Below are 56,607 nucleotides of genomic sequence, written 5' to 3'. Positions count from 1 at the left end.
TCCTCCTCGATCTGGACACCGACACGACGGCGCGGGTTCTCGGCATCGCCGCGGGGACCGTGGGATGACCACCCCTGGGCCGCCCCCGCGTCGGTGTCAGTGCGGCCGAGTAACGGTGGCGTACGGCACGAACCGGGCGTGGTGGGGGTCGACATCCAGGGGGCGGCCGACCGCGGGAAGGGCGCGCTGCGGGCAGCCGGTCCGGTCGCAGACCTTGCAGCCGGGGCCGATGGGGGTCAGCGCGGCGGGGTTGTCCAGGTCGAGGTCGTCGGCGTAGACCAGCCGCGACGCGTGGCGCAGGTCGCAGCCGAGCCCGATGGCGAAGGTCTTGGCCGGGGTGCGGTAGCCGCCGGTCCGGCGGGTCACCGTCCGGGCCACCCACAGGTAGCGGCGCCCGTCCGGCATCTCGGCGAGTTGGGTGCGGATCTGGAACGGATGAGCGAACGCGTCGTAGACATTCCACAGCGGGCATGAGCCGCCGACCCGGGAGAAGTGGAAGTCGGTGGCGGATTGGCGCTTCGAGACGTTGCCCGCCCGGTCGACGCGCACGAAGAAGAACGGCACGCCGCGGGTACCGGGGCGTTGCAGCGTGCTCAGTCGGTGCGCCACCGTCTCGTACCCGACCTGGAACCGTTGCCGCAGCAGGTCGATGTCGTACCGCAACTGCTCGGCGGCGTCCCGGAACGGCCGGTACGGCAGGACGAGCGCGCCGGCCGCGTAGTTGGCCAGCCCGACGCGGGCCAGTGCCCTGGTTTCGTCGGTGGACAGGTCGGCCGCCCGCACGACGTCCTCGATCTGGTCCGCGAACTCCACCATGGCCAGGTGCGTGGCGAGTTGGAAGGCGCGCTGGCCGGGGTTGAGTTGGGCCGACAACGCCAGCACGTCGCGGTCCGGGTCGAAGCGTCGCTTCAGCCGCATCGATTCGGCCGCGGGCAGGTCGACCACGGTCGTGCCGTGCCGTGCCAACCGTTGAGTCAGGCCGTCGACGGTCGCGCCGATCGTCAGCCGGGCCTCGGCGAACACCCGCTCGGCGGCGGTGTCGAGCGTCGCGATGTAGTTGCGGTGCGCGTAGAACAGCTCCCTGACCTCCTCGTAGGCCATCGGGACGCTCGCGTCGATGCGGGTGGCGATCGCGTCGTTGACCGCCAGGCCGTGCCGGTACCGGCGGTGCAACTCGACGAGCAGCCGACCGACCGCCGGCATGCTGGCCGCCAGCTCGCGCAGGTCGGCGCGGGCGATGTCGTCCCGGAACGCCGGGTCGGCCACGACGTCGGACAGCTCGGCGACCAGGCGCTCGGTTCCGGACGGCGAGAACTGTTCCAGGTCGACCTGCAGCACGTCGGCCAGCTTGAACCGCACTGCCTCGGTCAGCGGTCGCTGGTTGGACTCCAACTGGTTGACGTAGCTCGGCGAAATGCCCAGCGCCCGGGCCAGCGCCGCCTGCGTCAACCCGCGCTGCTCCCGCAACCGGCGCAGCACCACCCCTACCCGTACCCGATCAGGCATCAATCTTCACAATCTTCACACGTTCGTGACGCAGTCGACAGCCCCCTACACAGGACATAGGGGTGGTGACGGGCTCCCGATGGGTGCATCTTGTTAACGTACCGCTGACAAGGAGGTTCGCCGATGCCGGTTGCGGGCGACGACCTACGGTTGGCCGAGGGGTTCCCGGCCGCGACACAGGAGCAGTGGCGGCGCCTGGCCCTCGGCGCGCTGCGCAAGGCGCGGGTGGCCACCGAGGAGGACACCGAGGAACGGGTCTCCGAGCTGCTGTCGACGCAGACCTACGACGGCTTTTCCCTTTCGCCGCTGTACGGCGCCGACGCGACGGACGTCCCGAATGGTCGCCCAGGCCAGCCGCCGTTCACCCGCGGTGCCAGTGCCGCGGGCGCCGTGGTGGCGGGGTGGGACGTGCGCACCCGTCACGTGAGTCCGGACCGCGCCGCGGTGCTGTCCGACCTGGAGCAGGGCGCCACGTCGCTGTGGTTCGTGCTCGGCGACGGTTTCCCGGTCAAGCGGCTGCCCGAGGTCCTCGAGGGTGTCTACCTGGAGCTGGCCGGCATCGTGCTCGACCCGGGCCCGTCGTTCGACGAGGCCGCCCGGCTGCTGTTCGAGCTGGCCGCCGAGCGTGGACTGGACCCGACCGAACTGCGCGGCAGCCTCGGCGCCGATCCGCTCGGCTGGCTGGCCCGCGCCGGAGGAAATCGCGGCCCGGACGGCATGGCCGAGCTGGTCGCACTGGCTCGGCGGTGTGCGGCCGGTTCGCCCGGCCTGCGGTCGGTCACCGTGGACGCCACCGCCTTCCATGACGCGGGCGGCAGCGACGCGCAGGAACTCGGCTGCGCGCTGGCCGCCGGCGTCGCCTACCTGCGCGCCCTGACCGACGGCGGGCTGTCCGTGGCGCAGGCGTTGGGACAGCTGGAGTTCCGGTACGCCGCCACCGTCGACCAGTTCGGCACTATCGCGAAGCTGCGCGCGGCCCGACGCCTGTGGGCCCGTGTCGCCGAGGTGTGCGGCGAGCCCGAATCGGGCGGCCAGCGCCAGCACGCCGTGACCTCGTCCGTGATGATGACCTCCCGGGACCCGTGGGTGAACCTGCTGCGCGGCACGGTCGCCGCGTTCGCCGCCGGGGTCGGCGGGGCCGACGCGGTCACGGTCCTGCCGTTCGACCACGCGATCGGAGCGCCGGACGGATTCTCCCTGCGGCTGGCCCGCAACACGCAGATACTGCTGATCGAGGAGTCCAACGTGGCCCGCGTCGTGGATCCCGCCGGTGGATCGTGGTATGTCGAACAGCGCACCGATGACCTGGCCATGGCGGCCTGGGCGTGGTTCACCGAGATCGAACGCGCCGGCGGCCTGGCCACCTCCCTCCACAGTGGATTCATCGCCGAGCGGCTGGCGGCGACCTGGCAGCGCCGGGTCGACCGGGTCGCGCACCGGCTCGACCCGATCACGGGAGTCAGCGAGTTCCCGTTGCTGGACGAGCGCCGACCGGACCGCCCACCCGCCCCGACCCCGCCGTCGGGCGGGCTGCCCCGCCACCGCCACGCCGAGAACTTCGAGTGGCTGCGCGACCGGGCCGACCGGCACGCCACGACCACCGGGCAACGGCCCGCCGTCCTCGTGGCGACTCTCGGCTCCGCCGCGGCACACGGGCCACGGCTCACCTTCACCACGAACCTGCTCGCCGCCGGCGGAATCACCGCGACCGTCGCCGCCGGCGACGATCCGGCCGCGGCCGGTGCGGCGTTGGCGGCAAGCGGCACACCTGTCGCGTTCCTGTGCGGGCCGGACCGTTCCTATCCCGAACTGGCCGGCCCGGTCGCCGCGGCCCTGCGCGGAGCGGGGGCGCGGAGCGTGTGGCTGGCCGGCAAGGGCGAGCACGACGGCGTCACCGGCACCATCGCGACGGGTGGCGACGCGCTGGCGGTGCTCTCGTCCCTACTCGATGATCTGGGGGTGGCCTCGTGATCCCGGACTTCCGCTCCGTCGAGCTGGGGCGGGCGGTGCCCGTGGCCGACGACGCACGGTGGAGCGCGGACGTCGCCGCGCAGGCGGGCCAGGGACCGGACCGCCTCGTCTGGGCCACGCCCGAGGGCATCGACGTCAAACCGCTGTACACGGCGGAGGACCTGGCCGGGCTGGACTTCCTGCACACCTACCCGGGCATCGCGCCGTACCTGCGCGGCCCGTACCCGACCATGTACGTCAACCAGCCGTGGACGATCCGCCAGTACGCCGGGTTCTCCACCGCCGAGGAGTCCAACGCCTTCTACCGGCGCAATCTCGCCGCTGGGCAGAAGGGTCTGTCGGTCGCGTTCGACCTGCCCACGCACCGGGGCTACGACTCTGATCATCCGCGGGTGGCCGGTGACGTCGGCATGGCGGGGGTGGCCATCGACTCCATCTACGACATGCGGCAGCTGTTCGAGGGCATCCCGCTGGATCGCATGAGCGTGTCGATGACGATGAACGGGGCCGTACTGCCGGTACTGGCGCTGTACGTCGTTGCGGCCGAGGAGCAGGGGGTCTCGCCGGAGCAGCTGTCCGGGACGATCCAGAACGACATCCTCAAGGAGTTCATGGTCCGCAACACGTACATCTATCCGCCCGGGCCGTCGATGCAGATCATCTCGGACATCTTCGCCTACACGTCCCAGCGGATGCCGCGGTTCAACTCCATCTCCATCTCCGGGTACCACATCCAGGAGGCCGGGGCCACCGCCGACCTCGAACTCGCCTACACCCTCGCCGACGGGGTCGAGTACGTCCGGGCCGGCCGCGGCGCCGGGCTCGACGTGGACTCCTTCGCCCCCCGGCTGTCGTTCTTCTGGGCCATCGGCATGAACTTCTTCATGGAGGTGGCCAAGCTCCGCGCGGCCCGGCTGTTGTGGGCCAAGCTGCTGCGCCAGTTCGACCCGAAGGACCCACGCTCGCTGAGCCTGCGCACCCACTCCCAGACTTCCGGCTGGTCGCTGACCGCGCAGGACGTGTACAACAACGTGACTCGCACCTGCGTCGAGGCGATGGCGGCCACCCAGGGACACACGCAGTCCCTGCACACCAACGCGCTGGACGAGGCGTTGGCCCTGCCGACCGACTTCTCGGCGCGGATCGCCCGCAACACGCAACTGCTGCTGCAGCAGGAGTCGGGTACCACCAGGGTCATCGACCCGTGGGGCGGCAGCGCCTACGTCGAGCGGCTCACGCACGACCTTGCCGCGCGGGCCTGGGAGCACATCAGCGAGGTCGAGGCCGCCGGCGGGATGGCCCGCGCGATCGACGAGGGCATCCCGAAGATGCGCGTGGAGGAGGCGGCGGCCAGGACCCAGGCCCGCATCGACTCCGGCCGGCAGCCCGTGATCGGCGTGAACAAGTACCGACCCGACACCGAGGAGCAGGTCGACGTGCTCAAGGTGGACAACGCCTCGGTGCGGGCCAGCCAGGTCGCCAAGCTGCGCCGGCTGCGCGAGGAGCGCGACGAGACGACCTGCCGGTCGGCGTTGGACGGGTTGACCGCTGCGGCGGCCGCCGCCCGTGACGGCCGTCGCGGCTCCGGATTGGCGCAGAACCTGCTCGCGCTCGCCATCGAGGCGGCCCGCGCCAAGGCCACCGTCGGCGAGATCTCGGACGCGCTGGAGAAGGTTTACGGCCGGCACACCGCCCGCATCCGTACCATTTCCGGGGTGTACCGCGAGGAAGCTGGCTCAGTGACCAACATCGAAACAGCTCGCGCCGCCACCACCGCGTTCGCCGCGGCCGAGGGCCGCCAGCCACGAATCCTCGTCGCGAAGATGGGCCAGGACGGTCACGACCGCGGGCAGAAGGTCGTCGCCACCGCGTTCGCCGATCTCGGCTTCGACGTCGACGTGGGACCGCTGTTCTCCACCCCGGCCGAGGTCGCCCGGCAAGCCATCGAGGCCGACGTCCACATCATCGGCGTCAACTCCCTCGCGGCCGGGCACCTGACCCTGGTGCCCGCCCTGCGGGACGAACTGGCCGCCCAGGGACGTCCGGACATCATGATCATCGTCGGTGGGGTCATTCCGCCGCAGGACTACGACGCGCTGCGCGAGGCCGGGGCCGCGGCGATCTTCCCGCCCGGCACCGTCCTCGCCGACGCGGCCCTGGACCTGCTGGCCGACCTGTCGCGACGCCTCGGCCATCCGGCGCCCGCCGCATGATCGTGGACCTCGACGAGTTGGCGGCCGGGGTCCGGGCCGGGCAACGCGCCTCGGTCGCCCGTGCGATCACGCTGGTCGAGTCGACCAGGCCCGACCATCAGCAGCAGGCGCAGCGGCTGCTGGTCGCCCTCACCCCACACGCGGGCAACGCCCGGCGGGTAGGCATCAGCGGCCCACCGGGAGTCGGCAAGTCCACCTTCATCGACGCGCTCGGCAGCCGGCTCACCGCCGCCGGCCACCGGGTCGCCGTGCTCGCCGTCGACCCCTCATCCACCCGGACCGGTGGCAGCATCCTCGGCGACAAGACCCGGATGGAGCACCTGGCCCAGGATCCGGCCGCGTTCGTCCGACCCTCACCCTCGGCCGGAACCCTCGGCGGCGTCACCAGAGCGACCCGCGAGGCGATGGTCGTGGTCGAGGCGGCGGGCTACGACACCGTGATCGTCGAAACCGTCGGCGTCGGACAGTCGGAGACCGCCGTCGCCGACATGGTCGACTCGTTCCTCCTGCTCGGCCTGGCCCGCACCGGGGATCAGCTGCAGGGGCTCAAGAAGGGCGTACTCGAACTCGCCGACGTCATCGCCATCAACAAGGCCGACGGGCCGCACGCCGACGACACCCGACGCGCCGCCCGCGAACTGGCCGGGGCCCTGCGGCTGCTGCGCGACCAGCGCGGCGACTGGACGACGCCCGTGCTGACGTGCAGTGCCCACGAGGGCACCGGCCTCGATGACGTGTGGCGGCGACTCGACGCCCACCGCCTGGCCCTGCAGACCAACGGCGAACTGAGCCGGCGGCGCGGCCAGCAGGAGGTCCGGTGGATGTGGGCGATGGTACGGGCGGCGGTCCTCGACCGGCTCCTGACCGACCCCGATGTCACCGCGCTGACCCCGGATCTGGAACACCAGGTCCTCGACGGAACGCTCACCCCGGCGATGGCCGCGCAACGGCTGCTGGACACGCACCTGCGTCGCGGCGCCTGAGCCGAGCCGGAGCAGCCGAGCCGGAGCAGCCGAGCCGGAGCAGCCGGGCCGGACCACCCGCGAGCTACCGGTGCGGCACGCTCACGCCGAGCCGGTAAGCGCCGCGATCCAGGCCACGGCCTGATCCACCGTCGCCACGACGGTGCCGCCCTCGGGCAGCGGCGGCCGGGCCACCATCACCACGGCGACCGCAAGCTCGCGCGCCGCCCGCAGCTTCGCCGCGGTCATCTCACCGCCACTGTCCCTGGTCACCAGCAGCCCGACGCCGTGGTCACGCAGCAGCGCCCGCTCCCCGTCGAGCGTGTACGGGCCGCGGTCGAGCAGCACCGTGACCCGGGGCGGGACCGGTCCGTCCGGCGGGTCGACGGCGCGGACCAGGAACCGGTGGCGGGCATCGCCGGTGAAGGCGCTCAGGTAGCCCCGGCCGGTCGTGAGGAACACCACCTCGCCGCCCCAACCGCGTACCACCTCGGCCGCCGCCGTCAGGTCGCCCACCCGATGCCAGGAGGGGTCGGCGGGCCAGCCCGGACGGCGTAGCACCAGCCGCGGCACGCCGGCGCGGCGGGCCGCCACGGCGGCGTTGGCGGTGATCGCCGCCGCGAACGGGTGGGTGGCATCCACGAGCGCGGTGACACCCTCCGACCGGAGGAACGCCGCCAACCCGGCCGCACCGCCGAAACCGCCCATTCGCACCGGGCCCTCCGGCAGTTGGGGTTCACGGACCCGACCGGCCAATGAGGAGACCACCTCGACGCCATCGGCGACCAGGGCGGAGGCCAGCGCTCGGGCCTCGCCGGTTCCGCCGAGCACCAGGACACGCACCGGCAGACACTACCTGGTGCATGAGCCAGACTGAGCACCATGCGTGAACTACTCGTCATCGGCATCGGCCCCGGCCACCCCGATCAGATCACCGTCCAGGCGGTGCGCGCGCTCAACCGGGTGGACGTGTTCTTCTTCATTGACAAGGGCGAGTCCAAGGCGGGACTCAACGGCGCCCGGGACGAGATCCTGCACCGTCACGTCACGACCCCTCGGTACCGGATCGTGAACATCCCCGAGCCCGCGCGTGACCGTTCACGATCCCTGACCCAGGGCCGGTACCGGACAGCGGTGCGGGACTGGCGCGAGGCGCGCGCGGAGTTCATCGCGACCGCGATCGCCACCGAACTCGGCGAGGACGAGGTCGGCGCGTTCCTCGTCTGGGGCGACCCGTCGGTCTACGACTCCACGCTGGGCATCCTCGACGGCATCCTCGCCCAGAACGCCCTCGCCTTCGAGTACTCCGTCATACCCGGTGTCACCAGCGTGCAGGCGCTCGCCGCCGCGCACCGCATCCCGCTCAACCGCGTCGGCGAACCCATTCACATCACGCCGGCCCGCCGCATCGCCGATGGCCTGCCCGAGGGCCTCGACAGCACCGTTGTCATGCTCGACCCCGAGTTCACCGCCGCCGACCTGGACGACCCCACGCTGACCGTCTTCTGGGGCGCCTATCTGAGTACCGCCGACGAGGCAGTGATCGCCGGGCCGCTTCCGGACGTCGCCGACGCAATCGTCGAGGCCCGCACCAGGCTACGCGACCAGCACGGCTGGATCATGGATACCTACCTGCTACGCCGCGACCCCGCCGTTCAGTAGGCCTCGGCGAACCGGGTGCCGCGAAGGCGGCGCCAGGCGATTCGGCCACGACGCTGGGTGCCGCCCTATAGTGATTCGATGTCCCTGACTCTCTGCGTCATGCTCTGGTCCGTCGACGGCCGGCAGGATGACCTGGCGGCCTACGAGGACGACGTCCTGGCGCTGCTGGGTCGCCACGGCGCGCGGCTGGTGGCCCGGGTGCGGAACGCTGAAACAGCGGACGACCTTCCGTCGGAGGTGCAGATCATCGACGTTCCGAGCGAGGCCGCGCTCGCGGCGTACCTGGATGACCCGGACCGGCTCGCCATGGGCGCGCGGCGCGAGGCCTGCGTATCCAGGACCGAGCTGATGCGCGCGCGGTACGCCTGACGCGCGACCGGCGGGGTATGGCTGGCCATACCTGGGAGACGATGGTCGGCCGTGTGTTGAGCGAGGCTATGTTCGGCGAGGCTCGATGGCATGCGGAACACGGTGGTCGATCTGGTCGACGTGGTGAAGAGTTATCCGGGCGTACGCGCCCTTGACGGGGTGTCGGCGGGGTTCGCCGCGGGCACCTTCTCGGCGGTCATGGGGCCGTCCGGCTCCGGCAAGTCGACGCTGCTGCACTGCGCGGCCGGTCTCGATCGGCCGGACAGCGGCCAGGTGCGGCTCGGCGGACACGAGATTGGGCGGCTGCGCGAGCCGAGCCTGACCCAGACGCGGCGGCGGCTGGTGGGGTTCGTCTTCCAGTCCTATAACCTGCTCGACTCGCTCACGCTGTGGCACAACGTACTGCTTCCCCAGCGTCTCGCCGGGGCGCGACCCGACCGGGCCTGGGCCCGGGAGGTCATGCGCCGGGTCGGCTTGAGCGGCCGGGAAAACGACCGGCCGGCCCAGCTTTCCGGAGGCCAGCGGCAGCGGGTGGCGCTCGCTCGGGCGCTCGCCGCCCGCCCGCAGGTGATTTTCGCGGACGAGCCGACCGGCGCGCTCGACCTGGCCACCGGCCGTGAGGTGCTGGGCCTGTTGCGGGAGGCCGTCGATGAGCTGGGTACGACGGTTGTCATGGTGACTCACGACCCGGCGGCCGCCGGCTGGGCCGACCGCGTGGTGTTTCTGGCCGACGGCCGCGTGGTCGCTGAGCTCGATAGCCCCTCGGCGGAGAAGGTCGCGGCGCGGATGACGGCGGTGAGCGCCCGATGATGCGGCTCGCGATCGGCTCCCTGCGGCGGCATCGCGGGGTTTACGCCGGCACCTTCCTGGCGGCGATGCTCGCCATCGCCCTGCTCGCCGGCGCCGGCATGTTGCTCCTCTCCGTGCTCACCGCGAAGCCGCCCGCCGACCGGTTCGCGGCGGCCCCGCTCGTCGTGTCCGGCGTGCGGCAGGTCAGCGTCGAGACGGACACCGTCAAGCACAAGAAGGAGGGCAAGACCAAGGTCAAGCGCAAGGTGAAGGACGAGCGGCTCACCGGAGCCGGCACGCTGCCCGCCGACCTTCCCGCACGGATCGCGGCGGTGCCGGGTGTCACCAAGGTTGTGGCCGACTCCGCCTTCCCGGTCCAGGTCACCGGCCTGGGCGGCATGCCGCTGCGCGGCGCGGACGATGCTCCCGTGATCGGCCACGGCTGGTCGTCGGCGGAGCTCACGCCGTACCTGATGAGAAGCGGCCGCCCGCCCGCGCACGGCGAGGCGGTGATCGACGCCGACCTGGCCAAGCGCGGCCGGGTCGCGGTGGGCGACACCCTGCACGTCACTACCCGGACGGGTGAGCGCTCGGTGCGGGTCAGCGGCATCGCGGCGCCGGCCGGCCGCGACGGGCTTGCGGCGCAGGGCGCGTTGTTCCTGGCCGACGGGGAGGTCACCGCGGTGTCCGGGCTGACCGGCCCGACCGCGATCGGCGTGTTCGCTCGCTCCGGCGTCGACCTGAGCGGCGTCGTCGGCGACGCCCAGGTGTACTCGGGCGACGACCGCGTGCGTGCCGACCTGCCTGGTGCACTGCCCGACTACATCGGACCGATCTCGATCTTCGGGTTCGTCATCGGGATCACCGCGTTCGCGGCCGTCTTCGTGCTCACCGGCACGGTCGCCCTCGGCGTGCGCCAACGGCTGCGCGAGTTGGCCCTGCTGCGGACCGCGGGCGCCACGCCCGGCCAACTGCGCCGCCTGCTGGGAGTGGAGAGCGTCGTGCTGGCCGCGCTCGCCGCCCTGCCCGCCGCGCCGCTCGGCATCGTGTTCGCCCGGGCAGTCGCCGCCCGGTTCCGCGCCCTGCACGCCGTCCCGGCTCAGTTCTCGGTGCGGGTGGATGTGCCGGTCATGCTGTTGGGCGCGCTCGCCGGGGTGCTCGTCACGTTCGTGGGGGCACGGATCGCCGCGCGCCGGGCGGTGCGCATCGCCCCGACCCAGGCGCTCACCGAGACCGCCACCGCTGGAGCCGGCGGCCTGGTGCCGCGCGTGCTCATCGCCGTTGTCACGGCCGGCGGCGCGATCGCGGTGCTGACGTTCGTGCCGCTCGACGGGCCGCTAGGGATGGGCATGAGCTTCGTGTCGTCGGCCCTGCTGCTGTGCGCGGTGGCGGCGGTGGGGCCGTACCTGGTTCGCCCGCTGACCCTGCTGGCCCGTCCGCTCGGGCTGGCGGGGCTGCTGACCCGGGCCGAGTACCGGCGGGTCGCCGCGGTTGCCGTGCCACTCGTGCTGATGTTCGGCATCAACGCCACGATGCTGCTCAACAGCGCCCTGCTGACCAAGCTGACGGAACGGGAGCAGGCGGCGCGCGATGCGGCGGCGACCGCGCAGGTGACCGACCCGAACGGTCTTCCGCTGTCCGCCGTGCGGCAACTCGTCGCCACCCCGGGCGTCACGGGCGCGGCGGCGTTGCTGCCGACCCGGGTGATCGCGGTGAAGGGCGGCAAGCCGGAGGACTACCCTGCGCAGGGGCTGCTGGCCACCGGGCAGACCGCGCTGGACCTGGACGTCCGGTCCGGGGCGTACAGGGCGGACGGCGTGGGCGCCAGCGAGGCGATGGTCCGGCAGTACGGCTGGCAGGTCGGGCAGGTCGTGCCGCTGTGGCTCCCCGACGGCGAACAGGTCCGGCTGCGGTTGACCATGGTGTACGCCCGGGCGCGCGGCTTCGGCGACGTGGTGCTGCCGGCCGGGCTGGTCGCGGCGCACGACCCGAACGGTCTGGTCAGCACGGTCGGCCTGAGCTACGCGCCGGGGACGGCGCAGCGGTTGCGCGCCGAGTTCCCGAGCCTGCGCATCGCGCCGGCGGCCAGTGCCACCGCGGCCGGGGACGCGTCCGACCAACAAGGCGCCTGGGAGCTGATGGTGGTGATCTCACTCGGGTTCACCGCGATCGCCGTGGTCAACACGTCCGCGATCGCCGCCGTGGGCCGTCGCCGGGAGTACGCCGACCTACGGCTGGCGGGCGCGACGGTCGGACAGTTGCGCCGGCTCGCCGGGGCCGAGGCGGTGGTGACCGTGTTCGCCGGGCTCGTGCTCGGCGCGGCGGTGACCGGGGTGGTGGTCGGCGCGTTCAGCGTGGCCCAGGACGGCACCCTGCGGTGGCTCGTCGACCCGGCGACGTACGCGTCGATGGCCGGCGGGGTCGCGGCCCTTGGTCTGCTCGCCGGGACGCTGCCCGGTCGGCTCCTGCTGCGCCGGCGCGGCCTCGCCGCCCAGGCATGACCGGACAATGCGGCTACGCTCGGCGGCGATGCGGTACATGATCACGAAGGCCGGACGGGCCCTCGCCTATGTGGCGACGGGCCTGTTCGCGGGGGTGCTCGGCTTCGTCTGGAGCGTGGCGGCCACCCTCGCGGTCGTCCTGACGTCGGTCACTCACCTGGGCGGGCACGTGTTTCTCGGGGTCGCCTGGGTGACCCGTCGCTTCGCCGGTGTTGAGCGGCGACGTGCCGGCTGGGTACTCGGTGCCCCGATCGCCGCGCCGTACGTGCCGGTCAGCGGTGACCGAGTCCGCAAGCGGGTCGGCGCGGTCGCCGGGCAGCCAGCCACCTGGCGTGACCTCGCCTGGCTGGTCCTGCTCCTCCCGGTCGGCCTGATCACCGGCGTGGCCGGGCTGGTCGTCGCCGTGGTCGGCCTCGCCACGGTGGCCGCGCCGGCCTGGGCGTGGGCGGTGCCGAACCCGCACGCGCCGTTCCCGATGCGGCCGCTGCTGACCACGATGCCGGGGCGGTTCGGGTCCACCGTGATCGGCTTGGCACTGTTGCCGGTGGTGATCTGGATCGTGCGTATCCTCGGCGCCGCGGCCGCCCGCCTCGCCTCGGCGCTGCTCGCCCCGGGGGAGCACCGGCGGCTGGTCGACGAGGCGACTCGCCTCGCCGAGACCCGCCGCCGGGTGGTGGACGCGCAGGCCGCCGAGCTTCGTCGCATCGAGCGGGACCTGCACGACGGCGCCCAGGCCCGGATCGTCGCGGCCGGCATGACCCTCGCGCTGGCCGCCCGCAAGCTGCGCGCGGACAGCGACGCCGCGCCCGACGTAGACCTGGCCCGCCGCCAGCTCGACGATGCCCTCGGCGAACTCCGCCGGTTGGTGCGCGGCATCCACCCGCCGATCCTCACCGACCGGGGCCTGCACGCCTCGCTGGCCGCGCTCGCCGGGGACAGTCCGTTTCCGGTGCAGCTTCGCGGCGACCGGGACGCCCGGTACCCCGCGGCCGTGGAGTCGGCGGCCTACTTCGTGGTTGCCGAGGGGCTCACCAACGCCGCCAAGCACGCGGCGGCGACGGCCGGCACGATCGACGTCGCGCGCGTCGGGGATCTCGTGCGGGTCGAGGTCCATGACAACGGCAGGGGCGGTGCCGACCCGGCCGGCGCCGGGCTCGACGGGCTGCGCCGCCGGGTCGAGGCGCTCGACGGCGCCCTCACCCTGACCAGCCCGGCCGGTGGGCCGACCATCCTGCGAGCGGAGCTGCCATGCGCATCGTGATCGCCGAAGACCTGCTACTGCTGCGCGAGGGAATGGTGCGGCTGCTGACCGAGACCGGGCACACCGTGGTCGCGGCGGTCGACACGGCCGACGCCCTGGTCGCCGCCGTCGAGGAGCACCGGCCCGACCTGTCGATCATCGACGTGCGACTGCCGCCCGGCTTTCGCGATGAGGGGCTGCGGGCGGCGCTGCGGATCCGATCCGCCGACCCGGACGCCCACGTGCTCATCGTGTCGCAGTACGTCGAGCGGGCGTACGCCGCGGACCTGCTGGCCGACGGGCGCGGCGGGGTCGGCTACCTGCTCAAGGACCGGGTCACCGCGCTCGACGACTTCCTCGACGCGGTGGAGCGCGTCGCGGCCGGCGGCACGGCCATGGACCCCGAGGTGGTGCGGCAGCTGTTCGCCCGGACCGGCGGCCGGCAGGGCATCGAGGCGCTCACCCCGCGCGAGCGAGAGGTGCTCGCCCTGATGGCGCAGGGGCTGTCCAACTCGGCCATCTGCGCGGTGCTCGTGCTCGCACCGGTGTCGGTGGAGAAGCACATCGGCAACATCTTCGCCAAGCTCGCGCTGGCGCCGTCGGACGACGCTCACCGGCGGGTCCGGGCCGTGCTGGCCTACCTCAACGGGTAGGCGGTCGCCGGCAACCTAAGGCGCGGGCTTGGTGGCGGTGAGGGAGAACGTCAGGGGGACTCGGTCGCCACCGTCCGGCATCACCCACCCGTGCCCGCTGGAGACGAGCTGAGGAAGTGCGCGCCACGGAATGGACCGGTGCTCGGCCAGGGAGGTCAGGGTGAGGCCGGCGTCCAGGAGCGCCTGGACGATCTCGGAAAGCGAGTGCTGCCACTCGTACGTCGTGGTGTTCGTCAACCGGATCGCGGGGTCGGCGTAGCTGGCTCCGGCGTCGTACCGCAGGGGGTCGCCCGGGAAGTACGGTCCGGTGAGTACCAGTGCGCCATCGGCGCGACCCTGATCCAGCGCGGTGAGTACGGGATGGGCGTCGCGCACATAGAACGTGCCACCCGGGGCGAGCAGGCCGGCGATGGCCCGCGCCCACGAATCGAGGTCGGCCAGCCAACACAGGGCGCCGATGCCGGTGTACACGAGGTCGAACTCACCCGGGCAGGCGGAGCGTGCCCGGTCGACCTCGGCGCAGGCGAACGTCGCGGGCAGGCCGGCCCGGGCGGCGATGTCCCGGGCAGCGGCGATGGCGGCCGGCGAGAAGTCGACGCCGGTGACGGTCGCGCCGAGCCTGGCCCAGGACAAGGTGTCGAGCCCGAGGTGGCACTGCAGGTGCAGCAGCGTCAGCCCGGCCGGCGAGCGTCCGGGCAGGTGGGGGGCGAGGAGTGCGAGGTCGTCCCGCACGACGTCGCTGACCCGGCCGGGGTCCGCGATGAAGTCCTCGGTGCGGTACGCGGCGAGATGAGCGGGCACTCGCTCATCCCAGTTCGCCTGGTTGGCGGCGGTCTCGGTGCCATTGGCGATCATGCCTGCATCGTAGGGGCCCGCCCGCCCGTCGCCACCCGAATTTGACCTTCAAGCCCCTGGAGAGCCGACAATCCCCGCTCGGGAGCGAATTGGTGGGTGTTGGCCGCAAACCCTGACCCGGCGGCGCCGTGCGCACCGTCACGGACGGCGGCCGACTCGCAGGCTGTGACACAACCATGACCTGACGGGGACGGCGGCGGTACCGGCCCGGCCGAGCATCGGCGTATGTCATCGATGCCGACGCTGATCGCCACTCGTACCGCCAACGAGCCCCGGCCATCGTCGGGCCCGCTGTACGGGCGGCCGGTGCCAGTCCGGGGTCGCCCCGGTCGGCTGCTCGGCGTGGCGGCCGGGTACCTGCTGGTCCTCGGGCTCACGGCCGTGGCGTTCGTGTGGACGTCCGGCGGCCAGTGGGCCGACGACCAACTCACCTCGCGGGCGGCCGGCACGTTCGCGGCCGCCCGGACCCTGCTGTCGCTGGCCGGTAACCCGGTCGTGCTGGCCCTGCTGCTGCTGTTGGTGCTGGTCGTCGGGGCGGCGCGGGGGCGGACGTGGGCCGGTGTGGCGGGGGTCGGCGCCCTGCTGTGCTCGGTGGTCGGGGCGGACGCCCTCAAGCTGGCCATGCCGCGGCCGGATTTCGAGTTCCCCGGCTACTCCCACAACAGCTTCCCCAGCGGCCACGTGGCCGGGGCCACCGGCCTGATGTTCGCGCTCATGCTCGTGTCGCCGGCCCGGGCCCGATGGTGGCTCGCCTTCGTGGGCACGGCGGGCGTGCCGGTCATCGCGTCGGCCACCATGGCCGCGGGCTGGCACCGGCTCAGCGACGCCCTGGGCGCCGTGGCGCTGGCGTCGGCGCTGTGCTGCCTGGCCGCCGCGGTACTGGTCCGGTGGCGGCCCGCCGCGCCGGGCCGGTCGTACCCGCCGGTGCCGGTCCGCTGGCGCGGTGGCCTGCCGGTCCGGAGGCGCGGGCTCGCCGGGGCACGCGACCGGGGGGCACGCGACCGGGGGGCACGCGACCAGTCCCCGGGCCGCTCCTGGCCGGCGGCCGCTCTCCTGACCGTGGTGGGGCCGTTGCTGGTGGGTGCGGTCGCCGTGGTGCTGCCCATCGGGCCGGGGCAGTTCTTCGCCACCGTACTGGTCGGCGAGTTCACCGCGCTGTCGATGGGCGTGGTGGCCGGGGTGCTGTGCGCCGCACGCGTGTGACCCATCGGTGCGATGACCGCCCACGGGCCGCCGGTCTGTTACAGGCCTGTGACAGAGCACGGACCGGATCGGCAAACGCCGGCCCGACGGTGTGGGCATGACGAGGTCGCCGGCCGAGCGGCCCCGTCGCCCAGCGGCCGCCGGTCCGCGTACCAGCGGGTCGACGGAAGGTCTGGCGGTGCGGCACGGGGCGCACCGCCGGCCCGGCCGCTCGGACGGTGGCCGGGCTCGCCCACCCGAACCCGCCACGCCAGCCAACCGGCGTTCGCGAACCCCCGCCGCGCCTGCCACCCGGCGTTCGCGAATCCACGAGCGCCGGTCCGATAGTCGAGGAGCCGTCCATGATCCTGATGTCCGATCCGCAGGTTGCCGCCATCCGCACCGCCGACAACGGCGAGCCGCTCGTCGACCTGCGCGACGTTGCCGACCTGTGGCTGGACGACCGGCTCTCCGACGAGCAGGGTGCCTTCGCCAGGCTGCGGCTCACCGTCGCCGAGCGGCTGAGTGAGGCACAGCGCCGGCTACCCGCCGGGGTGCGGCTGCTGGTCGTCGAGGGGTACCGGCCGCGCCGGCTGCAGGAGTCGTACTTCTTCGGGTATCGGGACGGGCTGCGCGAGCGGTACCAGGACTGGGGCGCCCAGCGGCTGCACGTGGAGGCGAGCAAGTTCGTCGCCCCACCCGACCTGGCCCCGCACGGCACCGGGGGAGCGGTGGACCTGACGCTGTGCACCGAGGACCGCGTCGAGCTGGACATGGGTACCCGTGTGAACGACAGCCCCGAGGCGAGCCTGAACGCCTGTTACACCGCGGCCCGCAACATCCCGGCGGCGGCCCGGCTCAACCGGGCGATGCTGTGGAAGGCGCTGACCGAGGTGGGTCTGGTCAACTACCCGACCGAGTGGTGGCACTGGTCGTACGGTGAGCGTTACTGGGCCCTCTCCAGCGGGGTGCCGAACACCCTGTATGGCCCCGTCGTCACTGACCTGTCCTGATCCGATGGGTTCGGGCCGCGATGTCCGGGAGGGTGTGGCCCCTGCCGATCGACGCATAATCGGTGACGTGCCACGACTGCTTCTCATCGAAGACGACCCTGCCGTCCGGGAGGGGCTGAGCATCGCGCTGCGCCACCAGGGCCACCAGGTCGACACTGCGTCGACCGGGCGGCAGGGGCTGGAATTGGCGCGCGCGGGCCAGCCCGACGCCGTGGTGCTCGACCTGATGCTGCCGGACCTGGACGGCTTCGAGGTGTGCCGGCGGCTGCGCGCCGCCGTCAACGTCTCGATCATCATGCTGACCGCGCGTGGCGACGACTTCGACGTGGTGGCCGGGCTGGAGGCGGGCGCGGACGACTACGTCGTCAAGCCGGTGCAGCCCCGGGTGCTGGACGCCCGGATCCGGGCCGTGCTGCGCCGCATCGGCCGGGCGCCGTCGGCCGTGGAGACCCACCGGGAGCTCGTGATCGACCGTACCGGGCTGATCGTCACCAAGGCCGGCCGGCCGCTCGCGCTCACCCCCACCGAGCTGCGGCTGCTGCTGGTGCTGGCGGAGTCCCCGCAGCAGGTCTTCGCCCGGGACCAGCTGCTGCGGCTGGTGTGGGAGCAGGACTACCTCGGCGACTCCCGGCTGGTGGACGCGTGCGTGCAGCGGCTGCGCGCCAAGATCGAGGACGACCCGTCGGCCCCGGTCTACCTGCAGACCGTGCGCGGCTTCGGCTACCGGTTCGGCCCGGTGTGAGCCAGCCACTCAACCGACGGCACATCCCGCGCCGGCCGGGCCTGCGCGGCATGCGCGGTCGGCTGATCCTCGGGTTCATCTCGGTCGCGCTGCTCACCAGCGTGGCGACGGTCGTCCTGATGTACATCGTGCTGGCCTACCTGTACCGCAATGACAGGCTGGAAAGCACCTCGGAGATGTTCTACGGCCTGCTGCCCAACGATCCGACCAGCCGGCAGATCGCGTACATCGTGATCGGCATCTCACTCGGCCTGCTGCTGCTGATGGTGCTGCTCGCCCAGTTCGCGACCAGGCGGGTGCTGCGGCCGGTGCGGAAGCTGGCCGGCGTGGCCAGCAGGCTGGCGGCCGGCGACCTGCGGATCCGGCTGACCAGCACCGGGCAGGACGAGATGACCGAGCTGGTGTACACGTTCAACGAGATGGCCAGCGCCCTGCAGACCAAGGTGGCGGAGCTGCACCGGATGCACACGATGGCGCAGCGCTTCGCCAGCGACGTGTCGCACGAGCTGCGTACCCCGCTGGCCGCGATGGTGGCCGTCACCGACCTGCTCGACGAGCAGGCCGACCGGTTCGACGGCGACGCCGCGGCGGCGGCCCGGCTGATCAGCCGGGAGACGAGCAACCTCAACCGGCTGGTCGCGGACCTGATCGAAATCTCCCGCTTCGACGCGGGCTCGGCCGCCCTGTCCGTCGACGCGGTACACCTGGCCGAGGCGGTACGCAACTGCCTGCGGGTACGCGGCTGGACCCAGCAGGTGGTCGTGGAGCCCCTACCCGACCTGCGGGTACAGGTGGATCCGCGGCGGCTCGACGTCATCATCGCGAACCTGGTCGGCAACGCCCTGCGGCATGGCGCGCCACCGGTCACCATCCGGGCCTGGGCGCACCGGTGGGCCGGGCGCGGCTGGGTGTCGGTGCGGGTCAGCGACCGTGGCCCGGGGATGCCGGCGGAGGTCCTGCCGCACGTCTTCGACCGGTTCTACAAGGCCGACACAGCGCGTACCCGGTCGGAGGGTAGCGGTCTCGGGCTGGCCATCGCCTGGGAGAACGCGCGGCTGCACGAGGGCAGCATCGAGGCGGCCAATTCGCCGGACGGCGGGGCGGCGTTCACTTTGCACCTGCCGGTCTCGCCCGCGTCCGCCCCGGCCCTGCCCGACTGACGCGTTCGCGGCGGTTCCGGTACGGCCGCTCGCGCCAACGCCCTCCCGCCCCTCGCACCGACCGTTCCCGCGCCCTCGCGCCGACGGTTCTCGGACGACGGTCTAGCGATGTGGGGGTGACGAGGGGTGCCCGTGCGTCCAGGTGGGTGCGCCGGGATGCGTCGCCGCGGCGGAGGGGCCGGGCATGCCGGGGGGACCGCCGGGGTGGTGGCCGGGCGGGATCGCCGGCACGGTGTGCCGCGGTGCTCGGGACAGGATGTGCGCGCAGAACGACGGGATGTCCGCGGCGTCCTTGGCCGCCGCCCGCAGGGCCTTCAGCGCATCGTCCGGCAGCGCGCTCGGGTGCGGATGCGCTCCCCTGCGCGCGCCTTCCCATCTCAGGCACAGGACGATCGGGGACGGCCCGGTGGATTCGGTGACTCTCGGGGCGGCGCTCGACCGGCTCGGTGCCGGTGGGTGGACCCGGCCGGCGCCGCTCGACCGGCTCGGGGTGGGCAGTCGCGGCGCGATGGTCGGGGCGGGGGCCGGCACGCCCAGCGGGTAGAGCAGATTGTGGGCGCCGCGCTGTGCCGTCGCCGGCAGATGGTCGGTCTCGGCCGCGAGCGCCGTGCCGCCCGTCATCAGGATCGCCAACCCGGCGGCCACCCTCACCGCGACCATGCCGGTGGAGCGCAGCGCGCGTCCCCGGCGACGGAGGCGGCGCCCGGTGCGCGCGGCGTCGCGGGCCATCACGAAGGCGCCGACCGCGGCCCGTTCACCGGCCAGTTCGTCTGGCCGCGCGGGAGCCGCCGCCGCCTCCAGCACCAGCCGAAGCCCCGCGTGCCCGGGTTCTGGCATGTGCTCGGGGTCGGGCGCGCCGCGGTCGATCAGCCGGTCCGCATCGGACCGGCTGAGCCGTTGGGCCGCCTTGAATCGGTCGAGCCGGTGGGTCCGCCGTTTACGCATCGTGTTCATATCAGCGACGGGCGGTCCTTTCGCGTTACACCCTCGCGCGAGGTCGAGGCCGGTCGCGAACGCGTCACCGCCGCTCCCGCGCGCGAGGGGCGGCCGGATACGGCGGGGGCGCCACCGCGATAGTCGCGGTGGCGCCCCCGCCAGCGAGCCGAGACTCGGTTTAGCGGGTGGTGGTAGCGGTCGAGTCCTGCTTGCCCAGCCGGCGGATCCAGCCGTGCGCGGTGTGCCGGGGCACGCCGTAGTGGTCGGCCACGCCCGCGGCGCTGCCCGCCTGCTCGAAGACGGTGGCGAAGTCGTCGGGCATGCGGCGGTAGGCCCGCTCCGCGGCCGACTGGGTGGTGGTGGCCTTCTTCGCCGGCGCGGCCTTCGCGGTCTTCTTGGCCATGGTGGCCCCGGTGCCCGACTGCGCGCTCGTGCGCGCCGAGGCGCCGGCGCGGCGGCTGCGGGACTTGGCGACCGTGGGCTCGGCCTCCGCCGCCGCTGCCTTCTTGCTCGCCCGCCGCGTGCTCGCCGCGGTCGACTTCGCCGACACGGTCGCCGTGGCGGTCTTCGCCGGCGCGGTCGCCGTGGTCGTCTTCGCCGGCGCGGTCGCGGACGCGCTGGAGGCGGCGGACTTCGCCGTGCGCGTCGCCTTCGTGGCAGTCTTGGTGGCTGTCGCCTTCGACCCGGCGCTCTTCGACGCGGTGGTGCTCTTCGCCGCGGCCTTCGACCCTGCCGTGCTCTTCGCCGGGGTCGAGGCCCTTGCCGGCGCCGGTGCGTCCGCCGGCGCCGCGGCGATCGCCTCGACCGGCGCCGCTGCCGGCGTGGCCTCGATCTCGGCGGCGGGCGCGGAGGCGGTGATGATGGGCGTCGGCGCGCTGGGGGTGATGGCCTCCAGCAGCAGGCTGTAGTCGATGGCGGGCAGTGCGCCGGTGGCCAGTCCGTTGCCGGCGTGCAGGTGCAGATCGGTCAGCGTGACGTTGCCTCCGGCGGTGTCCAGCCGCAGTGTCGTGGATGTCGCGCTGTTGTCGTCCGGTGTGATGGTGATGGTGTACGAGGTCACGGTTGCTGCCTTCGGGTCCTGGGCGCTTGGGGCGCGCGCTGCGGCGGAGTGTTTGGCTTTCGGGCGGGCGCGCGCCACGGTGAGGTGGGTACGCCCGCGCACTCGCGGCCAAACTACTCCGACGATTGTTGCGGTATCAACTGCCGCCGAAAAAGCGTAGTACACCGCTGATGCGCGCTTGGCGCCGGCCGTCACGACGCGCCGGCACAATGCCTTGGCGCGCAAGCGGATGGCATTAGCGGCAAACCCAATCCCACCGCGAATCCTGGTCAGCGCGCCGGTGCGGTGCCCTTGAGATAGCCCGATCAACTCAGGTCCCAGACCGTCCAACCATTGTCCGGCGCCAGACGCTTTTCGGTACCGCGCGGCGCTCACCGGGGCGCCGACATGGATGTTGCCCTACACCCACTCGGCATTCCGCATCGACGGGTTGGCGCGGCCGTGGCTCACATTGTCGTGCCCCTGATCGCCCACAGACCAGGGCGTGGCGTGGATGTACCCACCCTCGTTGGTGAACCGCTCGGCGTAGCGCGCATCCAACCGGTGGTCCCCGTATACCCCAGCGGGTTACTGATTCTCTGACGGTCAGCCATCACCGGGCGCCAGTAATCCTTCGGGCGGTAGATCACCTGCCGCACCTCCGCGGACCTCAGCGCGGCGAGCGAGAGCGCCACGAGCGAGAGCGCCGCGATCACGCGGTCAGTCCTTCGCGATCTGGCCCATGCCCCATCGTCCGCGGGGATCTCGGGTGGGCGATCCGGAGCGGGCCTCGGCCCGACTCCTCCCAACCGCGGCGGGCGGTATCGGCGTGCGCCACCGATTCGCCATTCCTGCCGGGTTCACGACCCGGTGGCCGCGCCGTCCGGTTGACGACCCCTCACCCGCCCGCGCGGATTGCCTCTTGCCGCGCCGAATCAGGGCTTTGCCGGGTTCCCGCCGGCCCGGCGCACCAACTCGTTCGCCTCGCCGTGGGGCAGGTCCGCGGTGCCGAGCAGATCGGTGGCGATGGCCCGGATCTGGGCCACCACGGCGCTGCCCGAGAAGCTCAGGCCGTTGCGGTACGCCTCGGCCGCCTCGCCGACCGCCTGTGCCGACAGATCCGCGACCTTGCTGTCGGGTCTCGAACTGAGCAGCGATTTGCGAACCTCCTTGGTGGCCTCGGCGAGCGTGTACACGGATTGGTACAGGTGCTCGGGGATCGGCTCCTCGTCCCTGATCATGGTCACCACCCGGCGGGCCAGTACCCGCGTGTTGCTCAGCGCCCGCTCGAGATACTCGGCGGCGTTGCGGTACTTGCCCAGGGCACTTCGGGTACGCCAGCGCAGCGGCGCGACCCGGGCCGTCTCCCGGCTTTCCGGAAGCGCGTCCCGGAACTGGGACACCGTGAGGCCGGCCTGCTGCAGGTGGGTGAGTGCCTCATCCGCCTCGTCCGCGTTGCGGGTGCTCATCGCGTGCGCGGCCTGGGCCAGCCCATCGGAGAGCACCGTGCAGGCCGGCCCGGCCTTTCTGGCCACGGCCGCCACCGGATTGGCCGGCAGCAGCAGCGCCATCACCCCGAGCGCGATCAGGCCGCCGATGAGGGCGTCCTCGAACCTCAGGTAGTAGACGCCCTTCTGCGGCGGGGACAGGGTGGCGATGAGGACCCCGGAGGAGGCCGCGTTGGACACCACGGCCGGGGTACCCCCGATGAACACCGACAGGATCGTGGCGAGGAAGACCACCAGGCCCAACTGCCACGCGCCGGTGCCGATCCCGAAGACGATGGTGTCCCCGATGAAGATGCCCAGCGCCACGCCGAAGACGAGTTCGGCGGTGCGGCGCAACCGCTGCCCGGACGAGATGTCCAGCACGATGACGGCGGAGATCGGGGCGAAAACTGGCTGCGGGTGGTGCAGCACGTTGTTGGCGAACAGCCAGGACAGCGCCGCGGCGACCCCGGCCTGAAAGGCGAGCACGGAACTGGCCCTGACCCTGCGCCAGCGCTGGCGTACCCCGACTTCGGACCGCACGCGCAGACCGGCCAGGATCTCTTCCGGCGAGCCCCTGAGACGGCGTTGCCCGGACCCGCCGCTGGGTCCGGCGGCCATGGTTTCGAGCCTAGGCGGCGGCCGGGGGCCCCGGCGGTGGATTCGGTAGCCCGGTCAGGAACGGCTCATCGACTCGGGCGGCCCGATCGTGGCGGCCGGTGGCCCGAACCGGTCGATGTACTCCGAGTTGACCCGGGTCCAGCCGTCGAGCCGGTCGTGTGGCGCCGGTGCGCCGTCCAGGTGCCGGCCCAGCAGATCTAGGCAGACGTGCCAGCCGGCCGCGTCCCGGGCCGCCTTACCCTGCTCGTCGAACACGTCCAGGAGGGTGAGCACCGTCCCGTCGCCGTCCGGGCTCAGCTCGAACCGCAGCGTGTCGCCGCCCCATTCGAGTTCCATGAGCGAGGGCGGCCGGTACGTGATGAGTCTGCCGGTGAAGGCCGGCCCTTGATCGTCCGGGTGCGCGAAGCGGAGCGTCGCGCCGGAGACCCGGTCTCCCTCGATGGTGGTCGGGAACCAGGCCCGCAGGTGCTCCGGTTCGGTGAGCGCCCGCCACACCTTCTCCGGAGGGTGTGCCAGCCTGCGGGCGAACCGCAGCCGCCACCGGTCGCCGGCGTGTTCGAGTTCTCCGTGGTTCGCCATGACCACAGAATTGCCGATTGGTTATATGTCTGTCAAGGAATCTTCGGCGCCTGGCGCACCCGAGCGGACCTGGTGGGCGCCCGCCAGGCCGCGATCTTGAGGGAGTTGAGGATCAGCCCGGGTGGCGCTCCGGCGGGTTAGCCGGCGAGCTCGGCCAGGATCCCCTCGCAACTACGCACGACGGTGCGCGCCGCGCCCTGCTGAGCATGGCTGAGAAGTGGGTTCTCGGCGTGTTCCACCCACCGGTCCAGAGCCTGACTTCCCAATGCCCACAGTTGGGCCCCGGTTGCCTGTTCATCTGCTGCCAATCGCGTCGAGACATCCGTGCCTTCCATACCGATCAAGCGTTGCGCCTCCGTATCCAGCTCCGAAGGCAGTCGTATCCGGCCGCCGCGCAGCGCGGCCATCAGCCGCAGCTCGCGAAACTCGTGGGCGCCGGCCACCGTCCGCTCCACCTCAGCCGAAAGCCCGGTCGCCGCCGGGCGAGGCTCGGCGCGCAGCACGAACTCCAGCGCCAGCAGGGCGGACCGCGCCTTGAGCAGGCCGCGCCGCTCCACGAACAGCTGGCTGATGGACTCGCGCAGCTCGGTCAGGCCGCTGCGGCGCACCAGCTGGCCGGCCAGGGCGCCGAGGTCCGTCCCACCCTGCCGGATCAGGGTGGTGGCCAGCCGCACGCCCACCAGGCCCAGGCGGTTGAGCAGATCCTGGCGTACCGCGAGGGTCTGTACGGTGTCGGACGCGCCAAGGAACCGGTCGGTGGACAGCAGCAGCCCGTCCAGCCCCTCACGGTCCAGCGCGGCCAGCTCGGCCAGGGCGGCGTACTGGGGCTCCCGCATGGTCCGCCCGGCCTCGGCGATCAGCCCGGCCACCGCCACCACGTTCTGGCACAGCCCGCGCATCCGCACGTCGCGGCGGTGCCGGCGGGCGAGCTGCTTGGCCGACAGCAGCCCGTCGATCCGCCCTCCGCCGACCTCGTCGGCCCGGGACAGCACGAGGATGGTCTGCACCGGCGCGGCCCGGCCCACCGGCGTGTCGGGCGCCATCCGTAGCGGGTTCAGCTCGGTGCCGGGCGCGCGCCGGACCAGGTACAGCATGGCGTCGGCCTCCCGGGCGGCGCGGTCCATAATGGATGGACCATCCGGCGCGGCGGTGCCGGGCGCGACCGCACCCGGGGTGTCGATCAGGATGGTGTGGCGCAGGGTACGGGTCGGCCAGTCGACCACTATCTCGTTGACGTTCTCCGGTGCGCCGGTCGGCGAGTCGACGTGCAGCCACCGATCGAGCCGGGTCACCGTGAGGTCGTGTACCGACTCGTGCGGCGAGTGCAGGGTGGCCCTCGGCTGCGCACCGTCCTGGTACCAGACCAGCGCCTCCGCCCCGCCGTCGACCTCGACCGGCGCGATGCCCTCGCCGACTATCGCGTTGATCAGCGTTGACTTGCCCACCTGGGGCGGCCCCGCGACGGCGATCCGCAGCGGCTCCTCGAAGCGCTGCGCGTGGTGCTGTAACCAGCGAAACGCGCGCGGGCTGTCCCGGTACGCCGCCAGGGCGTCGTTGAGCAGCATCCACACCCGGTCTTCGAGCCAGCCCGACGTCACGCCGCGACCGCCCGGGTGATGGTCGCGGGCAGCGCGAGCGCGTTGGCCCGGTCGTGCAGCCGGCGCAGGTCCTCCAGTTCCCGCTGGAGTTCGCGGTCGTGCCGGTCCCGCTCCGCGAGGTCCCGGTCGGCGGCCTGCTTCGCGGTCCTGGCCGACTCCAGGATGCTCGCCTGCAGATCCTCGGCCATCCCGGCGAAGTGGTCGCGCAGCCTGCGCTGCACCTGCCGGATCACGTCCTTGCAGTCCTTGCTGAACGAGATGAAGAAGTCCTCGACGTGGCGCTGCACGGCGGCCTTCGCCAGACTCTGGCGCCGCTGCAGCCGGGAGTCGCCCTCGTCGCGCAGGCTCTTGCCACCGAAAAGCGCGCCGGCACCCACCGACACGGCGTTGAACAGGGGCATTCCGGCCAGGCTGGTGACCAGACCGAACATCACCAGGCCGCCGTAGGAGCCGCGCAGCCCGGTGTACACCTTCTGGGTGAAGGTGAACCGTCCGATGTTCGGCTGCTCCAACTCGGCCACGGTGTCGAACGGTTCGTGCCCGAGGTCGAAGGCGGACTCGGGCAGCACGGCGGTGCGGTAGCCGGGGAAGCCGGCCGCGATCTTCTCCGCGATCCAGTGCGACCGCTCGACCAGCCAGCCGAAGTTCGCCTCGGCGGCCTCCAGCAGGTTCTCCTCGAGCCAGGGCGCGAAGGCTTCCCAGACGGCGCCCGGATCGGCGTCGTCGAACACCTCGTCCACCCGGCGCAGGATCCGGCGCGTGCGGTCACGCAGATCGTGCTCGATGTCGGCGCTCAGGTCGGAGATCTCGTCGGCCAGCGAATTCTGCCAGCGACTGGAGAGCCGGCGCAGCTCGTCCAGCCGGCGTTGGGCCTCGTTCAGCTGTGACGCGGCCCCGGAGACCAGGGCGCCGTCCAGTGCGAAGCGGCGGGCGCGCAGCGGCAGGCAGAGCTGCTCGACGACGGTGCCGGTGATGGTGCGAGCGGTGTGCGGGGCCAGCGACTCCGGCTTGGTCAGCAGGTCGTGCTGCAGGCGCCCGACCAGATCGGGGAAGCCGGACTCGGCGTTGAGCCTCCGGTCGTTGGCCTTCGCGGCGAGCAGGCGCAGGGTGGCGGAGACCGGGATGACGGTGGCCGGAATGCCGGCACCGGCCAGCCGGTCGCGATTCTGCTCGGCGACCCGGCGCCACTGCGTGGCGATGTCTATCTTGCTCAGCGCCACTATCACCTGCGGGCAGGTCCGGACGGCGTACCCGAGGAAGGCCAGTTCCACATTGGACAGTAGCCGGTTCGCGTCCGACACCAGCAGTACCGCGTCGGTGTGCCCGACCCAGGCCGCGTCCAGCCCGCCGGTCGCCCAGCCGGCGTCCAGCCCCGGGGTGTCGATCAGCACCAGCCCCGCGGTCAGCAGCTCGCGCGGGATGCCTATCTCGGCGCGGTGGAACCGGCCGGCCCCGGTGACCCCGCTGGCGAGCTGCTCGATCGGTACCGGCACCCGTTCGGTGGCCGCGACGTCCCGGTCCGGTACCGTGGTCGGCCCGGTGACCAGGGCGGCGCACGGCGCGTCGGCGTGCTGGATGACCGACGGGACGCTGGTGGTGAAGTCGTCCCCGACCGCGCAGACCGGCGCGTTGAGCAGCGCGTTGATGAGTTGGCTCTTGCCCTGCCCGGCCTCGCCGACCACCAGCACGCGCAGCTTCGGGTCGAGTAGTTGCGCGCGTTTGTGCTGCAACTGCTGCACCAGATCGGCGCGGCTGTGCGCGGCGCAGGCGCGGATGGTGTCGTCCAGTACGTCAAGCCAGAGCGGTACCATCGCCGATCCCAACTCGCGGCAGGGGCCGGAGTCGACCGTTCGGTCGGCTCCGGCCCGGGTGCCACGCTCGCACACCTATGTGACGGGCTGCTCCCGGGGGAAACACCCGTACCTTCATCGCCGCGCGGGCGGATCTCGCTACAGCAGCGGGATGCCGAGCAGGTGGTCGCCGTTGCCGTCGGTCGCGTCCGGCGACTGCGTGACCTGACCCACCAGGTCGCCCACCCCGTTGGGCTGCAGCGCGCCGAGGGCGTGCGTCGTGGCCTGCGTCGAGTCGTGGGTGACGCTGCCGTCGCCGGACAGCAGGCCGCCGGCGAGGCCGCCGCTGGTCACGCCGCTCAGGTCGAGCCCGTGGCCGGACACGTCGCCGGTCAGGCCGGTGGAGCTGAGCGCGTGGCCGTCCAACGCCTGGTTGACGGTGCCGGTCACGCCCTGGGTGACGCCGCCGAGGGTGCCGGTCAGCGCGCCGGTCGGGTCGTGGCTCAGGCCGTCCGTGCTGTGGGTCAGCGCGCCGGTGGTGCCGCTCACCGTGCCGGTGACGCCGCTCAGGGTGCCGCCGAGGGCGCCGGTCGTGGCGCTCAGGGTGCCGGTGGTGTCGCTCAGGGTGCCGCCGAGCAGGCCGCCGGAGTCCTGGCCCACCAGGCCGGTCGCCTCGTTGAGGGTTCCGCCGAGCAGGCCGGTCGGGTCGTGCGCCAGCGCGCCGGCCGGGTCGCCGAGCATCCCGGTCACGCCGCCCAGGGTTCCGGTGACGCCGCCCAGGGTTCCGGTCACGCCGTCGAGCGCGGCAGCGGGGTCGCCCACGGCGCCGGTCACGCCACCGAGGGCGCCGGTCACGCCGTCCAGTGTCGCGGCTGGGTCGTGCCCCAGCATGCCGGTGACGCCCCCCAGCATCCCGGTGACGCCGCCGAGGGATCCGGTGACGCCGTCGAGCGCCGCGGTCGGGCCGCCGAGCATGCCGGTGACGCCGCCCAGGGTTCCGGTCACCGCGCCGAACGCGGCACCCGGGTCCGACAGCAGGCCGGTCACCTCGTTCAGCGCGTTCGCCGGGTCACCCAGCATGCCGGCGGCGCCGCCGAGGGTGCCGGTGACGCCGTCGAGGGTGGCGGCCGGGTCGCCCAGCATGCCGGTCGCCGCCGACGTGACGCCCGACAGCGCGCTGAGCGGGTCGATCCCGCCCAGGTGGCCGGCGACGTCCGACGAGGTCGAGAAGCTCAGCGTGCCGGCCAGACCCGAGGCGATGCTGCCGCCCAGCGACGCGGCGCCGGCAAGGCCGTCCACGCCGCCCACGAGCGAGCCGGACGCGGCGACGCTCAGGTCGTTGGCCGCCTGGGCCGGCAACTGCGACGCGAGCAGCTGAATCTGCTGGATCGCGGCGGACGGGTCCGCGCTCAGCGCGTCGCCGGTCAGGCCGGTGAGCGTGCCCTCCAGCGCGGCCACGCTCTGTGCTGGGGCGTAGTCCACGACCAGCGGGATGGCCTCCTGGACATCCTGCACGTTGACGTCGCTCAGCCCGGCGTCGTTCAGCGCACCCTCGGGATCGACCTGGAAGGCCATCAGGGCATCCGGGTTGCTGAGCAGGTTGAGCACGAAGTCGTGCAGCGTTTGTGGTGAATCCATGAAGGGACTCCTCGATATCGGGACGGAGGGGCAGGCGACCGGGACCGCTGGCCCGGCGCCGGTCCCCGAAGCTACGGAGGGTGAGCAGGGCGCGCATCGGGGATGGCTCCCGAACGGCGTGCGCGTCGATGGGGGGTTGAGGGAGGATCAACCGTTAGGGGGACACGGGGGTGGCCCGTGTGGTGGAATCTCGGGATGCCGTACGTCCTCGGGATCGATCTCGGCGGCTGGCACACCGCCGCCGTGGTATCCCGGCTGGTCGGCGGGGTCGCGGGTGCCGCCGGCTGGGGCGCCGTCGAGGCGGTACCGCTCGGCTCCGGCACCACCACCGTCCCCTCCGTGCTGTACGTCTTTCCGGACGGTTCCGTGCGAGCCGGCGAGCCGGCCCCGGCCGGCGAGGGCAGGGCGGTGCTCGGGTTCGGCCGCCGGGTCGGTGACGAGGTGCCACTGTTCGTCGGCGGCGAGCCGTACACCGGGCAGGCGCTGCTGGCGGCGTTGGCCATGTGGGTGGTGGATCGCGTCGAGGAGCGCGAGGGCGGCCCGGCCGACCAGATAGTGGTCAGCCACCCCGGAGGCTGGGGCCCGTACCGGGTCGACCTGCTGCACCGGGCGCTGTGGCGGTGCGGGCTGGACGGCGTCACGCTGGTACCCGCGTCGATCGCGGCCGCCGAGGCGTACGCCGCCGAGGAGCCCGTCGGCACCGGGGTCGTTCTGGCCGTACACGACTTCGACGGCGGCGAGTCGGCGGTGGTGCGCCGGACCGACCTGGGCACCTTCGAGCTGCTGGGCTGCGCGGGCGGCGCGGTGGACAGCGACGTAGACGGGTACCCGGGTGGCATCGAGCCGCTGCTGGACGACGCGCTGTTCGGGTACGTGGGCGAGCGGCTGCGGCTCGGCGTCGACCGGCTGGACCCGATGGACCCCCTGGTACGGGAGGGAATCGTCCGGCTGCGCGAGGAGTGCGCCGCCGCACGGCACCGGCTGGCCACCGCCGCCGAGGCGACCATCGCGGTCGAGCTGCCATCGGTGGCGACCCGGGTGGTGGTCACCCGCGGCGGGTTCGAGGAGCTGGTACGGCCGCTGCTGTTCGCGGCCCTGGACACGGTGCGCGCCACGGTCCGCTCCTGCGGCCTGGCGCCGGGGGAGGTGGAAGCGGTGGTGCTCGCCGGCGGCGCGGCGCGCACCCCGCTGGTGACCAGCCTGCTGACCGCCTCGCTGCCGGTACGCGTGGATCTCGGCGCCGAGCCGGAGCTGCGCATCGCTCGGGGTGCCGCGCTGGCCGCGCGGCGTATCGCGGACGGGCCGGTGAGCCTGCCGTCGCCGGGTACCGGGGAGATCGTGCGGTACGACGGCCCCGGCCGCCGCCCGAGCCCGGTCCGCCACCGTCCCGGTCCTGAGCACCGCCCCAGTCCCGAGCACCGGCCCGGCCCCGAGTACCGCCCGAGCCGCGAGTACCGCCCGAGGCCGGGCCGCCGTCCGAGCCCCGGATCCGGCGGCGGCCACGCGGTCGACCGCTTCCGCGGGCCGGACACCGATGGGCGTGGCCTCGACCCGCATGACGCCGGCGAAGGCTACCCGGGCACCGACTACGCCCGCGATGGCTATGTCACTGACGACTATGTCCGTGACGACTACGTGACTGACGAGTATGCCCGCGGCGACGGTGGCGAGCCGCCGCCCCGCCCGCCGGTGCGCCTCACCCCGATCGACCTGCCCAAGCGGGGCATCCGGCACCGGCTGCGCCGGGACGCGGACGACTGACTCATCGCTCGCCGTACCGCCCCGGGGGCGGTACGCAATGATGGTCATCGCCGTGTTTCCACCCAAATTTCTGTAACGCCGGCCGGCCCGCCGCCGACAAGAGAGGTGACCACGCGCCGCCGACCGCAGGGCGAGGACATCGTTGAGTACCCAGATCGCTACCCAACGCCGGTATGTGCCCGATCATCAGACCGCCGAGCTGCTAGCCACGATCTCCGCCGACCCGTTCGCCCCGATGGTTGTCGGCATCGAGGCGCCGGGCGGGTACGGCAAGACGGCAACGCTCGACGAGATGGTCGAGGTCTACCGGCAGGCCGGCGTCGAGGTGATCGGCGCCGCCGAGGCGTTGGGCGGTGCCGGGGAGGCACTGGGTCCGGTCGGCGGCGCGAGGTTCCTGGTCGAAGACGCGGTCGTGGCCGAAGGCGCGGTCGTGGTCGGCGGCGCGGGGGTCGTGGCCGGAAGCGCGGTGGTCGTCGTCGACGACGCGCACCAGTTGCCCGAGGCGCAGCTCGTCCGGCTGTGCCGGCTCGCCGAGTCGCCGCGGGCGCGGCTCGTGGTCGCCTACCGGCCGTGGCCACGGCCCGCAGCGCTCCGCCGGCTGGTCGAGACGCTGCGCCTGCGCCGCCCGGCCCTGCTGCTCGCGCCGCTGACCACCGAGCAGCTCGCCGAGTTGCTCGCCGAGCGGCCGGAGGTCGGCCGAGGCGGTCCGGACCGGTTGGCGCTGGCGGAGTCCCTGCGCGCGCAGACCGGCGGGGTCGCGCGGTACACGCAGTGGGCCGCCTCCTCGGCCGACGGTTCCTGGCTGGTGGGCGGTGACCTGCCCGGCCCGGTACTGCTGCGGTTCCGGCACGACTTCGCCCGGCTCGACGCGGACCGCCAGCTCTACCTGCTCGCCGCCGAGGCGGGCGCGGCGCTCCACCTCGACCTGCTCGGCGCGCTGCTCGGGCGCGGGGTGGACGAGGTCACGGAGGTGGCCGAGGCGGTACGGGCGACCGGCCTGCTGCGCCACGACGGGGTACTGGTCCCGGTGGTCCGCCGCGCGATCGCCGTGCTGTTTCCGGTCGACCGGCGGGTGGCCGTCCGGCGCCGGCTGGCCGAACTTCAACTGGAGCGGGGCGCCCCGGTGCTGGGCCTGGCCCGGTCCCTGCTCGGCACCGGCGTCTCCGGGCCCGGGGTGGCCAGTGTGTTCGAGGCCGCCGCCGAGGAGGCGCTGCCGGACGAGCCGGCCCTGTCGGCCGCCCTGTTCGCCGCCGGGGCGAGCGCCGGCCGCCCGGTCCGCGCGCTGGCCGCCCGCTGGTCGCACGCCGCGGCTCTGGCCGGAGACCTGGGTACGGCGCTGCGCATGGCGGACGAGGTGATCGCCGGGCCGCGCCGCCCGGAACAGGCGGACTGCGCCCTGGTCGCGGCTGCCGCACTGGCCCACCGCGGCCAGTTGGCGCGCAGTGCCGAGCTGTACCGGTGGTCGGGCGGCGGCCCGTCGGCGGCCTTCGCGACCGTGGGGCAGATCGGCACCGGGCAGCTCGCCGGCCTCCCCCGCAACTTCGACGTCGAGGCGCCCGACGCGCCGCCGACCCTGCTATCCGGGGCGGCGGCGCTGATGGCCCGGGGCGTACACGAGTCGGTCGGCGGTTCACCGACCGCCGCGCTCTCCAGCCTGGTCCGCGCCTCGGATCTGCTCGAGCCGGCCGGTCCCGGCGTACTGCTGCCGGACAGCCCGGCGGCGCTCGCGGCGCTGGTCGGGCTGCACTGCGCGGAGCTGACCACGGCCTGGTCGGTGCTGGACCGGGCCGTCGGCGCCCGCCTCGGCGGAACCGTGATGGCGGCCCGGCACCGGCTGCTGCGGGCCTGGATCCTGCTGGTACGCGGGGAGACGGCCGCCGCCCGGCGGTGCCTGCCCGCCGATCGCGACAAGCTGCACCCACGAGACAGCCTCTTCGCGCTCGCACTCGACGTCGGGCTGGCCCGGCGGGACAGCGACCTGCCGGCGCTGCGCCAGGCGTGGGCCGCGGCCGGGGAGGCCGTGCTGCGTCACCCGGTGGACCTGTTCACCCTGCTGCCGCTCGGCGAGCTGATGGTCGCCGCCGCCCGGCTCGACGACCGCGCCGGGACCGCCGCGCAGTTCGAGGACGCCCGCGCGCTGCTGGCCCGGCTGGGTGACCCTCCGCTGTGGTCCCTGCCGCTGCACTGGAGCGCCCTGCACGCCGCGATCATCAGCAACCGGCCCGAGCTGGCGGAGGAGCACGCCTCCGCGCTCGCGGCGGGTGCGGGACACAGCCGGTACGCGGCGGCCGTCGCGATCGCCGGGCAGACCTGGCTGGCGGTACTGGCCGGCCGGGTCGACCCGCTCCAGGTGTCCGCCGCGGCCCGCGGGCTGCACGGCCTCGGGCTGCGTTGGGACGCGTCGCGGCTCGCGGGTCAGGCCGCGATCCGCACCTCGGACCGCACGGACATGGTCGCCCTGCTCGACTGCGCCCGCCTGTTGCAGGGGCGGCCGGCCGGCCAGCGAGGCACCGGTCGGGCGCCGGCGCCGGACGCGATCGAGGGCACGAACCTCAGCGAGCGCGAGCGCCAGGTCGCGGACCTGGTACTCGCCGGCATGACGTACCGGCAGATCGGCGACCAGCTGTACATCTCGCCCAAGACGGTCGAGCATCACGTGGCCCGGATGCGCCAGCGGCTGGGCTGCGCCAGCCGGAGCGAGTTGCTGGCGACCCTGCGCACGATCCGCCAGCCGGCCCGGTCGGAGGCGCCGGAGGGCGCGGGCGGACTCGATGTCCCCGCGCCGCGCGACCCGGCGATCCCGGGCTCGCCGGCCGGGCGCCCCGGGGCCGCAGACGAGGCCCCCGCCCCGCACTGAGCGCACTGCCCGTGCTGGACGCGTCCCTCGTGCAGGGCGCGCTGCCCATGCTGGACGCGGTTTCTCGGCCGTGGCGTGGCTTCGGCACCCGGGCGAAGAGCAGATGGCCAGTCCGTTACGAAAACGTGACGATGGTGTCGAGCATCACATCTGGTAGCCATCGCCGGGCGCGGGAGCCGGTCCAAAATCGGTGGAATCGGGCGGCACGCACCGCACGAGCTTCGGCCGTTATGACAGACCGTGGCCATCGATGGGAGCGGCTGTTACTCGCGGGTAGCAGTGGCCTTGAAATCGTCTTCGCGATGGCGGGAACATCACCGGACGCACCCGTCGAAGCCGTCGACGCCACGCGTACCCCGAGATTTCCTCAGTCCCCGCATCTTGTCGCCCGACGCCAAGCGCCGGAAAGGCCACCGGACGTCGCCGGGATCGACCCTGCCCACGAGGAGGACCTTGTGAAGGATGCGCAAGGCAATCTGGTGCAAGGCCGCACCAGATGGCGGCGGTTCGCCGCAGTGATGGTGCCCGCGGTGGCCGCCGCGAGCCTTCTGGTCGTTGGCATCGCCAACGGCGCGATTCCGGCGTCGTTCGCCGTTTCCGGCTCGGAATTCAAGGTAAGCGCGGACGAGTTGGACGGTACGGGCTTCGTGCAGTACGGCGGCTTCGTCTCTCAGGCCGGCGGGAGGATCCTGCCCAACGGCCTGCCCGACCCCACCGACTCGAAGAACCACGCGGTCGCGGTCTCGGGCATCCACGAGGCCTCGCTGACCAAGCTGTGCCAGTCGGTGGTGGTACCGGGCACCGGCATCAGCCTGGTCATCCACGCCGGGGGCAACGGAACCGCGGCCACGGCGGAGAACCTGTTGATCGACCTGACCCAGCTCAACGGTGACGCGTCGTTCGGCAACATCACCATCGGCCAGGACGCGTCCACCTTGGACGAGGGCCAGCCAGGGGCCAAGGGCCTGCCGGGCTTCTTCGGCCAGCAGGCGGACACCGTGAAGATCACGCACCTCACTCAGATCGCCTGGTCCACCAGCGCCGGCACCTTCAACCTCAACGGGCTCGACCTGCACGTGAGCCTGAACAAGGAAGAGTGCTTCCCTTCATAACCGGCGGCATCAGGCCCGCGGAACTGGTTTCCGCGGGCCTGTCCGTGGGTTGACCAGAGGCAGGAGGAGCACGTGACAACCGCGGACCCATCGCGCGGCTGGGGCGCCGCGTTCGCCCGAGGCTGGCGTGGCTTCAACCGGTGGCGCCATAGCCGGCCGTTCTGGGGTGGGCTGCTCACCGTCGTGGCCGGCGTTGTCTACTTCTACAGCGGCCACCTCTCGCTGGGCAACATCAGGATCTCCTTCTCGCAGCAGGAATTCCTCGGCTGGATGATCCCGCTGATCCTGCTGCTGTGCGGCCTGCTCATGCTGTTCACCCCGAACCAGCGCATCTTCTACGGGGTGCTCGCCTCGGCCGTATCGGTGGGCGGACTGATCGGCCTGAACCTGGGCGGCTTCCTGGTCGGCATGGTGGTGGGCATCGTCGGCGGCGCGCTGGGCGCGGCGTGGGCGCCGGAGCCCACGCCGCCCGTGCCGACCACCATTTTCTTTAGCGCGCAACCGGAGCCCGGCCCCGGCACCACGGTTGATGGCCAGGCGGTTGACGGCGGCGCGGCTGACGGTAAGGCCCAGCGGTTCGAGGCGGTCGGGCCCGATACCGTCGAGTTCGAGGCGGCCGGATCCGGCGCCGCCGAGGATGCCGGCCACGTCGAGTGGTGGCGGCCGAGCGGACCGCTGGCCGACACGCTGCCGACCTCGACGGTGTCGCCACTGGCCGGTCCGGCGCCGGACCCCGACGCTTCGCGTCCGTCCACCCCGCCGCGGTACCCGCGTCCGGCCGCCGCGCCGCAGGGGGCTCCGTGGCCGGGCACCGAGTTCGACGGCGGCGATGAGCCACCTCCGGAGCCGGGTGCCGGGCCGCCGCCCCGGCGCGGCCCGCGCGGGTTGGCGGTGATCCTGGTGATGCTGACCGTGGCCGCGGTGGGTGCGGCCACGCTGCGCCAGTCGCCGGCCGGTGCGGCGGCGCCGACCTGCGCGGAGGTGTACGCCTCGCTGCTGGCGAGCGCCACCGCCAGCCCCGGTACCGGATCTGCCGACGCGGACAGTCCGACGAGCAAGGCCGCGGCGGCCGGCCGGACCGCGACGCGCGGCAAGACAACAACGAGCGGCAAGACAACAACGAGCGGCAAGACAACAACGAGCGGCAAGACCGGGACGGGCGGCGCCACGTCCGGCAGCACGGGTGCCGGCAAGCCGTCCGGCGGCGGCGGAACGCCGACTCCGGCCCGGACCACCCCGGCCCCCGGGCGGTCCGCTCCCGCCGCCCCGCCCAGCGCCGTACCGTCGCCGAGCGCCACCGACGACGACCCCGGCCTGCTCGGTGGCATCCTCGGCGGCCTGGGCAAGCTGTTGGGCATCGGCGGCGCCCCGTCACCCGGGTCCTCGTCGGCCCCGTCCGCGTCGCCTACGCCGGTAATGGGTTCGACGGCGGGGCCCCGGCCCACCGGTACCGGACGGGTGAGCAGCCCGTCGACGCCCGGCGCCCCGTCCCCTACCGCCCCGGATCCGGCGCCGTCGACCACCGGCACGCCCGGCGCGGGCAGCGGTGCGAGCAGCGGTGCGAGCGCTGCCCCGTCGTCCTCAGCCGGCACCACGTCTCCGGAGACCGACTGCCCCATCGGAACCCCGGGGCCCCTGATCTCCCCGGAGTTCGACGCGGTCGTGGCGAAGGACGCCGCGCTGCAGATCACCGCCTTGCTGACCGAGGAACTGGTCACCTATCAGGGCATCACCGAGCTGCCGACCGCCGACGGGGGCCCGAGGGTCCGGGCGCTCGAATTCACCATGAGCAGTTCCTCGTCGACCCCGTTCGAGATGCGGGTGCCGGTGCTCTCCGGCGCTCGTACGCTGTCCTACAAGAGCACCAAGCTGACCGTCTCCGGGCACGTGACGTTCTACACGACCAGGATCGACGGAAACCTGCTCGGGGTGTTGCCGGTGCACTGGACCCCGGACTCGCCGCCGCCACTGCCTCCGATCGCGGTGCCGGCGGTGTTCTTCACCAATGCGACGCTCGATCTGGTGCTGGTGCACGCCGACAAGCTGACCGCGCCGGCGTTGGACATCTCCTACCTGTCCTGACGCTTGGTTCCCCAGACGCTGACGCCCCCGGTGGCCGCCGGGGACGTCAGCGTTACCGGGGTGTCAGATCCGGGCGAGCGCGTCCTTGAGCGGGTCCAGCCCCAGCGAACCCAGGTTGAGCGCGGCGCGGTGGAACTCCTTGAGGTCGAAGTCCTTGCCCTTGCGCGCCTTGGCGTCGGCCCGCGCGGTCAACCAGAACCGCTCACCCACCTTGTACGACGGGGCCTGACCCGGCCAGCCGAGGTACCGGTTGAGTTCGAAGCGCAGGTTTTCTTCGGGCACCCGGCAGTGCGCCCGCAGGAACTCCCAGCCCAACTCGGGCGTCCACCGCTCGCCCGGGTGGAAGCCGAACGGGTTGTCGGCCGGGATCTCCAGTTCGAGGTGCATGCCGATGTCCACGATCACCCGCGAGGCGCGGAACGCCTGGCTGTCGAGCATGCCGAGCCGGTCACCGGCGTCCTGCAGGTACCCGATCTCGTCCATCAGGCTCTCCGCGTACAGCGCCCAGCCCTCGCCGTGCCCGGAGCACCAGGACAGCAGGCGCTGCCAGCGGTTGAGCAGCTCGGCGCGGACCGCCGACTGGCCGACCTGGAGGTGGTGGCCCGGCGCGCCCTCGTGGTAGACCGTGGTCACCTCGCGCCAGGTGGAGAAGGCGCTGATGCCCTGCGGCACCGCCCACCACATCCGGCCCGGCCGGCTGAAGTCCTCGCTCGGACCGGTGTAGTAAATAGCGCCGTCCGAGGTGGGCGCGAGGCAGCATTCGATCCGCCGCACCTGCTCGGGGATGTCGAAATGGGTGCCGTGCAGGTCGGTGATGGCCTGGTCGGCCAGGCCCTGCATCCAGTCGCGGAACGCCTCCTTGCCCTTGATCGTGCGGGCCGGGTCGGCGTCGAGCGCCGCGACCGCCTCGTCGACCGAGCCGCCGGGCGTGATCTTGTCGGCCACGACGCGCATCTCGGATTCGAGCCGGGCCAGTTCGGCGAAGCCCCAGGCGTAGGTCTCGTCGAGATCGATCCGGGCGCCGAGGAAGTACTGGGATGCCAGCTGGTAGCGCTCGCGCCCGGCGGCCTGGTTCTCCCGGCCGAGCGGGGCCAGTTCGCCCCGCAGGAAGCTCTCGAACTCGGCCACCGCGGTCCGGGCGGCCTGCCCGCCGCGCTCCAGATCCTCGCGCAGCCCGGCGGGCAGGTCGCCGGCCTGCTCGGTGCGGCGCACCAGCCCCGGGAAGAAGTCGTCGCCCTTCGGATCGATCCAGGTCGCACACTGCTTCGCGACCTCGATGATCTGCTGGCGGGCGGCGACCTTGCCCGAGCGCGCCGACTCGATCAGGCTGCGCCGGTACCCGGCGAGCGCGTCGGGCACGCCCGCGAGCCTGGCGGCCACGTTGGTGGCGGCCTCCTCGCCGGCCAGCGGCATCAGGTCGAAGACCGAGCGGACGCTGTGCAGGCCGCTGCTCACCACGCTGATCTCGCTGGCCGTTTCGCCCGCGTCGTACCGGGCCAGGGCCAGGGTCAGGCGCTCGCGCATGGCCTCCTTGGCCACCCGTTCCCGTTCGTCGGCCGGCTGTAGGGGAGATAGCTCGGCGAGCGTGCGCCGGTCCAGGTCCGCGAGCGCGGCGAGGCCGTCGGGCGAGAGGTCGGTCAGTTTGTCGTCACAGCCACGAACGCCGACGAAAGTCGCGCCGAGGGGATCGAGAGGCACCCAATCCTCGACATATCGGTTGGCTAGCTCATCAATTGTTCCCACCCGCCGAATCTACGCGACCGGCGCCGGGCCGCCGGCCCTTCCGCAGAGGTCGCGGGAGTCGGCAAGGGGCGTCCGCGGAACGGGCGGGTGCCCGAGCCGTCACCCGTGGCCGGCGGCCCAGCCCAGGACCCGCTCGGCGGACCAGGTGTTGACGATGCTGGCCACCGGTACCGCACACCGTGCGGCCCGTTCGCAGCCGTACCCGAGCCAGTCGAGCTGCCCCGGGGCGTGCGCGTCGGTGTCGATGGCGAACTGGCAGCCGGCCTCGACGGCCAGGCGCAGCAGCCGCTTGGGCGGGTCCAGCCGGTCCGGCCGGCAGTTGATCTCAACCGCCTTGCCGTGCTCCGCGCAGGCCGCGAAGACCGCCCCGGCGTCGAACGTGCTCTCCGGTCGTGGCTTGCCCTCGCGGTGCGCCCGGTCCCCGCCGGCCCGAACGGTGAGGCGCCGCCCGGTGCAGTGCCCCAGAATGTCCAGGTGTGGATTGGCGATGGCGGTCACCATCCGCTTGGTCATCGCCGCGCTCTCCGCGCGGAGTCCACTGTGGACGGATCCGACCACCACGTCGAGCTGTGCCAGCAGTTCGGGCTCCTGATCCAGCGATCCGTCCTCGAGAATGTCCACCTCGATGCCGGTGAGCAGGCGGAAGCCGTCGGGCAACCCGGCGTTGATGCCGGCCACCATGGCCAGCTGCTCGCGCAGCCGATCCGGGGAGAGCCCCCGGGCGACGGTCAGCCGGGGCGAATGATCCGTGATGACCAGGTACTCGTGGCCCAGCCGCACCGCGGCCAGGGCCATCTCCTCGATCGGCGACCCGCCGTCCGACCAGTCGGAATGGCTGTGGCAGTCGCCGCGCAGGGTCCGGCGCAGGGTGTCGGCCACCTCATCGAGGTCCACCGCGGACGTCGCGACCAGCCGGCGCAGGTACACCGGCTCCTCGCCGGCCACCGACTCAGCCACGCAGCGCGCGGTCACCTCGCCGACGCCCGGCACGGTGGTCAGGCTGCCGTCGGCCACCCGCTGGTCAATCTCCTCGGCCGACAGCCGACCAATCGCGGCCGCCGCCGAGCGGAAGGCGCGTACCCGGTAGGTCGCCTCACCCGCGCTTTCCAGCCGGAAGGCGATCTCGCGCAGGTCGGCGACGGGGTCGCGGGCCGGACTCATGGGCGCGGCCGGCCCAGCGCGTGCCGCGACCGCCCGGCCAGGAGAAGCCCGGCCTGCGACGACCGTCCGGCCGGCAGCGGCCCGGCGGGGGTGCCGGAGCCGGGCTTCCGGATGGTGCCCTCCCTCGTCCGCATGCCGTCGAATCTACGCGGACCCGGCCGCCGGCGCGCCGGTTGCGACCCGCCGCGCCCCCGCGTCGGGCCGGCCGGGCGCCGAGCCCAACCCGAACCCGGGCCCACCCGAACCCGAGCCCACCCGAACCCGAGCCCACCCGGTGCCCGACGGCGTGGGGCCTGTTGCCCGGCGTCGCGCCGCGTAGCGTGAGGTGATGCGGACCATTGACTGGGCGGGTGGGGCCGTCGAGATCATTGACCAGACCGCGCTCCCCGAGGAGCTGCGCGTACTCCGGCTGTCCACTGTGGAGGAAATGGTCGAGGCGATCCGCCGGCTCGCGGTGCGCGGGGCGCCCGCTCTCGGCGTGGCTGGCGCCCTCGGTGTCGCGCTGGCGGCCAGGCAGCACTCCGGCGATCCCGACCGGCGTGCCGCGGCGGTCGAGACGGTGCGGACCGCCCGCCCAACGGCGGTAAACCTGGCGCGGGGGGCCGACCGCGCGGCCGGACGGCTGCCCGACGGGCCGGAGGCCGTGCTCGCCGAGGCGCTGCGGTTGAGGGACGAAGAGATCGAGAGTTCCGCCGCGCAGGCGCGGCTCGGCGCCGACCTGGTCGTATCGCTGTGCGGCGGGCGGCCGGTGCGGGTGCTGACGCACTGCAATACCGGCGCGCTCGCCGCGGTGACCGGCGGTACCGCCCTGTCGGTGGTCGCCGAGCTGCACCGGCGGGGCGCTCTCGACGAGGTCATCGCCAGCGAGACCCGGCCGCTGCTGCAGGGCGCCCGGCTCACCGCCTGGGAGCTGGACGGGCTGGGCATCCCGTTCCGGGTGGCGGTGGACGGGGCCGGCGCGTTCCTGATGAGTCGCGGCGAGGTCGACGTGGTTCTCGTGGGTGCCGACCGGATCTGCGCGAACGGCGATGTCGTCAACAAGGTGGGCACGTTGGCCCACGCGCTCGGTGCCCGCCACGCCGGCATCCCGTTCCTGGTCGTCGCGCCGGAGACGACTCTCGACCCGACGACACCGAACGGCGGCGCGGTAGAGATCGAGGACCGGGGTGACGACGAGGTACTGACGTTCCGGGGCAGCCGCACGGCGCCGCCGGGATCGCGTGCGGTGAACCCCGCGTTCGACGTGACCGCGGCGGAGCTGGTGACGGCGATCGTCACCGATCGGCGGGTGATCACCGGGGCGCCCGTGACCGGTCAGGGCGCGGGAATCGCCGCGCGGGGCTGAGCCGCGGGGGGTGCTGGGCGGCCGGGCCGGCCGTTCTCGGATCAGCGGGCGGTCGGGCGGACCGCGGTCACCGTTTCCCGGTCCGCCGACACCGCGATGATCCAGCCGCCGGCGCGGCCCAGGCGCAGCAGCGCGTCCGGGTCGGCGGGCAGCGCCACCGGTTCGTTCGCCACGGGCGGCCAGGCGGCGCGTGCCGCCGTGCCGACCTCGAACCAGGGCCGCAGGCCAGCGATCGGATCGGGGCGGTCCAGGGCCTCCCGTGCCGCACCCAGCAGCGCCAGCACCTCGTCGAGCGCCGTACGGACCGCGGCCGCGTTGCCACCGGACATCGCGGCGCTCAGTGTCGGCGGGCTCGCCGCCACCCGGGTGCCGTCCCGGAAGGATCCGGCGCCCAGGGTCAGCGCCAGCGGGTCGGTGGCCGCGAAGGTGGCCAGCGCGGCGGCGAGCAGGTGCGGTACGTGGGACGCCGCCGCCACCGCCCGATCGTGGTCGCCGGCGGTCGCCGGTACCACGCGGGCGCCCAGCGCCGTTATCAGTCCGGCGAGCGTCAGCCAGTCGGCGACGTCGGTCTCGCCCGGCTCCAGGCAGAGCACCCACGCGCAGCCGTCGAACAGGTTCGGGTCGCTGACGGCGAAGCCAGCGGTCTCCCGCCCCGCCATGGGGTGGCCGCCGACGAATCCGGTCAGCCGGCCGAACCGGCGGGCTCGCTCGTCGACCTGGTCGCGCACCGGGCCCTTGACCGAGGTGACGTCGGTGATCATCCCGGAGTACCCGGCCCCGGCGAGCTCGTCCAGGATGCCGCCGATGGCGGGCAGCGGCACCGCGAGTACGGCCAGCTCGGCGTCCGCCGTGGCGTCGAGCATCGCCCCGGTGACCTGCCAGCGCTGGCCGGCCGGCGCCTTGGCGGCGGCGGTGCGGGCCAGGGCGCGGGTGGCCGGGTCGGCGTCGTAGCCCAACATCTCGTGACCCGCCGCGGCGAGCGCCCGCAGCAGTGATCCGCCGATGAGTCCGAGGCCGATCACCGCGATTCGCACGGCGGCAACTCTCCCATACTCGCTGCTGGTACCGCACGAGGTATCCCGGGCGTTTCCCGGCCTCGGGCGGCGGCTCGGGGAGCGGCTCCGGCGGTGGCCCGCCCGGGAGCCCGGCGGTAGCGGGGTCGGGCCGGGCGCGGACAGCTAGGCTCATGGTGGAGGGTGACGGATGACCGAGCCGATCGAAAACCACCGACCGGGAGGCGACGAACCGGGCCTCCGGGGCGGCGACGAACCCGGCCTCGGCTGGGCACCGCCGGGCCGGGAGACCGAGGGCGCCGGCCCATCCGCGCCGCCGGATCCGACGGCGGACACCCCGGTGCCGACCCGGATCACGCTGCCACCGGGCCTTAGCCCGATCTCGCTGCCCGGGTACGTCGACACCCCGGACACCGAACCTGCACCATCCTGGCCCCAGCCGCCCGGCGCACCCCCATACTCCGGCCCGCCGTCGTCGGGCCCGCCGTTCTCCGGCCCGCCGTCCCCCGGTCAGTCGGGCGGGTACCCCGGGCCGTCGTGGGGCCAGCCGGCCGGGTCGGGGCCCTTCCGGGGCCACACCGAGGGCCCGGCACCATCCCCGTACCCGCAGGCCACCGCATCGACGGCCGCGCCCGGCCGGACGGCCTGGCCCGGCCCGCCCGGCCTCGGCGGCTCGCCGAGCCTGGCCCGGCCCACCGCCCCGATCGGGGCACCCGGCGCCGGCCCTCCGGCCGGCCAGGGAGCGGGGCAGTGGGGTGCTACGCGGCCCGGCGGACCGGCCCAGGGTCGGCCCGGCCCGTACGGCGGCGGTCCGGCCGTGCCGGCCCCGCAGGGTGGGCCAGGCTGGCCCGCACGACCGGCCGGTGCCAACGGGGCGCAGAGGCCCTCGGGGCTGTTCCCGGCCGGCCGGAGCCGGCCGACGTACCGGGAACCGCACCCGGTCGCGCGGGCCGGGGTCGCCGCGGGTGCCGCCTCCGGCGCGCTGTGGATGCTGCTGTTCGGCCTGCTCGCCGGCACCGTCCGGGCATACGCGTGGCTGACGGTCGGCGCCGGAGTTGTCGCCTGGCTGGCGGCGGTGGCCCTGGCCCGGTTCGGCGATCGGGGAGCGGCGGTTGGCGCCGCGATCAGCACCGCGGTCGGCGTCGGCATCGCCGGGGCCGTGGTGTTCACCCAGTTCCTCGGCGGTCACTGGGTGCTGTGGTGAGGTCGCCGACGGTGCGATATTGCTGACCGTGCGTGTGTTTACGCTCGCGCAACGGTGCCGCCTTGACTAAAGCCGTTCCGGACCGGCAGTCTCGGCGTCATGGCTCAGACGCTCCAGCGACTTGACCCCGAGCGCCGCCGTCGACGGCTTCGGCTGCTCGCCGAACTCGCCGACGCCAAGGCGGTCCGGGATCGGGTGTCGCCCCGCCATGCCTACGTTAACCAGCTGCGCGACCTCATCGCCGCACGTCGGCGCAGCGCCAGCTGGACCTGAGCGACCCCCACGGCCCGCCTCCGGGCGCGGCACGGCCGAGCCGGCGACACCCCGGCGTAAATGCCCTCGCGCAGCGACACCCCGGCGCGGCGTGGCCGCGCAGTACCGTTGCACTGGGCCGACGGGCATCGGCATCCCCGATAGGAATCGCGGCGTGTCGCCGCGCCCGGGCGGCGGCCGATCCGCCGCGTTCCGGCCGATACGGATGATCACTGGCCGCCTTGGGCCGCGTTCTCCCGGTGGATGTGACCGGCACCGGATACCGTCACGCTTAACTACCTAATAGGCTGAGGCTGGACCGTGCCGCCGAGGGCGCGCGGGCTCACACTGCAGACCTGGCACCCCGGGGGAACCGTGTCCTACTTCGCTGCCGCGCTGGTCCGCGCACCCGGCGGCTGGGCCGCCGCCGAGATCGACCTGAACGGGGCCGCCGACGTCGACGAGGTGGCCGACCGGCTGCGCGACGTCGATCCGGACGCCGACGTCTCCCTGCTGTTCGTCGAGTCCGACGACGCGTACCTGGCGATCCTGCGCCTGGACGACGGCGAGGACCTGCGCTTCTTCGGGTCGGACTCGACGTTCGCCGAGGAGTCCCGGCTCGGCGCGCTGCTGCTCGGCGAGGTCGAGGAGCCGGCCCTGGAAATCGACGAGGTGACCAGCGAGCCGGCCGAGGCGACCGAGGAAGAGCCGGAGCAGCCGGCGGCCGAGCCGGACGCCGACCCGGTGGGCGACGCGGATCTGCTCGCCGACCTCGGGATCCCGGCCCGGCAGCTGCTGGAGCTGTGCACCTCCGAGGGGATGCTGCCCTCGGACGTGACCGCGGAGGTCTGCCTCATGCTCGGCTGCGGCGACGAGATCGAGGAGCTGCGCGAGGTGTGAGGTACGAGCCGTGGATGCGGCGGGCGCTGCGGGTCGCCACGGCCGGTACGGCCGACGCCGGTGATGTGCCGGTCGGCGCCGTCGTGTACGCGCCGGACGGCACCGAGCTCGCCGCCGCGGCGAACGAGCGGGAGGCGACCGGAGACCCGACCGCGCACGCCGAGATGGTGGCGCTGCGAGCGGCGGCGGCCCGGCTCGGCGCCTGGCGGCTGACCGGCTGCACCCTGGTGGTGACCCTGGAGCCCTGCACCATGTGCGCCGGCGCCCTGGTGCTGGCCCGGATCGGCACGCTGGTGTTCGGCGCGTGGGAGCCGAAGACCGGCGCCGTGGGCTCGCTGTGGGACGTGGTACGCGACCGGCGGCTCACCCACCGTCCCGAGGTCTACGCCGGCGTACTCGAACAGGAGAGCGCCGCGCTGCTGCGGGGCTTTTTCGGCGGCCAACGCTGACGGCCGGCCCCGCTCGTGCGCCGGCCGGCGCCACCTACTTCGTCTTGGTGATCGTGGTAGCCGTGACCGAGCCGTCGCTGCCGGCCTGGCCCTGGACGGTCACGCTCGTACCGGGCGTCAGATTGGTCAGCGAGCCGGCCTGAGTCAGGTTCACCGTGGTCGACCCGTTGGTCTTCACGATCACGGTCTGGTTGTCCGGTGTGGTGATGTAAACGGTGTCGCCGTCGACCAGCTTCACCGTGCCGGTTGTCGCGGAGCCCCCGGCCGTGGTGGAGCCGCCGGTCGAGCCGGTCCCGCCGGCGCCGCCCGCACCGCCAGCCCCGCCCGCACCGCCGCGGCCCGCGCCGCCGGCCCCGCCGCCGAATCGTCCGGCGGCGCCCCCCGCGAACGGGTTACCGCTGGCGAACGGGTTCGGTCGGGCGGACTGCCCGGCCGGGGTGCCCCAGTGCTTCTGCACCTGGGCCCCGCCGAGGAACCCGCCGACCACCAGTACCAGGGCGGCCAGCGCCAGCGTGGTGCGGCTCGTCCAGCGCCGGGGTGCCACGGCCTCCAGCTGTTCGGCCAGGTCGTCGGCGAACGGGTCCTGGCTCAGGTCCACCTCGTGCGCCAGTTCCGCCGGTGCCGCCCCGTCGCGCTGCGCCGGAGGCGTTGCGGTGGAGAACTCGGCCGTCGTGACGCCGGTCGACGCCAACTCGGCCGTGTCGTCTGCGTGGCGTGCGTACGGGTTCATCGTGCATCCCTATTCATAGCGAAGCGCCTCGATGGGTCGCAGAGCCGCGGCCCGGCTTGCCGGGTAGCTGCCGAAGAACAGTCCAATCACGACGGACACGCCGACGGCCAGCAGGATCGAGGCCGGCACCACGACCGGCTTGACCCCGACGATGGTGAACTGGCTGCCGATCAGCGCGGCGGCCACCCCGAGCAGGCCGCCTATCACGCTCAGCACCGTGGCCTCGACCAGGAACTGGGCGAGCACGGTACGGCGGGGTGCGCCCAGCGCCTTGCGGATGCCGATCTCCCGGGTGCGCTCGGTGACCGTGACCATCATGATGTTGGTGATGCCGATCCCGCCGACCAGCAGGGAAATGCCGGCCACGGCACCGAGCAGGACGGTGAACGTCTGCGCCGTGTCCTCCTGGGTGGACAGCAGTTGCGCGGCGTTGAGTACTCGGAAGGGCTCCTCGGCGGGGTTGGTGACGTGCAGCTTGTTGTTGAGGACCGCGGTCACTTCGTTCTGCGCGTCGGTCACCGCGTCCGAGTTGGTCGCCTGCACGATCAGCTGGCTCAGCGGCCCGTACCCGGTCAGCGACTCCTCCACCGCGGGCAGCGGCGCGAGGGCGACGTCGTTCGGGTCGGTGAAGCCGGTGCCGTCCTTGTTGCCCAGCACGCCGACGACGGTGAACAGCGTGCCGTTCACGGTGACCTGCTGATTGATCGGGTTGACCGTGCCGAACAGGTCGTCGGCGGTGGTCGAGCCGATCAGCACCACCTTGCGGCTCTGATCGATGTCGGTCTGGGTGAAGGACGTGCCCTTGGCGACCGTGTAGTTCTCGGCCTGCAGGTAGGAGGGGTAGGTGCCGATGAACTGCGGGATGGTGTGGCTGGTGCCGGCGTACGCGGCGTCCTCGGAGGCGGTGACGACCGGGGAGACGCTCTTCACGTGCGGCGCGGTGCTGTGGTCCTGGAGCGCCGGCACCAGGCTGGCGGTCAGCGAGAAGTCCTGGGTGCTCGCCCCGGTGGTGCGGCCCCCACCGCTGATGGTCAGCGTGCTGCTGCCCAGCGCGGAGATCCGGTTCTGCACCTGCTTGGCCGAACCGTTGCCGACCGCGACCAGCAGGATGACCGCGGCCACGCCGATCAGCATGCCCAGCACGGTCAGGCCGGAGCGGAGCTTGTTCGCCGTGACGCCGCGGATCGCGAACCGGATCGTCTCGAAGAGGTTCACGCGCCCACCGTCTCTGCCAGATGCCGGGGTTGCGGTACGGGTGCCTGCCGGGTGTCCTGCACGATGCGGCCGTCGACCAGCCGGATCAGCCGGCGGGCGTGCTCGGCCACGTCCGGCTCGTGGGTGATGAGCACGATGGTGCGGCCGGAACGGTTGAGCCGGTCCAGCACGCCGAGCACGTCCGCGGTCGACTGGGTGTCCAGGTTTCCGGTGGGCTCGTCGGCGAGCACCAGGGCCGGCGCGGTGACCAGCGCCCGGGCCACCGCCACCCGCTGCTGCTGTCCGCCGGAGAGCTGGTTGGGTTCGTGGTTCTCCCGCTCCGCCAGCCCGACCAGGGCCAGGGCGGCCCGGGCCCGCCGTCGCCGCTCGGCGGACTTGAGCCCGGCGTACGCCAGGGGCAGCTCGACGTTGGACAGCGCGCTGGTCCGGGGGATCAGGTTGAACGACTGGAACACGAACCCGATGCGCCGGTTGCGCACCAGCGCGAGCTGGCGGTCGGTCAGCCGGCTCACGTCGACGCCATCCAGCAGGTACCGGCCGGAGGTCGGGATGTCCAGGCAGCCGAGGATGTTCATCAGGGTCGACTTGCCGGAGCCGGACGAGCCCATGATGGCCACGTAGTCGCCGCGCGCCACGTTCAGCGACACGCCGCGCAGGGCGTGCACCGCGGTCTCGCCAACGCCGTAGGTCTTGACCAGGCTCCGCACGTCGAGCACCGGTCGGGTCTCGACCGCCTCGGCCGAGGCCCGCTCATCCGGGGTGCGGTAGCCGCCCACCGGCGTCGCGGAAGAAGAACCGTTGCCGCCCGCCGTCGCGGGGGAGGGGCTGCCGCCCGCGGTCGGGGAACCGTTGCCGCTCACCTGGGGGATCATCCGCCGGCCCTTCCGGCGCCGCCCCGGAACCCGCCACCGCCGGCGCCGCCACCGAAGCCGCCGCCACCGCCGAAGCCGCCCCCGAATCCGCCAGCGCCACCGGCACCGCCGAGCCGGCCGCCCAAGCCGCCGAGCCCGCCGCCGGTCGCGCTACCCGAACCGGTCGCGGCCGCGATCGCGACCGTCTGGCCCGCGGTGAGCCCCGAGGTCACCTCGTCGTACGTGTCGCCGATGACCCCGAGCTGCACCCGTACCGTGCTGGTCGTGGTGCCCGACACCACCTGTACGGTGCTCAGCCCGCCAGCGGTGCGCACCGCCGCCACCGGTACCCGTAGCACGTTGTCCGCCTCGGCGGTGGTGACCGCGACCGACGTGGTCTGGCCGATGCGGGCCCCGTCCGGCGGGGTGTCCATGCTGACCGTCACCGCGTACGAGTTGACCCCGCCCGATGAGGTGGCGGTCGGCGAGATGGTGGCCACCTTTCCGGTGGCCCGGGCGCCGGCCAGGGCACTCCAGGTGATGTTGGCGGCCTGCCCGACCTTCAGCTTGGCCGCGTCCGCCTCGGCGAAGCTCGCCGACACCTGCATCTGGGTCAGGTCGGCGATCTGGATGAAGCCGCCCGAACCGGTGGCGCTGGACGACGTGGTCGAGCCGCTGGAGCTCGTGGCCCCGCCGCCACCACCGGCCCCGCCACCTCCGCCGGTACCACCGCCTCCGCCGCCCGTTCCCCCGGCGGAGGAGGTACCGGACGAGCCGGAACCGGACGGATTGCCCACCGAGCCGTTGACCGCGATCACGGTGCCGGCGATCGGCGCGGTGAGCGTCGTGCCGGTGACCGCCCGCTGGTCCGAGTCCACCGTCGCCTGGGCCGAGGCGACCTGCGCGTTGGCGGCCGAGACGGCGGCGGCGTCGGAGGTCGAGGACGACTCCGCCCGGGACAGCGAGTCCTTCGCGGCCTGGAGGTTGGCCTGGGCGGTGGTCAGGGTCTCCTGCGCGGCGGTCGGGTCCACCTTGGCCAGGGTCTGGCCCTTGGTCACCGGGTCGCCGACCTTGACGTCTATCTCGGTCACCGTACCGGCGGTGATGAAGTCGGCACCGGCCACGTCGGCGCTCTGCACCGTGCCGGAGGCGCTCACCGTAGCGGTGACCGTGCCCTGCGATACGGCGGTGCGGAGATTGCCGGAGCGAGAGGTGTTTGCGGACGACGGGGAGACCGCTATCGTCTGGTACGCGGCCAGGGCGCCGGCGATGGCGAGCACCCCCAACCCGGCATTCACCCACAGTGTCGGACGACGCCATACACGCATGGGCGATATCGTGGACGCGGGCCCTGGGAACTGACCTCAGATTTGCTCGGAACTACCTTGGAGTTCATCGCTGAGCTCGTCGTCCGCGTCCGCGTCGTCCGCGTCCGCGCCCGCGTCGTCAGCGTCCGGCCGGGCGGGCAGCAGCACCCGGAACCGGGCGCCCGCGTGGGGGGCCGTCCACAGCTCGACGCGCCCGCCGTGCGCCTCCACGATCGCGGCCACGATCGACAGCCCCAGCCCGGCGCCGCCGTGCATCCCCGGCAGGCCGCGAGCGCGGCTCGGATCCGCCCGGTAGAGCCGTTCGAAGGCGCGCCGGGCGTCCTCGGGCCGCATGCCGGCGCCGGTGTCCACCACCTCCAGGACCGCCACCGGCTCACCCGGTCCCAGGGCCGCGCCGACCGCGGCTACCGGTGGCCCGGACGCCGCGTCCAGGTGGGGCAGCGGGCGGCCCACCCGGACCTCGACCCGGGCGTCGTCCGGGGTGTGCTGCAGGGCATTCGCGACCAGGTTCGTCACGACCTGGCGCAGCCGCGACTCGTCGCCGAGGACGGTCACCGGCTCGAAGGTGTCGTACGAGTCGTCCAGCGCGCCCAACCCCACGAACCTGGTGGGTACCCGCACGTGCGCGTCCCGTGCCGCGTCGGCGGCCACCTCCAGCAGGTCCACCGGGTGCCGCTCCAGCGGCCGTTCCTCGTCCATCCGCGCCAGCAGCAGCAGATCGCCGACCAGCAGGCGCATCCGCCCCACCTCGGACTCGATCCGGCCCATCGCCTCGTCCAGCGCCGGACCGGGCGGGGCGCCGCCGCGCCGGTACAGCTCGGCGAAGCCCTGGATCGAGGTCAGCGGGGTGCGCAGCTCGTGCGAGGCGTCCGCGAGGAACTGGCGCAGCCGCTGCTCGGATGCCGTGCGGGCGGCCAACGCGCGCTCGATCTGGCCGAGCATCCCGTTCAGCGCGGTGCCCAGCCGTCCGGATTCGGTGTGCGGGTCGGCATCGTCCACTCGGGACAGTCGGGCCCCACCCGGGCGGTCGGGTTCCAGCGCCACGCCGTGCAGGTTGCCGGCCGCGATCTCGGCGGCGGTCTGCTCCATCCGGGTCAACGGCCGCAGCCCTATCCGGACCACGGTCGCCGCCGCCAGCCCGATGAGCACCAGTACCAGTGCGGTCACCGGTACGTCGATGAGCAGCAGCTCCTCCTCGGTGCTCTGCACGTCGGCTAGGGAGACGGCGGTGACCGCGTACCCGGGGCCGAACGATGTGTCCGGCAGGAACGTCACCGCCACCCGCCAGGAGTTGACCGTGTACGGACCTTCGCCGGCGTGCGTCTTCAGCGAGGCGAAGCCGCCCAAATCCGGATCGTCCGCGGCCGGGGTGGTCACCGGCGTGCCGTCGACGTGGTAGCCGAGCACCCGCGCGTCCGGCCCGAACGGCCCGCGCCGCACGGCGAACGCGTTGCGGTTGAAGGCGGTGTGCGTCGGCACCCGGGTCTCGATCCGCAGCTGGTCGTCGATGCGGTGGATGAGCTGTCCGCGCAGCAGCAGCACGCCGGCCGCGTCGGTGACCAGGATGCCGATCGCGGCCAGGGTGGCGATGGCCACCACCATCCGGGTCCGCAGCGTCCACTCGCGCCAGTGGCGGGGGCGCCGCATGGCCGCTCGGGACGCCATCGCTAGGCCTGCTCTGCGGGCGGTAGCCGCAGCGCGTAGCCGACCCCGCGCACGGTATGGATCAGGGCCGGGCCGGCCCGATCGATCTTCCGGCGCAGGTAGTACACATAGGACTCCACGATCCGGCCGTCGCCGCCGAAGTCGTAGCTCCAGACCCGATCGAGGATCTGCGCCTTGCTGACCACCCGGCCCGCGTTGGTCAGCAGGTACCGCAGCAGGTTGAACTCGGTCGGCGACAGCTCGATGGACCGGCCCGCCCGGCGTACCTCGTGGGCGTCCTCGTCCAGCTCCAGGTCGGCGTAGCGCAGCACCGGATCGCGTCCGCCCGGGCCGAGGCGGTTGCGCCGCAGCATCGTCCGGACGCGCAGCACCACGTCCTCCAGGCTGAACGGCTTGGTCACGCAGTCGTCGCCGCCGACGGTCAGCCCGCTGGCGCGCTCCAAAGAGGAGTCCCGCGCGGTCATGAAGAGCACCGGTACCGCCGCAGCGCCGTTGCGCACCCGCTGCGCCACCTGGTGACCGGTCAGGTCTGGCAGCGTCACGTCCAGCACCACCAGATCCGGCCCGAACCGCGCCGCGACGTCCAGCGCCTCGGCGCCGGAGTGCGCCACGCGCACCTCGTACCCGGTCAGCCGCAGCGTGGCGGCCAGCAGCTCACAGATGTTCGGCTCGTCGTCGACGACCAGGATCCGCGCGCCCGCCATGGCCGCTCACCGGCCGCCCACGACCACGGAGTCGCCGAGCGACAGGCCCGACTTGATCTCCGTGTACTGGTCGCCGCTCAGTCCTATCTGGACGGTACGCCGGGTGTCATGCCCGTTCGCCCGTACCGTGACGCTGGCGCTGCCGTTCGAGATGTCGGAGACGGCCGAGGACGACACGTAGAGCACGTTCGAGACCGACTGCGTGGTGACCGCGACGTTGGCGCTCTGCCCGTACAGCAGGTCGGACGGCACCTGGTCGAACGCGATCAGCACGGCGTACCGCACCAGCCTGCCCGAGGTGGTGCCGGCGGGGGACACCTCGGAGACCTTGCCGGTGTACTTCTGACCCGACCGGTCGGGCAGCGTGATGGTGGCCGGCTGCCCCACCGCGAGGTGCGCCACGTCGGCCTCGGTGAACTGGGCGGTGACCTCGGTATCGTCGACCCCGCCGAGGACGATGAACGGGGTGCTGCCCGGGCTCTCGGAGCCGCCGACCGTACCGGAGACCGACAACACCTTGCCCGCGACCGGGGCGGTGATCACCGTGCCGGAGAGCTTCTGCTGCGCCTGCTGCAGGGCGAGCTGGGCGTTGTTGAGCTGTTGCTGGGCCGAGAACAGGCTGTCGGTCGAGCCGCCGCCGCGCCCGCCGCCGGAGTTCCCGCCGCCGGTCGAGCCGGAGTTCCCGCAGCCGCCAGCGCCGGTCGAGCCCGCGCCACCGCGTCCACCCGCGCCGCCGGTGCTGGTGCCGCCGCCGGTGCCGCCGCCCGGCCGGGTGCCCCCGGTGCCGCCGCCCGGGTGGGTCGCCGGGGTGGTCGGTGTCGCGTGGGTCGCGGTCGGGTGCGCCGACGGGTGGGCACTGGCCGGCGCGCTGGGCGACGGGCTGGCCGGATTGCTCGGTGAGGTCGAGGGGCTCGGTGAGGTCGAGGGGCTCGGCGAGGTCGAGACGGCGGGCTGCGTGCCCTGCGGCGTGAGGTAGTACGCGGCCGGCACCACGCAGCCGCCCGAGGTGGTCGCCGGAGTCTGCTCGGCGGTGGTCACCGCGTTCTGGGCGGAGTTCACGGCGTCCTGCGCCGAGTCGACCGCGGTCTGCGCGTCGGAGTTGTCGATGCGGGCCAGCACCTGTCCGGCGGTCACCGATTGGCCGGTGGCCACGTCGACCTCGCTGATCGTGCCGCCCGCGGCGAAGCTGAGCCCGCGGGTGGCCTGCGCCTGTACGGTGCCGGCCGCCGACGCGGTCAGCGAGACCGTGCCCCGCCGTACCGTGGATACGGTGCTGGCCGCGTCCTTCGGGCTGGCGCTCTGGCCGCCGGTCGTCATGACCACCGTGATGATCGCGGCGACCGCGACGACCGCCACGCCCGCCGTGATGAACCGCGCCAAGCGGGTACGCGGCAGCCGCACGGCGCCCAGTCCGAGCCTCATATTGCCGGAGTCTTGCCCTTCCTTCTCCCGATATGCTCAGCGCCGCCTTGGAGCTACCTCAAAGCGCCGAACTGGAGATTCCGAGGAGTTTCCGAGCTGTATCCGACGGCGTATCGAGCCGAGACCGGTTCCATAACCTCGCCCGAGGTGAGCATCGCCACTCGGCGGAGTTGCGGATGGGAGGCCAGGGTGAAGTACCGGACGCGAATGACCGGCCTGGTACTGGGCTTGGCGACGAGCGGCGCGCTGCTCGTCGCGGGACTGGCCGGCTGCGGTGGCGGTAGCAAGCCCGCCAGCGGCCCAACCCCGGGCGGAGCCCCCAGCGGGGGCACCGCGCAGCTGCAGGCGTATGTCAGCTGCCTCAACCAGCACGGCGTGAAGATCAACCTGCCGAGCGGCCGGCCGACCGCGTTCCCGTCCGGCTTCCGGGGCGGCGGCGTACGGCGTTCCGGCCAACCCTTCACCCGCCCGACCGGCCGCCCCACCGCGCGCCCGTCCGGCTTCCCGGGCGGCGGCGCTCGCGGCGGTGGCGCCGGCGGTTTCGGCGGCGGTTTCGGCGGTGGCTTCGGCGGTGGCGGGGCCGGCGGTCTGTTCGGCAATGGCTCCCAGCCTCCCGCCGGCGTCTCCCAGGCCACCTGGCAGTCGGCGCAGACGGCCTGCGCGTCCGTCCGGCCCAGCTTCAGCGCGGGGCGCGGTGGTACCGGCCGGGCCGACAACGGCGCCAACGCCGCGTACCTGAACTGCCTGCGTGACCACGGCGTCATCCCGTCGTCGGGCCCGGCGACCACTCCCAACACCGCCAACCCGTCGGCGGCCGCCGGCCTGCAGGCATGCGCGCCGCTGCGCCCGAGCGGCGGGCCGAACCCTCAGTCCACACCGACCGGATGAGGCACCGCGCCGGCGGGCCACCTCGGCCCTCCCGGCGCCCATGACGCCGCCGGGTCGTCGCTCCACACCCACCCCCGAGAGCGCGGCCCGGCGGTTCAACCTCCCCGAGCGGCGGGTTGCCCGCCGGCGGCCGGGTCGCCACCCGCAGCCCGCCGTCGGGCAACCGCCGCCACGCTCGATCAGGCGCCGGCCGACTCGTCCGCGGCGATCGTCTCGAGGGCGACCTCGACCATGTGGGCGAACGTCTGCTCCCGTTCGTGGGAGCTGGTGCTCGCCCCGGTCTTGATGTGGTCGCTGACCGTCAGCAGCGTCAGCGCCCGGGCCCGGAACCGGGCCGCCAGCGTGTACAGCGCCGCCGACTCCATCTCCACGGCCAGCACCCCGTACGCGGCCAGCCGGTCGAACAGGTCCGGCCGATCGGTGTAGAACGCGTCGGCGGCGAACACCTGCCCGACGTGCAGTGGCAGCTCCTTGGCGGCGGCCACGTCAACGGCGGAGCGCAGCAGCTCGAAGCTGGCCACCGGCGCGTAGTCGACCAGTCCGTCGAAGCGGACCCGGTTCATCGCCGAGTCGGTGGACGACGCGCTGGCCGCGACAACGTCGCGCAGCTGCAACTCCTCGGTGAGCGCGCCGCAACTGCCGACCCGGATCATCACCCGCGCGCCGTAGTCGGCGAGCAGCTCGTGGTAGTAGATGGACGCCGATGGCATGCCCATCCCGGAGCCCTGCACGGACACGCGCACGCCCCGGTACGTCCCGGTGAAGCCGAACATGTTGCGCACGTTCGAGTAGCACTGGGCGCCCTCAAGGTACGTCTCAGCGATCCATTTCGCCCGGAGCGGATCGCCAGGGAGCAGGACACGTGGGGCGATTTCGCCGGGCTTGGCGCCGATGTGGGTACTCATGCGCACGATCCTGCCAGGCGCCCACCCGGTACCGCGCGGACACCGGCGGGTTGCGTCCGGTACCCTTCTCGGCGGTGGCGTGTCCGAGTGGCCTAAGGAGCACGCCTCGAAAGCGTGTGAGGGTGCAAGCCCTCCCGGGGTTCGAATCCCCGCGCCACCGCGCTCCATCGGGCCAGACGCCCGGCCGGTGAATCAAACCCGGCCGGGCGTGCGGTTTCTCCGGCCGGCTCCGTTCCGGTGTCGGATCGCTCAGGCCGGTCGCCGCTTCGCGTACACGTAGGCCGGCCCGGCGTCGGACGGGTCATCGGAGTCGAGCTGCCCGGCCCACACCCGGACGAACCCGGCCCGCTCGAGGGCCCGCCACGACGGCCGGTTCGCCTGCTGCACGGCGGCGGTCACCGCCTCGGCCCGCGGGTACCGCCGGAAGGTCCGGTCGGTGAAGATCGCGATGGTGACCGACCCGATGCCCCGGCCGGTCAGCGCCGGATTCCCGATCAGATAGTCGATGCCCGCGGCGCGGTCGACCGGTACGGGCGCCACCGCCATCGCCCGGGCCCAGTCGGGGTCGTCGGCGATCAGGTACCGCTGGATGAGCCCGGCCGGCCGCGCCTTGACCTCGATCACGAAGATCTCCGTCGGATCCTCGCCGGTGACGCAGGGCAGGTACCGGTCCCGTACGGCGGCGAACTCGCTGGGCTCCTTCCACCAGGCGGCCACGTGCGGCTCCGCCAGCCATTCCGCGACCCGCGGCAGGTCCTCGGCCACGAGCGGGCGCAGCGAGACGTCGGCTGGGGGCGCCTCGGCAGCCTCGTCCGCCATGAGCGTCCCTCCAGGCGGCGGAGAATCGGCGCCGGGCCGGTCCCTGGGGGCCGGCCCGGCGTTTTGCCTGGTCATGCGGCGGAGGATACGAGATTCGAACTCGTGAGGGATTGCTCCCAACACGCTTTCCAAGCGTGCGCCCTAGGCCTCTAGGCGAATCCTCCGTCGAGAAGGATACCGGTCATCGCCAGGCGGCGCGCACCGGGTATTGTGGTGGAAGCTCCCCGTGCGGTGCTCATCTCGCGAACCTCCCCAGGGCCGGAAGGCAGCAAGGATAAGCGGGCTCTGTCAGGTGCACGGGGGGCCCTTTTGTCTCACCCGAGGGGTAGCTTGTACCCGTGGCACTGGCGCTGTATCGCAAGTACCGGCCGCGTACGTTCGCCGAGGTCATAGGCCAGGAGCACGTCACCGGACCGTTGATTGCGGCGCTGCGTGGCGGCCGGCTCAACCACGCATACCTCTTCTCCGGGCCGCGCGGCTGCGGCAAGACCAGCAGTGCCAGGATCCTCGCCCGTTCGCTCAACTGTGAGCGGGGTCCCACCCCCGAGCCGTGCGGTGAGTGCGACTCCTGCGTGGCGCTGGCGCCCGACGGCCCCGGCTCGATCGACGTGATCGAGATCGACGCGGCCTCACATGGTGGCGTCGATGACGCCCGCGACCTGCGCGAGCGAGCGATCTTCGCGCCCGTTTCGAGCCGTTTCAAGGTATATATCATTGACGAGGCCCATATGGTCTCGTCGGCCGGTTTCAACGCGCTGCTCAAGCTCGTCGAGGAGCCGCCGGAGTACGTCAAGTTCGTCTTCGCGACCACCGAGCCGGACAAGGTCCTCGGCACCATCAAGTCGCGTACCCATCACTACCCCTTCCGGCTGATCCCGCCCGGCGTGCTCCGGCCATACCTCGAGACGCTGGCCGAGTCCGAGGGCGTCAAGGTCGAGCCGGCGGTGTTCCCGCTGGTGGTCCGCGCGGGTGGCGGCTCGGCCCGGGACTCGCTGTCCGTCCTCGACCAGTTGATCGCCGGCGCCGGCCCGGACGGCGTGAGCTATGCCGGCGCGGTGTCGCTGCTCGGGGTCACCGACGTCGCGCTGATCGACGAGATGTGCGACGCCCTGGCGGCCGGCGACGGAGCCGCGGCGTACGCGACCATCGACCGGGTGGCCGACGCCGGGCACGATCCCCGGCGGTTCGCCTCCGATCTGCTCGAACGGCTGCGCGACCTCATCGTGATGCAGCAGGTGCCCGACGCCGCTGCCAAGGGCCTGATCGACGCGCCGGACGACGAGCTGGCCCGGATGACCGCGCAGGCCGAGAGGTTCGGCCAGGCGACGCTGTCCCGGCTCGCGGACATCGTGCACAACGGGCTGACCGAGATGCGGGGCACCACGGCGCCGCGCCTGCTGCTCGAATTGATCTGCGCGCGGATGCTGCTGCCAGGCGCGGACGACTCCACCAGCGCGCTGCTCCAGCGGCTCGAGCGGATGGAGCGCAGGCTCTCGGCGACCGGGGACGCACCCGTCGTCTGGGCGGCCCCTCCGGTCGGCGCCGCGCCCGTCCCCGAGGCCCCGGTTGTTACCGCCGCGCCGGCCGCCGCCGCGCCTCCGGTCCGTTCCGCCCCCGTCGATCCCGACGCCGGGGCCGGCCCGGGCGCCGGGTCGCGCGAGCCCTCCGCCGCCGAACCGTCCGCGCCGGGAGCCC

General features: G+C 73.2%; 49 protein-coding genes, 2 tRNA genes and 1 other RNA gene (1 of these 52 only partly in view). 27 read left to right on the top strand and 25 right to left on the bottom strand.

The window, feature by feature from the left end; genetic code table 11:
• Positions 1 to 68, top strand: the 3' portion of a protein-coding gene (locus ABEA87_RS34100) for a sigma factor-like helix-turn-helix DNA-binding protein (protein WP_345636737.1). 121 nt of this gene lie to the left of the window's left edge; 68 of the gene's 189 nt are visible here — the last part of the coding sequence; its start codon lies off the left edge, out of view; its stop codon occupies positions 66 to 68.
• Between the two features lie 28 nt (positions 69 to 96).
• Here the strand turns inward: ABEA87_RS34100 and ABEA87_RS34095 are convergent, their stop codons facing one another.
• Positions 97 to 1,506, bottom strand: coding sequence for a short-chain fatty acyl-CoA regulator family protein (locus ABEA87_RS34095; RefSeq protein ID WP_345636734.1), 1,410 nt, complete (start codon positions 1,504 to 1,506; stop codon positions 97 to 99).
• 123 nt (positions 1,507 to 1,629) lie between these two features.
• Here ABEA87_RS34095 and ABEA87_RS34090 point away from each other — a divergent pair, with 123 nt between their 5' ends.
• Genes ABEA87_RS34090 through meaB form a run of 3 tightly spaced genes read left to right on the top strand, consistent with a single transcriptional unit; the run spans position 1,630 to position 6,673 of the window.
• Positions 1,630 to 3,477 (top strand): methylmalonyl-CoA mutase subunit beta, encoded by a 1,848-nt coding sequence (locus tag ABEA87_RS34090; protein ID WP_345636732.1) that lies wholly within the window; start codon positions 1,630 to 1,632, stop codon positions 3,475 to 3,477.
• A complete protein-coding gene (scpA, locus tag ABEA87_RS34085; RefSeq protein WP_345636730.1) occupies positions 3,474 to 5,690 on the top strand; it encodes a methylmalonyl-CoA mutase in 2,217 nt (738 codons plus the stop codon). The genes ABEA87_RS34090 and scpA overlap by 4 nt, the downstream gene beginning before the upstream one ends.
• On the top strand, positions 5,687 to 6,673 hold the full coding sequence (gene meaB, locus ABEA87_RS34080; protein WP_345636728.1) for a methylmalonyl Co-A mutase-associated GTPase MeaB: 987 nt from the start codon (positions 5,687 to 5,689) through the stop codon (positions 6,671 to 6,673). Before scpA ends, meaB begins: the two co-directional genes overlap by 4 nt.
• A gap of 81 nt (positions 6,674 to 6,754) precedes the next feature.
• Here meaB and ABEA87_RS34075 read toward each other — a convergent pair whose 3' ends face one another.
• Positions 6,755 to 7,495, bottom strand: a complete 741-nt coding sequence (locus tag ABEA87_RS34075; RefSeq protein ID WP_345636726.1) for a cobalt-precorrin-6A reductase — start codon at positions 7,493 to 7,495, stop codon at positions 6,755 to 6,757.
• Positions 7,496 to 7,534: 39 nt separating this feature from the next.
• On the opposite strand from ABEA87_RS34075, the gene cobF reads away from it, so the two are divergent.
• The 6 genes from cobF (at position 7,535) to ABEA87_RS34045 (ending at position 13,866) form a co-directional block, all read left to right on the top strand.
• The gene (cobF, locus tag ABEA87_RS34070) at positions 7,535 to 8,314 is read left to right on the top strand and encodes a precorrin-6A synthase (deacetylating) (RefSeq protein WP_345636724.1); all 780 of its coding nucleotides are present in this window, start codon (positions 7,535 to 7,537) and stop codon (positions 8,312 to 8,314) included.
• 78 nt (positions 8,315 to 8,392) lie between these two features.
• Positions 8,393 to 8,683, top strand: a complete 291-nt coding sequence (locus ABEA87_RS34065) for a DUF1330 domain-containing protein (protein ID WP_345636722.1) — start codon at positions 8,393 to 8,395, stop codon at positions 8,681 to 8,683.
• A 90-nt stretch (positions 8,684 to 8,773) separates the two neighbouring features.
• Positions 8,774 to 9,493, top strand: a complete 720-nt coding sequence (locus ABEA87_RS34060; protein ID WP_345636720.1) for an ABC transporter ATP-binding protein — start codon at positions 8,774 to 8,776, stop codon at positions 9,491 to 9,493.
• The gene (locus tag ABEA87_RS34055; protein WP_345636718.1) at positions 9,490 to 11,973 is read left to right on the top strand and encodes an ABC transporter permease; all 2,484 of its coding nucleotides are present in this window, start codon (positions 9,490 to 9,492) and stop codon (positions 11,971 to 11,973) included. Before ABEA87_RS34060 ends, ABEA87_RS34055 begins: the two co-directional genes overlap by 4 nt.
• Positions 11,974 to 12,001: 28 nt before the next feature.
• A complete protein-coding gene (locus ABEA87_RS34050) occupies positions 12,002 to 13,234 on the top strand; it encodes a sensor histidine kinase (protein ID WP_345636716.1) in 1,233 nt (410 codons plus the stop codon).
• The gene (locus tag ABEA87_RS34045; protein ID WP_345636714.1) at positions 13,222 to 13,866 is read left to right on the top strand and encodes a response regulator transcription factor; all 645 of its coding nucleotides are present in this window, start codon (positions 13,222 to 13,224) and stop codon (positions 13,864 to 13,866) included. Before ABEA87_RS34050 ends, ABEA87_RS34045 begins: the two co-directional genes overlap by 13 nt.
• Positions 13,867 to 13,881: 15 nt before the next feature.
• On the opposite strand, the gene ABEA87_RS34040 is transcribed toward ABEA87_RS34045, so the two are convergent.
• Positions 13,882 to 14,721 carry a class I SAM-dependent methyltransferase gene (locus tag ABEA87_RS34040; RefSeq protein WP_345636712.1) on the bottom strand — a complete coding sequence of 280 codons (840 nt, stop codon included), beginning with the start codon at positions 14,719 to 14,721 and terminating at the stop codon, positions 13,882 to 13,884.
• Positions 14,722 to 14,946: 225 nt separating this feature from the next.
• Between ABEA87_RS34040 and ABEA87_RS34035 the strand changes: the two genes are divergently transcribed.
• From ABEA87_RS34035 to ABEA87_RS34020, 4 genes are all read left to right on the top strand, one after another.
• Complete coding sequence (locus tag ABEA87_RS34035; protein WP_345636710.1) at positions 14,947 to 15,924, top strand: phosphatase PAP2 family protein; 978 nt, start codon at positions 14,947 to 14,949, stop codon at positions 15,922 to 15,924.
• Positions 15,925 to 16,265: 341 nt separating this feature from the next.
• Entirely contained in the window at positions 16,266 to 16,916 is a 651-nt protein-coding gene (locus ABEA87_RS34030) for a M15 family metallopeptidase (protein ID WP_345636708.1), read from the top strand.
• Positions 16,917 to 16,983: 67 nt separating this feature from the next.
• On the top strand, positions 16,984 to 17,658 hold the full coding sequence (locus ABEA87_RS34025) for a response regulator transcription factor (RefSeq protein WP_345636705.1): 675 nt from the start codon (positions 16,984 to 16,986) through the stop codon (positions 17,656 to 17,658).
• Positions 17,655 to 18,818, top strand: coding sequence for a HAMP domain-containing sensor histidine kinase (locus ABEA87_RS34020; protein ID WP_345636703.1), 1,164 nt, complete (start codon positions 17,655 to 17,657; stop codon positions 18,816 to 18,818). Before ABEA87_RS34025 ends, ABEA87_RS34020 begins: the two co-directional genes overlap by 4 nt.
• A 102-nt stretch (positions 18,819 to 18,920) precedes the next feature.
• Here the strand turns inward: ABEA87_RS34020 and ABEA87_RS34015 are convergent, their stop codons facing one another.
• From ABEA87_RS34015 to ABEA87_RS33980, 8 genes are all read right to left on the bottom strand, one after another.
• Positions 18,921 to 19,763 (bottom strand): hypothetical protein, encoded by an 843-nt coding sequence (locus tag ABEA87_RS34015; protein WP_345636701.1) that lies wholly within the window; start codon positions 19,761 to 19,763, stop codon positions 18,921 to 18,923.
• A 169-nt stretch (positions 19,764 to 19,932) separates the two neighbouring features.
• A complete protein-coding gene (locus tag ABEA87_RS34010) occupies positions 19,933 to 20,814 on the bottom strand; it encodes a hypothetical protein (protein ID WP_345636699.1) in 882 nt (293 codons plus the stop codon).
• A 399-nt stretch (positions 20,815 to 21,213) separates the two neighbouring features.
• Positions 21,214 to 21,354: a L,D-transpeptidase family protein gene (locus ABEA87_RS34005; protein WP_345636697.1), complete on the bottom strand. Its 141-nt coding sequence runs from the start codon at positions 21,352 to 21,354 to the stop codon at positions 21,214 to 21,216.
• Between the two features lie 374 nt (positions 21,355 to 21,728).
• Complete coding sequence (locus ABEA87_RS34000; protein WP_345636695.1) at positions 21,729 to 22,901, bottom strand: FUSC family protein; 1,173 nt, start codon at positions 22,899 to 22,901, stop codon at positions 21,729 to 21,731.
• A 54-nt stretch (positions 22,902 to 22,955) separates the two neighbouring features.
• Positions 22,956 to 23,480, bottom strand: a complete 525-nt coding sequence (locus tag ABEA87_RS33995; protein WP_345636693.1) for an SRPBCC family protein — start codon at positions 23,478 to 23,480, stop codon at positions 22,956 to 22,958.
• Between the two features lie 137 nt (positions 23,481 to 23,617).
• Positions 23,618 to 25,078 carry a GTPase domain-containing protein gene (locus tag ABEA87_RS33990; RefSeq protein WP_345636691.1) on the bottom strand — a complete coding sequence of 487 codons (1,461 nt, stop codon included), beginning with the start codon at positions 25,076 to 25,078 and terminating at the stop codon, positions 23,618 to 23,620.
• Entirely contained in the window at positions 25,075 to 26,889 is a 1,815-nt protein-coding gene (locus tag ABEA87_RS33985; protein ID WP_345636689.1) for a dynamin family protein, read from the bottom strand. The genes ABEA87_RS33990 and ABEA87_RS33985 overlap by 4 nt, the downstream gene beginning before the upstream one ends.
• A 138-nt stretch (positions 26,890 to 27,027) precedes the next feature.
• Positions 27,028 to 28,506, bottom strand: coding sequence for an IniB N-terminal domain-containing protein (locus ABEA87_RS33980; protein ID WP_345636687.1), 1,479 nt, complete (start codon positions 28,504 to 28,506; stop codon positions 27,028 to 27,030).
• Between the two features lie 195 nt (positions 28,507 to 28,701).
• Here ABEA87_RS33980 and ABEA87_RS33975 point away from each other — a divergent pair, with 195 nt between their 5' ends.
• From ABEA87_RS33975 to ABEA87_RS33960, 4 genes are all read left to right on the top strand, one after another.
• The gene (locus tag ABEA87_RS33975) at positions 28,702 to 30,267 is read left to right on the top strand and encodes an Hsp70 family protein (protein ID WP_345636685.1); all 1,566 of its coding nucleotides are present in this window, start codon (positions 28,702 to 28,704) and stop codon (positions 30,265 to 30,267) included.
• Between the two features lie 142 nt (positions 30,268 to 30,409).
• On the top strand, positions 30,410 to 33,124 hold the full coding sequence (locus ABEA87_RS33970; protein ID WP_345636683.1) for a LuxR C-terminal-related transcriptional regulator: 2,715 nt from the start codon (positions 30,410 to 30,412) through the stop codon (positions 33,122 to 33,124).
• 455 nt (positions 33,125 to 33,579) lie between these two features.
• Positions 33,580 to 34,236 carry a DUF6230 family protein gene (locus ABEA87_RS33965; RefSeq protein ID WP_425571007.1) on the top strand — a complete coding sequence of 219 codons (657 nt, stop codon included), beginning with the start codon at positions 33,580 to 33,582 and terminating at the stop codon, positions 34,234 to 34,236.
• Between the two features lie 72 nt (positions 34,237 to 34,308).
• A complete protein-coding gene (locus ABEA87_RS33960) occupies positions 34,309 to 36,318 on the top strand; it encodes a DUF6114 domain-containing protein (protein WP_345636681.1) in 2,010 nt (669 codons plus the stop codon).
• Positions 36,319 to 36,381: 63 nt separating this feature from the next.
• On the opposite strand, the gene ABEA87_RS33955 is transcribed toward ABEA87_RS33960, so the two are convergent.
• The 3 genes from ABEA87_RS33955 to ABEA87_RS33945 all read right to left on the bottom strand — a co-directional run bounded on the left by ABEA87_RS33955 (position 36,382) and on the right by ABEA87_RS33945 (position 39,356).
• Positions 36,382 to 38,061: a DUF885 domain-containing protein gene (locus ABEA87_RS33955; RefSeq protein ID WP_345636679.1), complete on the bottom strand. Its 1,680-nt coding sequence runs from the start codon at positions 38,059 to 38,061 to the stop codon at positions 36,382 to 36,384.
• Between the two features lie 99 nt (positions 38,062 to 38,160).
• The gene (locus ABEA87_RS33950) at positions 38,161 to 39,222 is read right to left on the bottom strand and encodes a PHP domain-containing protein (RefSeq protein ID WP_345636677.1); all 1,062 of its coding nucleotides are present in this window, start codon (positions 39,220 to 39,222) and stop codon (positions 38,161 to 38,163) included.
• On the bottom strand, positions 39,219 to 39,356 hold the full coding sequence (locus ABEA87_RS33945) for a hypothetical protein (protein WP_345636675.1): 138 nt from the start codon (positions 39,354 to 39,356) through the stop codon (positions 39,219 to 39,221). The genes ABEA87_RS33950 and ABEA87_RS33945 overlap by 4 nt, the downstream gene beginning before the upstream one ends.
• A gap of 194 nt (positions 39,357 to 39,550) precedes the next feature.
• Between ABEA87_RS33945 and mtnA the strand changes: the two genes are divergently transcribed.
• The gene (mtnA, locus tag ABEA87_RS33940; RefSeq protein WP_345636672.1) at positions 39,551 to 40,567 is read left to right on the top strand and encodes an S-methyl-5-thioribose-1-phosphate isomerase; all 1,017 of its coding nucleotides are present in this window, start codon (positions 39,551 to 39,553) and stop codon (positions 40,565 to 40,567) included.
• 41 nt (positions 40,568 to 40,608) lie between these two features.
• On the opposite strand, the gene ABEA87_RS33935 is transcribed toward mtnA, so the two are convergent.
• Positions 40,609 to 41,601, bottom strand: a complete 993-nt coding sequence (locus tag ABEA87_RS33935) for a prephenate dehydrogenase (RefSeq protein ID WP_345636670.1) — start codon at positions 41,599 to 41,601, stop codon at positions 40,609 to 40,611.
• 169 nt (positions 41,602 to 41,770) lie between these two features.
• Here ABEA87_RS33935 and ABEA87_RS42765 point away from each other — a divergent pair, with 169 nt between their 5' ends.
• The 4 genes from ABEA87_RS42765 to ABEA87_RS33915 all read left to right on the top strand — a co-directional run bounded on the left by ABEA87_RS42765 (position 41,771) and on the right by ABEA87_RS33915 (position 44,385).
• Complete coding sequence (locus ABEA87_RS42765; protein ID WP_425571006.1) at positions 41,771 to 42,784, top strand: hypothetical protein; 1,014 nt, start codon at positions 41,771 to 41,773, stop codon at positions 42,782 to 42,784.
• Between the two features lie 99 nt (positions 42,785 to 42,883).
• On the top strand, positions 42,884 to 43,057 hold the full coding sequence (locus ABEA87_RS33925) for a hypothetical protein (protein ID WP_345636668.1): 174 nt from the start codon (positions 42,884 to 42,886) through the stop codon (positions 43,055 to 43,057).
• A 354-nt stretch (positions 43,058 to 43,411) separates the two neighbouring features.
• Positions 43,412 to 43,936 (top strand): tRNA adenosine deaminase-associated protein, encoded by a 525-nt coding sequence (locus ABEA87_RS33920; RefSeq protein ID WP_345636666.1) that lies wholly within the window; start codon positions 43,412 to 43,414, stop codon positions 43,934 to 43,936.
• Positions 43,937 to 43,950: 14 nt separating this feature from the next.
• On the top strand, positions 43,951 to 44,385 hold the full coding sequence (locus ABEA87_RS33915; protein WP_345636817.1) for a nucleoside deaminase: 435 nt from the start codon (positions 43,951 to 43,953) through the stop codon (positions 44,383 to 44,385).
• Between the two features lie 34 nt (positions 44,386 to 44,419).
• Here the strand turns inward: ABEA87_RS33915 and ABEA87_RS33910 are convergent, their stop codons facing one another.
• The 7 genes from ABEA87_RS33910 to ABEA87_RS33880 form a co-directional block, all read right to left on the bottom strand.
• Positions 44,420 to 45,115: a hypothetical protein gene (locus ABEA87_RS33910; RefSeq protein ID WP_345636664.1), complete on the bottom strand. Its 696-nt coding sequence runs from the start codon at positions 45,113 to 45,115 to the stop codon at positions 44,420 to 44,422.
• A gap of 9 nt (positions 45,116 to 45,124) precedes the next feature.
• The gene (locus tag ABEA87_RS33905; protein WP_345636662.1) at positions 45,125 to 46,330 is read right to left on the bottom strand and encodes an ABC transporter permease; all 1,206 of its coding nucleotides are present in this window, start codon (positions 46,328 to 46,330) and stop codon (positions 45,125 to 45,127) included.
• Positions 46,327 to 47,106, bottom strand: coding sequence for an ABC transporter ATP-binding protein (locus ABEA87_RS33900; protein WP_345636815.1), 780 nt, complete (start codon positions 47,104 to 47,106; stop codon positions 46,327 to 46,329). Before ABEA87_RS33900 ends, ABEA87_RS33905 begins: the two co-directional genes overlap by 4 nt.
• A gap of 92 nt (positions 47,107 to 47,198) precedes the next feature.
• On the bottom strand, positions 47,199 to 48,509 hold the full coding sequence (locus tag ABEA87_RS33895) for an efflux RND transporter periplasmic adaptor subunit (RefSeq protein WP_345636661.1): 1,311 nt from the start codon (positions 48,507 to 48,509) through the stop codon (positions 47,199 to 47,201).
• A 36-nt stretch (positions 48,510 to 48,545) separates the two neighbouring features.
• Complete coding sequence (locus tag ABEA87_RS33890) at positions 48,546 to 50,174, bottom strand: sensor histidine kinase (protein WP_345636658.1); 1,629 nt, start codon at positions 50,172 to 50,174, stop codon at positions 48,546 to 48,548.
• A gap of 2 nt (positions 50,175 to 50,176) precedes the next feature.
• Positions 50,177 to 50,878 carry a response regulator transcription factor gene (locus ABEA87_RS33885; protein ID WP_345636656.1) on the bottom strand — a complete coding sequence of 234 codons (702 nt, stop codon included), beginning with the start codon at positions 50,876 to 50,878 and terminating at the stop codon, positions 50,177 to 50,179.
• Between the two features lie 6 nt (positions 50,879 to 50,884).
• Positions 50,885 to 52,300 (bottom strand): efflux RND transporter periplasmic adaptor subunit, encoded by a 1,416-nt coding sequence (locus ABEA87_RS33880; RefSeq protein ID WP_345636654.1) that lies wholly within the window; start codon positions 52,298 to 52,300, stop codon positions 50,885 to 50,887.
• A 189-nt stretch (positions 52,301 to 52,489) separates the two neighbouring features.
• Between ABEA87_RS33880 and ABEA87_RS33875 the strand changes: the two genes are divergently transcribed.
• Positions 52,490 to 53,188 (top strand): hypothetical protein, encoded by a 699-nt coding sequence (locus tag ABEA87_RS33875; RefSeq protein WP_345636652.1) that lies wholly within the window; start codon positions 52,490 to 52,492, stop codon positions 53,186 to 53,188.
• 179 nt (positions 53,189 to 53,367) lie between these two features.
• Here the strand turns inward: ABEA87_RS33875 and deoD are convergent, their stop codons facing one another.
• Positions 53,368 to 54,093: a purine-nucleoside phosphorylase gene (deoD, locus tag ABEA87_RS33870; protein WP_345636650.1), complete on the bottom strand. Its 726-nt coding sequence runs from the start codon at positions 54,091 to 54,093 to the stop codon at positions 53,368 to 53,370.
• A gap of 73 nt (positions 54,094 to 54,166) precedes the next feature.
• On the opposite strand from deoD, the gene ABEA87_RS33865 reads away from it, so the two are divergent.
• Positions 54,167 to 54,253 (top strand) — tRNA-Ser (locus tag ABEA87_RS33865).
• Positions 54,254 to 54,342: 89 nt separating this feature from the next.
• Here ABEA87_RS33865 and ABEA87_RS33860 read toward each other — a convergent pair.
• Both ABEA87_RS33860 and ABEA87_RS33855 read right to left on the bottom strand, forming a co-directional pair.
• Positions 54,343 to 54,912 (bottom strand): GNAT family N-acetyltransferase, encoded by a 570-nt coding sequence (locus tag ABEA87_RS33860; RefSeq protein ID WP_345636648.1) that lies wholly within the window; start codon positions 54,910 to 54,912, stop codon positions 54,343 to 54,345.
• A gap of 79 nt (positions 54,913 to 54,991) precedes the next feature.
• A tRNA-Ser gene (locus tag ABEA87_RS33855) sits at positions 54,992 to 55,076 on the bottom strand.
• Positions 55,077 to 55,128: 52 nt separating this feature from the next.
• On the opposite strand from ABEA87_RS33855, the gene ffs reads away from it, so the two are divergent.
• Together ffs and ABEA87_RS33845 are read left to right on the top strand one after the other, a co-directional pair.
• An RNA gene (ffs, locus tag ABEA87_RS33850) (signal recognition particle sRNA small type) lies at positions 55,129 to 55,223 on the top strand.
• Between the two features lie 27 nt (positions 55,224 to 55,250).
• On the top strand, positions 55,251 to 56,607 hold a 1,357-nt coding region (locus tag ABEA87_RS33845; RefSeq protein ID WP_345636647.1), incomplete at its 3' end, for a DNA polymerase III subunit gamma and tau.

The organism is Rugosimonospora acidiphila (genome assembly GCF_039543385.1).
GTDB classification, from domain to species: Bacteria; Actinomycetota; Actinomycetes; order Mycobacteriales; family Micromonosporaceae; genus Rugosimonospora; species Rugosimonospora acidiphila.
Note: the sequence above shows the minus strand (reverse complement) of the source record. Positions and strands in the feature narration are given on the sequence as shown.

Bases quoted from the DNA above. Each gene is read 5' to 3' on its own strand.
- ABEA87_RS34095 (WP_345636734.1), bottom strand. From the start codon at position 1,506: ATGCCTGATCGGGTACGGGTAGGGGTGGTGCTGCGCCGGTTGCGGGAG.
- ABEA87_RS34090 (WP_345636732.1), top strand. From the start codon at position 1,630: ATGCCGGTTGCGGGCGACGACCTACGGTTGGCCGAGGGGTTCCCGGCC.
- meaB (WP_345636728.1), top strand. From the start codon at position 5,687: ATGATCGTGGACCTCGACGAGTTGGCGGCCGGGGTCCGGGCCGGGCAA.
- cobF (WP_345636724.1), top strand. From the start codon at position 7,535: ATGCGTGAACTACTCGTCATCGGCATCGGCCCCGGCCACCCCGATCAG.
- ABEA87_RS34065 (WP_345636722.1), top strand. From the start codon at position 8,393: ATGTCCCTGACTCTCTGCGTCATGCTCTGGTCCGTCGACGGCCGGCAG.
- ABEA87_RS34060 (WP_345636720.1), top strand. From the start codon at position 8,774: ATGCGGAACACGGTGGTCGATCTGGTCGACGTGGTGAAGAGTTATCCG.
- ABEA87_RS34055 (WP_345636718.1), top strand. From the start codon at position 9,490: ATGATGCGGCTCGCGATCGGCTCCCTGCGGCGGCATCGCGGGGTTTAC.
- ABEA87_RS34050 (WP_345636716.1), top strand. From the start codon at position 12,002: ATGCGGTACATGATCACGAAGGCCGGACGGGCCCTCGCCTATGTGGCG.
- ABEA87_RS34045 (WP_345636714.1), top strand. From the start codon at position 13,222: ATGCGCATCGTGATCGCCGAAGACCTGCTACTGCTGCGCGAGGGAATG.
- ABEA87_RS34040 (WP_345636712.1), bottom strand. From the start codon at position 14,721: ATGATCGCCAATGGCACCGAGACCGCCGCCAACCAGGCGAACTGGGAT.
- ABEA87_RS34035 (WP_345636710.1), top strand. From the start codon at position 14,947: ATGTCATCGATGCCGACGCTGATCGCCACTCGTACCGCCAACGAGCCC.
- ABEA87_RS34030 (WP_345636708.1), top strand. From the start codon at position 16,266: ATGATCCTGATGTCCGATCCGCAGGTTGCCGCCATCCGCACCGCCGAC.
- ABEA87_RS34015 (WP_345636701.1), bottom strand. From the start codon at position 19,763: ATGCGTAAACGGCGGACCCACCGGCTCGACCGATTCAAGGCGGCCCAA.
- ABEA87_RS34000 (WP_345636695.1), bottom strand. From the start codon at position 22,901: ATGGCCGCCGGACCCAGCGGCGGGTCCGGGCAACGCCGTCTCAGGGGC.
- ABEA87_RS33995 (WP_345636693.1), bottom strand. From the start codon at position 23,480: ATGGCGAACCACGGAGAACTCGAACACGCCGGCGACCGGTGGCGGCTG.
- ABEA87_RS33985 (WP_345636689.1), bottom strand. From the start codon at position 26,889: ATGGTACCGCTCTGGCTTGACGTACTGGACGACACCATCCGCGCCTGC.
- ABEA87_RS33980 (WP_345636687.1), bottom strand. From the start codon at position 28,506: ATGGATTCACCACAAACGCTGCACGACTTCGTGCTCAACCTGCTCAGC.
- ABEA87_RS33975 (WP_345636685.1), top strand. From the start codon at position 28,702: ATGCCGTACGTCCTCGGGATCGATCTCGGCGGCTGGCACACCGCCGCC.
- ABEA87_RS33950 (WP_345636677.1), bottom strand. From the start codon at position 39,222: ATGAGTCCGGCCCGCGACCCCGTCGCCGACCTGCGCGAGATCGCCTTC.
- ABEA87_RS33945 (WP_345636675.1), bottom strand. From the start codon at position 39,356: ATGCGGACGAGGGAGGGCACCATCCGGAAGCCCGGCTCCGGCACCCCC.
- mtnA (WP_345636672.1), top strand. From the start codon at position 39,551: ATGCGGACCATTGACTGGGCGGGTGGGGCCGTCGAGATCATTGACCAG.
- ABEA87_RS42765 (WP_425571006.1), top strand. From the start codon at position 41,771: ATGACCGAGCCGATCGAAAACCACCGACCGGGAGGCGACGAACCGGGC.
- ABEA87_RS33925 (WP_345636668.1), top strand. From the start codon at position 42,884: ATGGCTCAGACGCTCCAGCGACTTGACCCCGAGCGCCGCCGTCGACGG.
- ABEA87_RS33915 (WP_345636817.1), top strand. From the start codon at position 43,951: ATGCGGCGGGCGCTGCGGGTCGCCACGGCCGGTACGGCCGACGCCGGT.
- ABEA87_RS33910 (WP_345636664.1), bottom strand. From the start codon at position 45,115: ATGAACCCGTACGCACGCCACGCAGACGACACGGCCGAGTTGGCGTCG.
- ABEA87_RS33895 (WP_345636661.1), bottom strand. From the start codon at position 48,509: ATGCGTGTATGGCGTCGTCCGACACTGTGGGTGAATGCCGGGTTGGGG.
- ABEA87_RS33890 (WP_345636658.1), bottom strand. From the start codon at position 50,174: ATGGCGTCCCGAGCGGCCATGCGGCGCCCCCGCCACTGGCGCGAGTGG.
- ABEA87_RS33885 (WP_345636656.1), bottom strand. From the start codon at position 50,878: ATGGCGGGCGCGCGGATCCTGGTCGTCGACGACGAGCCGAACATCTGT.
- ABEA87_RS33880 (WP_345636654.1), bottom strand. From the start codon at position 52,300: ATGAGGCTCGGACTGGGCGCCGTGCGGCTGCCGCGTACCCGCTTGGCG.
- deoD (WP_345636650.1), bottom strand. From the start codon at position 54,093: ATGAGTACCCACATCGGCGCCAAGCCCGGCGAAATCGCCCCACGTGTC.
- ABEA87_RS33860 (WP_345636648.1), bottom strand. From the start codon at position 54,912: ATGGCGGACGAGGCTGCCGAGGCGCCCCCAGCCGACGTCTCGCTGCGC.